We start from the raw sequence: 56,821 nt of genomic DNA on the forward strand, positions 1-56,821 counted from the left end.
CAGATGGCGGCGATGCTTCAGCAGGTCGCGCACGCGTGCATGCAGACTAAGGAGCTGGTCACGCCGATACTGGAGTCTGCTGAGGCTGAAGCGTGGAGCACCCGCCCCTTCGACATGAGTGATCAGGCCCCTTGGGCAGTAGTGGGTTGGTCTGCCTCCGTTTGAAGGCAGGCCGCCACCGTTTCGGGGTCCATGGCGGCCAGGCTGGCGAACATGCGCAGCGGCTCGGCCAAGGTCTGGCAGCACATCACGTACTGATTACTGCGACCCTTGGGGATCGCCTCGACGAGGTTCTGCTCCCGCAGCGGGGCCAGGTGATGGCTGACCAGGGTCTGGCTCAGGCCAGTGGCCTCCTGCAGCTCCTTGACGGTGCGGGGACGTTGGGCGATCAGCAGGATCAGTGTCAGCCGGGTCTCGTCTGCCAGCGCCCGCAGTTTGGGTGCCAGCATCTGTGCCCGGTCGCGTTCACTCAGCCACTGAGCAGGATCGCTGACCGCCACCCTGAGCTTCGATGGCCGGGCCATCGTCACCTCTCCCTCTCCGGCGGGCCGGTCGTCCGGCCCGGGCGGCCCGGTCCTGGCTTGCGGGCCGGACGGGGTTGCGGAGTCGATCCTATGCACTGTCCGCTCCCCGGCCTTCAGGTGGTAGCAGGAGCGTCGTCGCTGTGAGCGGCGGCTTCGGACGCTCCAGTGCCGTCGTCTCCGGTGACACGGGACCGAGGCAGGACCAACGCGGCCACCACGGCACCGACTGCGGCAACGCCGACGGCGATCAGCAGCGTGGTGGCGAATCCACCGACGAACGACTGCTGTGCGGCGTCCAGGACACGCTGACCGGCGGCACCGCCGAGCTGCTGAGCGACCGCGGATGCTCCTGCCAGGGACTCGTGTACCGCTTGCCCGGCCTCGCCGGGCAGCTGAGCGGCCTGGGGCAGGTCATCGCGATACAGCGTGGCGATCACGCTGCCGCTGATGGCGATGCCGAGCGCGCCGCCGACCTGCATGCCCACGTCCGCCACCGCGGAGCCGGCTCCCGCCTGGCGAGCGGCGGAGACGACCAGGATCGCGTCGACGGCGGCAGGCAGGGCGATGCCCATTCCGAGGCCGAACACGGCCAGTCCGATGAGCGCCTGCGTCTCGTCGTCGACGGTGAGCCCTGCCAAGATACCGAGTCCCGCGGCGCACAGCAGCAGGCCGAGCACCACTGTGGCCTTGAGCCCTGTGCGTTCCACCAGCTTCGCCGACAAGGGGGCACCCACCATCATCGTGCCGATGGCGAGCATGCGCAGGCCCGCGCCCAGCGGGTCCAGTTCGAGCACCGACTGCAGGTACTGGGTGAGCAGGTACAGGCCGCTGTAAAGACCGAAGGAGGTGCAGGCGATGGCCAAGGCGCCACCGCCGTAGCGGGCGTTGAGGAACAGGCCGACGTCGAGCATCGGATGGGTGGTCTTCCGCTCCCACACGACGAAGGCGACCATCAGGACTACGCCGAGGAAGAGGGAGCCGAGGGTGATGACGTCACCCCAGCCGTTGTGCGGAGCCTCGACCAGGCCGTAGACGATGGCCACCAGTCCGGCCACCGAAAGAAGGGCGCCGACGAGATCCAGACCGGGGTGGCCTTCCGCCTTCGATTCGGGGATCAGCTTGGCTCCGCCGATCAGGGCGATGGCCGCCAGGGGCACGTTGATGAGGAACATCGAGCCCCACCAGAAGTGCTCGAGCAGCAGGCCGCTGACAACCGGGCCCAGCGGTACGCCGACGGCGGCTGCACCCGACCAGATGCCGATCGCCTTGCCCTGTTCTTCACGCGGGAAGACGTCCTTGATGATGGCGAGGGTGGCGGGCATCATCAGCGCGGCCGAGATACCCATCAGGGCGCGGAAGGTAATGAGCATCTCGGCGTTGGAGGCGAACGCGGCACCGAGGCTGGTCAGCGCGAAGGCGCCCAGCCCCACGGAGAGCAGTCTTTTGCGGCCGAACCGGTCCGACAGGCCGCCGGCCATGAGCAGCAGTCCGCCGAAGGCCAGGGCGTATGAGTCGACCATCCACTGCAGTTGGCTGCTGGTGGCGTCCAGGTCCTTCTGGATGCTGGGCAGAGCCAGGTTCAGGATGAGGGTGTCCAGGCCGATCAGCACCAGGCTCAGGCACAGGATGTTGAGAATCTGCCATCGGCGGGGATGGCCGGCGGAGGGGTTCACTTGCTTCTCCTCGAACGCAACAGGTCGGCGCCCCGTAGGGCGGCCGGTGGTTGGCCTGCCTGCGGGGGAATGAAGGCAGGCCGACCACCGGCCAGGCCAAACTAAACAGCATTGGCCGTTATCAACAGTCATCGCTGTTGATAACGGCCGACTTTGTGCGCTGGTTCCAGCCATCTCCCCGATGTCTCGCAACTCGCCTCGCCCGCAGCGCAGTTTCCGGCGCTGGCGTGCACAAAGGCGCACGCGGCACCCCGATGACCCGACAAGTAACACCCCAGGGACATCCCTGCCGACCGAGGCGCCACTCACGGCAACATGGCTGGTGAGGCTGAGGTCGGATGCCTTGCTCACACCCTTCTGCAGCGAGCGGACGCCTCGGCGCAGAGATGGCGCAATCATTTCCAGCCCACCGACAGAACCCTCGAATACTTAGACCGCCATCGATAGATTGAGCGAGAAGCAGCACGGGGGGCCTGCAGAGGGCTCCCGCGCGGGGTGCATCGGGGGGCTGGAAGACATGCGTACATCCGGTAGGCAACGACTCGTAGCCACATCTCCGCCGAAGCGTCGGTAGCACCCCTCGCCTTCTCTGTCCCGGGATCCGTGCGTGGCGGCACGGTCCTGACATCACCTCAGACGCACCAATTTCCGCGCAGGCGAGCGCTCGGCACGCGCTCTGCCGCGCCCACAAGGCTGGGGCCGTCACTGGCGATGACAGTTCCACACCTTCCCGAAACAGTTGAAGGGGAAACGATGTCAGTCTCTGCTCAGCCACGCCTTGCCCTAGTGGGGGACCGCGGCAACCACGACGAGCCGTCCCACCCGAAGATCGACGCGATGCGTGAGCAGTGGGACCTGACCACCGAGTGGGTACCGACCACCGAGATACACGACGCCTCCCGCCTGGACGGCTTCGACGGCATATGGGTGGTGCCGGGAGCGCCCTACTTCAACCAGAAGGGTGTGCACGTCGCCGTACGACACGCTCGGGAGAACCGGCTGCCGTTCCTGGGCACCTGCGGCGGCTTCTTCAGCGCCCTGATCGAGCACGCCCAGAACGTACTGCATCTGCCGGAGGCAGACGGTGTCGATGAGGATCCCGAAAAGCTGATGCCTCTCGTGACACCGCTGAAGTGCTCCTTCCGCGGAGAGAAAGCTCCTTTGAAGGTCAAGGAGGACTCCCGGCTCGCCGCCATCTACGGCACGACCGAGGTCGAGGAGATCTTCCACTGCGACTACGGGTTGACCGACGCCTTCATGAACGCCGCCAATCAGGGATCGCTGCAGCTCAGCGCCTGGGACAGCGACGGCGCACCGCGCGCACTGGAGATCGCCGGCCATCCGTTCTTCATGGGCAGTCTTTTCCAGCCTGAGCTGTCGTCCGCGCCCGGAGCCGAGCACAAAATCCTCAGGGCGTTCCTGGCCGCCGTACGCACCAAGGCCGAAGCCGGCACTGCGCCGACACCCGCTCACTGACCACCACCCCAGCACATCTGCTTGTCACAAGGCCGTGCGGGGTGCCCGCACGGCCCGGGCACCGCCATGCCCGCCTCGTTCGCACACCAGGCGGAAGGATCCCCACGTCTCCATGAAGCACGATCAGCACGGCCTGTCCCGACGCGGCTTCGTCCGCGGCAGCGTCATCGGCGGCGCCGGCCTAGGAACGCCGGTCCTGCTTCCAGTGGTCTCCGCGCACGCCGCCGTGGAACCCGGCGTAACGAGCGGGACATCCGGACCTGCGGGCCGGACAGGCACAGACTTCACCGACCAGTCCGCTGCCCTGACCCCTGACAAGACCGTCGCCACAGCGTGCCAGTTCTGCAACTCCAACTGCCGACTCAACGTCGACCTAAAGGCGGGCCGGGTACTGGCCGTGCGCGGCGAGGACCGCGACCCCGTCCAGCAGGGACAGGTTTGCGTTAAGGCCGAGCTGATGCCTCAGCTCGTCTACAACGCCGAGCGGCTGACTCGCCCGCTGCGTCGCGTCTCCGGCGCAAAGGGCTCGCCCCACTCCAAGTTCGAGGCCGTGAGCTGGGAAGAGGCCCTGCACACCATCGCGAGGAGGTTCCTGGCACTGCGCGATGCCGGACAGGCGCACACCATCGCCAACCGCACCACCGGCCGCATGCCCCGCGGCACGGGGTCGCTCGTGGCCCGCCTGTTCGCGATGCTGGGCAGCCCCAACAACACCGACGTCGGCCCGGTCTGCAACGACGCCGGCGGCAACGCCCTGGCGACGACCTTCGGTCTGGGCAACTTCACCAACGGGTACGGGATCGACGGGTCGACAGGCAAGGACGACCTCGGATCAGCCCGCCACTACCTATTCCTGGGCACCAACCAGGCCGAGACCCACCCGGTGACCTTCGACTACCTGCTGCGCAACCGCGAGAAGACAAAGGCCACCCTGACCGTCGTCGACCCGCGTCTGACTCCAACCGGAGCTGTCGCCGACCGGTGGGTGGCGCCCAAGCCGCACACCGACCTCGCGCTGCTCCTGGCCATGCTCCACCACATCGTGGAGGAGGCCTTGTACGACAAGGCCTTCGTCAAGCGGTGGGTGGCCGGCTTCGACGAGCTGCGCGCCCATCTGGCCAAGCACCAGTACACCCCCGCATGGGCGGCGAAGGTCACTGGACTCAAGGCCGACGTCATCACCGAGATGGCCGTGGAGTACGCGACGGCGAAGCCGGCGGCGATCTTTTGCAACGCCGGGATCTCCCACCAGCTCAGCGCGTTCGACACCTACCGGGTCGCCACCTTTCTGGCCGCGGTCACCGGCAACATCGGACGGCCGGGCGGCGGCTGCAACTTCATGCACAACACCTGGCCCGGCGACCTGCACCTGCCGCCGCTGAAGGCCGATGTGCCCGAGCGGCGCGAAGCGCTGCCGGTCGGCCCGGACTACTTCGCCGAGTCCATCCTGACGAACAACCCCTACCGGCTGCGCGCGGTAATGACCCAGGGCAACCCGCTGGTGTCCTCCGCGAACACGACCAAGGTCAAGAAGGCCTTCGAGCAGCTCGACTTCTACGTCTACACCGGCCTCTTCATGGAAGAGGCCGCGTACTACGCCGACATCATCCTGCCGGTCTGCAGCGGGCTGGAGATGGAAGGCGTCTACATGCGCCGCGACGACAGGGCCATCCGCTGGCAGGACCAGGTCGTCGACCGGGTCGGCGAGTCCCGGCCGGACTGGGAAATCTGGATCGGCCTGGCACACGCCCTGGCGGAGCTGGACACCCGCCGGCCCGGCGCCGAATGGCGTGAGGCGTTCCCCGAGCGGTGGATGGACTACAAGAACCTGTGGGACGACTTTGTCACCCACACCCCCGGCATGGGCGGCATGACCCGCACGCGGATGCGCAAGCGGACCGAGCCACTGCGCTGGCCGTGCCCCACCACCGACCACCCAGGCGTGAGCACCCTCTACCTGGACCACCAAAGCTGGTACGAGGCCGCCGAGTCGCTGAACCCCGCCCACCGGGGCAAACGCTTCCTCACCCCCAGCGGCAAGGTGGAGATCACCACCTCGGAGCTGGAGAAGAAGCTGGCCGTCACCGGTCACAGCGCCCTGCCGATCTTCTATACGCATCCCGAGGTCACCGGGAAGAATCCGACCCTCGCCTACAGCAGGAAGTTCGTCACCAATCCCATCAACCCCCAGGCCGTCACCCATCCGGTACGACTGGCGGTGCCCGGCAGCGACGCGGTGCACCGCGATTTCCCGCTGATGGGCATGACCGGCCGGCCCAGTGTCGTCCACTTCGCCGAGGTCACCCACTGGACACCGACGGGCAAGCAGCTCAACGGCATCCGCTTCATCCAGATCCATCCCGACACGGCTCGCAGCCTGGGCATCGCCGACCGCGACGACGTCCGTGTCGAAAGCCCTCGCGGATCGGTGACGGGCACGGCTCTGCTGTGGGAGGGGATCAGAACGGACACCGTGTTCGTCCCCAACACGTTCGGCCCTGCCCAGAAACTGGGCGACCTCTTCGACGACCCACGCTACGAGGCGGCCAACACCCTCCCCGACGACCGCTTCTACGACAGCCTGTCCGGCCAGCAGGCCTTCAAGTGCTTCGCCTGCCGGGTCGTCAAGGCCTGAACCTCCCACCGGCCGCAAGCCCCCCCCCACTCTCCCCCCTTTCGCTGGAGGCACCGCATGTCCGCCGCACCCGACCCGCGCCTCAAGGCCGAGTCCCTCACCGTCCGGACACTGGCCGGTTTCGACGAGACCGTCCGCGTCCTGGGCTCCAAGAGCTACACCAACCGCTACCTGGCCATCGCCTCCCTGTCCGGGCAGGAAACCGTCATCGACAACGCGCTGCTGTCGGACGACACGGTCTACCTAGCCCGCGCCATCGAGGCGTTCGGCCACGTCACCTGCGACATCGACCACGCCACTGCCCGCATCCGCGTCACCCCCACGGGCGAGGCGATGCGCGCCCCGAGCGAGGAGGTCTTCGTCGGCGGTGCGGGCACCCCGCTGCGGTTCCTGATCTCCATGGCCGGGCACGCCGAAGGCACCACGGTCATCACCGGCAACACCCGCATGCAGGAACGTCCCATGGGAGACCTGCTCAAGGCCCTGCCTGCGCTGGGTGTGGACGCCGCCGCGGTGCGTGGCAACGGCAGTCCGCCCATCCGTGTGATCGGCGGCTCCTTCAAGGGCGGCGCCACGTCCATCAGCGGTGCCGTGTCCAGCCAGTTCACCTCCAGCCTCATCATCAACGCGCTGCGCGCCCAGACCGACACCGAGATCACCATCAGCGACGAGCTGGTCTCCAAGCCGTACGTGGAGATGACGCTGGCCGCGCTGAAGGAGATGGGCGTCAGCGTCGACCGGGACGAATACCGCCGTTTCACCGTCCCGGCCGGGCAGCAGGCCCGCGGCGGAGAGGTGACGGTCGAGCCGGACGCCTCTGGCATGTCCTACTTCCTGGCCGCCGCCGCCATCCTGCAGTCACGGGTCGTCATCCCAGGCATCGGCGCCGGTTCCCACCAGGGAGACGTCCACCTCGTCCAGGCCCTGGAGCGGATGGGCTGCCGCACCGAGGTCACCGACGACTCGATCACCCTGACCGGCGGGCCCCTCCACGGCATCGACATCGACATGGAGGCCATGCCCGACGTCGTACCCTCCCTGGCGATCACCGCCGCCTACGCCGAGGGCACCACCCGCATCACCAACATCGCTTCCCTGCGCGTCAAGGAGTGCGACCGCATCGCCGCCGTCACCACCGAGCTGCGCAAGATGGGCATCGACGTCGAGGAACACGCGGACGCGATGTACATCACTGGCGGCACCCCGCACGGCGCGGTCATCGACACCTACGACGACCACCGCATCGCCATGACCTTCGCCATCGGCGGCCTGCGCACCGAGGGCGTGGTCATCAAGGATCCTGGCTGCGTCGCCAAGTCCTTCCCTACCTTCTGGCAGACCCTCGACACCCTGTACCCCGCGCTGGAGAGCACCAAGTGAGCACGCCCGAACCGGTGCCCGCCGGCCCGGGCATTCTCCTGGTCCTCGACGGCTGGGGCCACGCCGACACAGCCGACGACAACGCGCTGACGCTGGCGCACACCCCTGTCCTGGACGACCTGGTCGCCCGCCACCCGAGCACCCTGGCCGAGGCCTCCGGCGACGCGGTCGGCCTGCTCCCGGGCACTGTCGGAAACTCCGAGATCGGCCACATGGTCATCGGAGCCGGTCGGCCCCTGCCCTACGACAGCCTCCTGGTCCAGCAGGCCATCGACAGCGGTGCCCTGCGTACGCATCCGCGACTGGGTGCCCTGCTGGAGAAGACCGCCGCGGTCGCGGGCGCACTGCACCTGATCGGTCTGTGCTCGGACGGTCAGATCCACTCCCACGTCGAGCACCTGAGCGAACTGCTGGACGCTGCAGCCGCCCACCAGGTGCAGCGTGTGTTCATCCATGCGATCACTGACGGCCGCGATGTCGCCGACCACACCGGCGAGACCTACCTGACGCGGGTGGCCGAGCTGACCGCCCAGGCCGGGGTGGGACAGGTCGCCACCGTCATCGGCCGCGGCTACGCGATGGACAAGGCCGGCAACCTCGATCTGACCGAACAGGCGGTCACCCTGGTCGCCGACGGACAGGGCACGCCCACCGGCAGCGTCCTGACAGCGGTCGGCGCGAGTGAGCGCGGCGACGAGTGGGTCCCCGCGAGCGTGCTCACGCCTGCGGGAGACGCCAGGATCGCCGACGGGGACACGGTGCTGTGGTTCAACTTCCGCAGCGACCGCATTCAGCAGTTCGCCGACCGTCTCAGCGAGCATCTGACTGCCAGCGGCCGCTCGGTGGACATGGTCAGCCTGGCCCAGTACGACACCCGCACTGCCATACCCGCTCTCGTGGAGCGCGCGGATGCCTCCGGCGGTCTCGCCGACGAGCTCGCCGCAGTGGGGCTGCGCAGTGTCCGCATAGCCGAGGCCGAGAAGTTCGAGCATGTCACGTACTACATCAACGGCCGTGACGCGACAGTGCGCAGCGGAGAGGAGCACGTGCGCATCACCGGAGACGGAAAGGCAGACTACGTCGCGCGTCCCCGGATGAACCTCGACCGCGTCACCGCGGCCGTGGTCGAAGCCGCCGCCCGCACGGACGTCGATCTGGTCATCGCCAACCTGGCCAACATCGACGTGGTCGGCCACACCGGCAACCTCGCCGCCACCGTCACCGCCTGCGAGGCCACCGACGCCGCGATGGAGCAGATCCTGCGAGCGGCCCGGGACAGTCGCCGATGGGTGCTCGCCGTCGGCGACCACGGCAACGCCGAACGCATGACCAAGCAGGCGCCGGACGGCACCATGCGGCCCTACGGCGGGCACACCACCAACCCGGTCCCCCTGGTGATCGTCCCCAACAGGAGCGACACGCCGGCACCCGTACTGCCAGAGAGGGCCACGCTGGCCGATGTGGCCCCCACCGTCCTGCGCCTGCTGGGACACAAACCTGGATCCGCCATGACAGGAAGGCCCCTGCTGTGAGTTCTCCCGAATCCGCCCAAGCCCTGTGGCATGGGGCTCCCGTTCTGTCCGATTGTCTGGACAGGCCCCATATCGCAGCCGCCTTCACCGAAGACGCCCTCGTCCGCAGGCTGGACGCAGGCAGCATCGAGGGTGTGCTGCACGAGCCCGCCGACCGCTCGCGCGCAGTTCTGGGCCTGCACAACCCGTCAACGGAAAAAGCTCGGGTCAACCTCACTACCCTGCTGCCCGAACGCGCCGACTGCACCTGGCACTTCCTCAGCGGCTCCATGCACACCAGCCACGCAGCCGACGGTATGTACGTCCACCTGGACGCGGCTGGCACTGTCTGGCTCACCGCGGCCTCGTAGAGACCGCCGCAGACCGGGCCACGGCGCCCGGTCACCTGCGTCCGCGTGCCGGCGGGTGTGAACCGTCGGCACCGCTCGCCAGATCCACCGCAGCCTGCGCGGGCAGCTCCTCACGAGGTGTTGTCCCGCGTCTCTTTCAGGGCACCGCCAACCCCGAAGGATCTGACATGTCCACATCCATATTCTCCGAGGCGCCGGCTGTAGCCGTTGCCTCACCCCGTCCGGCCGGTCCGCTTCTCGCGACCGCCGGCACGACCGACCGGGATGCACCCCTCCCCCGGCCAGCCCTTCCCCTTCCGTCACACCGGTGACCGCCCCAGGGGCCTCGCAACCCGCCCCGTTCCACCTCATCCCACGTACCGCGGTCACGCACGAAGGAAAGGCTTCAGCAATGTTCAACAAGAATCGCCGCCGCGCATGCCTCGCCACCTCGGCTCTGGCAGTCATGACCCTCACAAGCTGCTCGGACGGCGGAGCCGAAAAGGGTGGTGCCCTCCAGGTCAGCGGGTCGACCACCGTAGCGCCGGTGGCCGCGGACGCGGCCGAGGCTCTCAAGGCCGACGGGCTCGACATCACCGTGGCCACTCAGGGCGGCTCGGCCGGCGGCATCTCCCAGCTCGCAGCGGGCCAGATCGACATCGCGCTGAGCTCGAAGCCTCTGGCCGAAGAAGACAAGGCCGCAAACTCCAACACCGACTTTCTCCCCACACAAATCGGTGCGGACGCCGTCGGTGTCATCGTCACCAAGGAAGTCGCCGACGCCGGGGTGAAGAACCTCACCGCCGACCAGGTTCGTGACCTGTTCGAGGGAAAGATCAACAACTGGTCTGAAGTCGGCGGTCCCGACCTCGACGTCTTCGTCTACGACAAAGAGCCGGGGCGCGGAACCCGGGAGGTCCTCAACAAGTACATGTACGGGGACAAGGAGGCACCGCCGCCGCCGGAGTCGGGCAATTACGCCATCGTCGGGGGCAACCTCGAAACCCGCAACAAGCTGGAGTCCACGCCGGGCGCCGTGGCACCGCTGTCCACCAGCTTCGTCGAAGGACGCGACGGTCTAGCCGCGGTGACGCTCGACGGGATCGAGCCTTCCCCGGAGAACATCGCGTCCGGCAAGTACCCCATGGCCCGGCCCCTGTACTTGATCACCGACGGCGAGCCGGAGGGATCCGCCAGGAAGTTCGTCGACTACCTCCTGTCTTCCAAGGGCCAGGAGCTGATGACCAAGCACGGCTACCTCACTCTCAGGGAAATCGGTAAGTAACCGATGACCACCAAGACCCTGACTCGGCCGCCCGTCGCACCCGACACCGGCAGCCGCCCACGCCCCTCGAAGTGGATCTGGGGCTGGATGTATGCCGGGGCGTTCGCCGTGGCGGCTCTGCTCCTTACTGTCATCGGGTATCTCGCCGCAGGCGTCGCCGACGGCCACGTGGACTGGCTGGAGTTGCTGTCCGAAGGCTCGTGGAGCCCGGCCAACTCCGTGTACGGCGGTCTGGCAATGATCTATGGCACGGCGGTGGTGTCGGTTCTCGCCCTCGTCATCGCCGTGCCCGTCAGCTGGGCAGCGGCCGTGGCGCTGTCAGAGTACCTGCCGCCCCGCTTGGCGCGCCCTCTGCGTATGTGCGTGGAGTTGCTCGCCGCCGTGCCGTCCATCGTCTACGGCCTCATCGGCATCATGGTCGTCCGTCCCGTCATCGCGCAGTTCGCCGACGTACCCGGCGGGGACAGTCTCGCGGCCGCCGGCATCGTTCTCGCGGTCATGATCACTCCCACCATCGTGGCCGTCAGTGTCGACGCACTCGCCGCAGTGCCCGACCGCGTCCGCGAGGCCGCCTACTCGCTCGGGCTGACCCGGCGGGAAGTGGTTCGCTCGGCGGTTCTGCCGATGGCGCGGCCAGCCATGCGAGCGGCCGTTCTGCTCGGTCTGGCCCGGGCGCTGGGCGAAGCCATCGCCGTATTCCTGGTCGTGGGCCGGGCGGACGGCCGGCTGCCCACCAGTTTCGGAGGGTTTTTCGACTCGCTGGTCCACCCCGGCCAGACGCTGACGACGAAGCTCGCCGGCCCGGAACCCGTGTTGGCCGGAACTTCCGGTCCCTACTTCGCCGCTCTGTGCGGGCTCGGCCTCATCCTCCTGGCACTGGTGGCCGCCGCCACAATCTGGGGCACACGAGGTCGCACCCGAGGCTCAGCGACCAAGCGCGTCCCCCGCTTCCGGTTCCGGGGCACGCCGCGAATGCGGCTGCAGCGGGATCGACTGGTGATGGTGCTGCGGATGGGTGCCCTGTTGTTGCCCAGCATCCTCCTCGCCGGCATGCTCGCTCTGCTGGTGACGCGGGGAAGCTCGGCGTTGAATCCGTCCTTCTGGTTCACGTCGGCGACCGGCGCGGCCGGAGGAGGCGTGCGCGATCAGATCGTCGGCACTCTGCTGCTCATCGCCACCACGGCCGTCCTGGCTCTGCCCTTGGGCTTCGGCGCGGGCATCCTGATCGGAATTCATGCCTCCGAGCGCACGGCACGCGTGCTGCAGACCCTCACCGTCGTCCTCGGAGGGGCGCCGACCATCCTGCTGGGCCTGGCAGGTTTCGTGATCCTGTCCACCATGATGGGCTGGGGCCGGTCCTGGCTGGCGGGCGCGATCGTACTCGTTCCCGTTGTGGTGCCGGTGATCGCTCTGACCACCTCCGCCCGCGTCAGGAGCATTCCTCCGGAACTCACGGAGAGTGCCCTGTCACTAGGGCTGACGCGCGCGCAGTTCGTTCGCTCCGTGGTCGTTCCGTACACCTGGCCGGCGACGATCACCGGCCTGCTCCTCGGCCTGGCCCGAGCCGCGGGCGAGACCGCCCCGCTGTTGTTCACCGCGACTGTCTTCTTCGGCGCGCCCGCCGTGCCGAGCGGCATCGTCGAAGCACCCGTACAGGCATTGCCGACCCACATCTTCACTCTTTCCCAGGACTCGGGTGACCCCCAGGCCGTCACCCAGGCATGGGGAAGCGCGATGGCGCTGGTGCTCATCACGGCAGTACTTCTCAGCGCGGCAGTCGCGCTGCGCAACCGCTTCGAGGGGGAGAGATGGACCACGTAATCACCGTGCGCGAGCTCCGTGTACGCAGCCGCGAGAAGGTGTTGGTCGGGCCCGTCTCGTTCAGTCTCGAACACGGTTCCACCACCGGGTTGTGCGGACCGTCGGGAGTGGGCAAGTCCACCATCCTGCGCGCCTTGGTGGAACTGCTGCCCAACGGGCTGATTCGTGACGGGGAACTGCGGGTGCTCGAGCGGACGATCGCGCCCGGCAAGGGAGACGCCGACCTGAGGGCCAAGATCGTACTCGTGCCCCAGACGCCGGTCGTCTTCGGTGGCAGCATCCTCGACAATGCCCTGTTCGGTCTGCGCCATGTCCTGCGGGCTTCCCAGGAAATCTTGCGGGAGCGGGCAGAGCAGGCGCTGGAAGAGGCCGGACTGTGGAAGGAGGTTGCCGACCGGCTTGATTCGCCCGCGCAGGACCTGTCCGCAGGGCAGCGCCAACGGCTTTGTCTTGCCCGCGCCCTGGCTCTGGAGCCGGCAGCACTGCTGCTCGACGAGCCCACCAGTGCACTCGACGAACGCAGCAGGGACAAGGTCGAACAATCCATCGCCGCACTGCACGGCCGCCGAGCGGTCCTGCTCGTCTCCCACGACCCGGCGCAGGTGGAGCGCCTGTGCGATACGACCGTTCACCTGGACCAGCCCGTGTCGGCCTCCGCGGCTGCTGCCGTGGGCTGATCCCCGGCGTTCGGGAAAGCGCCCGCACCACCCGGCTCCCCGGCTCGGCCTCCGGCCTCGTACCGTGTTGTCCGAATCGGGGGTGCGGAGCCGGGGTGCTGGTCCCGCTCGACCGCCGGTCACGCGCCGACTTGGCTGCGCTGATGCAGAATCTGCATCAGCGCAGAGCGCACTCCCTCACCCAGTCTGTAGTAGACGAGGCGGCCCTCACGTCTGCTTTCGATCAGACCGATGCAGCGCAGGCGTTTCAGGTGGTGACTGACGGTCGCCGGGGATACCCCGACGTCCGCCAGTTCATGTACCGCAGCCTCGGCCCCGGCCCGTTCCGCGAGCTGCATCAGCAACTGCAGGCGCACTGGGTCCCCGAGGGTTTTGAACACCTTGGACCACCAGACCATGTCGGCTGTGCTCAGCTCCAAGCACGTACCGTCACAAGGGGCGATGACCCCTTTCTGGCACATGGCGTCTCCCCTCCCGGCGTCCTTCCCGGGGTCCGTTACCCGTAGGCATGTTCACGCGCCCGGGAGCCGTTGCGTCCGGCCGAAGCATCCAGCAGCGGACGGACGGTGTCGGCCGATCAGGTGCTCTGCGACAGCAGGCCCGCCATGGCCGACAACACTCCGGGCGCAACGCGGTAGTACACCCAGCTGGCACGGCGCTCGGACTGGAGAAGCCCGGCTTCTCGCAGCTTGCGCAGGTGGTGGCTGACAGTGGGCTGAGAAACGCCGACGTCCTGGATGTCACAGACACAGGCCTCTCCGGCCGGCTGGGCCGCGATCTTCGAGAACAGCCGCAGCCGGACGGGATCGGACAGCGCCTTGAAGATCGTGGCGATCTTCTCAGAGTCCGCAGCGGACAGTTCTTCCTTGCCCAGCGGCTGGCAACACCATGACGCGGTGGCGTGCAGGTCGGTGGAGCCGATGGCCAGATTAGACATACCTCTATGTTGACAGGCATCAAATCATTTGCCAAGCGGTAAACGGAACCCCCATACCCCGAGCGGGCTTGATTAGATGAACTTCTATGTTGACGGACATCGATCTTCGGTGCATGCTGACCGATATCGACAAGCATCGAAGCCGAGGAGTCGTCGCAACCATGTCCACCGCTTCTGTTCCGCCCGTGGTCGTCATCGGCGCCGGCCCCATCGGCCTGGCCGCCGCAGCCCACCTCTCCGACCGCGGCCTGAATGCACTCGTTCTCGAGGCGGGCCGCACCGCCGGCACCTCCGTGCACGACTGGGCGCACGTCCGCCTGTTCTCCACCTGGGGCGAAGTCGTCGATCCGGCCGCTGAGAAGCTCCTCGCCCCGACGGGCTGGAGCAAGCCCGACGCCAGCACCTACCCGAGCGGCGGCGACTGGATCGAGCACTACCTGCGGCCACTCGCCGCCGTTCTCGGTGACCGGGTCCGTTACGGTGCCCGGGTCACCGGCGTAACGAAGGCCGGGCGGGACCGCGTTGTGGACGCCGACCGCGACACCCAGCCCTTCGTCGTGCACGTCCAGCACACCGACGGTCGCGAGGAACGGATCCTCGCCGCCGGAGTGATCGACGCCTCGGGTACCTGGGCCCTGCCCTCTCCAGCCGGGGGCAGCGGTCTGCCGGCTTTCGGCGAGCGGGCGGCAGCCGACCGCATCAGCTACCGCATCCCCGACCTCACGGACCCGGCCGTTCGTGACCGATACGCGGGCAAGCGCACCGCCGTCATCGGCTCGGGCGCCTCCGCGTTCACCGCCCTCGTCGCACTGGCCGAGCTGGCGCGCTCCCAGGACGACACGGCGACGAAGACGGTGTGGGTGCTGCGCCGCGGCATCTCCGAATCCACCTTCGGCGGCGGAGACGCGGACCAGCTGCCCGCGCGCGGTGCTCTCGGCCTCGCTGCAAAGGCGACCGTCGACGACGGCCAGGCTGAAGCGGTCACCGGCTTCCGGACCGAGGCCGTCGAACGCGACACGGCTGGCCGGCTGGTACTGGTGGCCGAGGACGGCCGACGCCTGCGGGGCGTGGACGAGCTCATCGTCCTGACCGGACTCCGCCCCGACTTGTCTTTCCTCTCCGAGGTTCGTCTGCGCCTGGACGAGCGCCTGCAGGCACCGGTGGAGCTCGCTCCGCTGATCGACCCCAACCAGCACTCCTGCGGCACCGTCTACCCGCACGGCCACCGGGAACTGTCCCACCCGGACTCCGGTGTCTACCTGGTCGGCATGAAGAGCTACGGACGTGCTCCCACGTTCCTCGCGATGACCGGCTACGAGCAGGTCCGCTCCGTAGCGGCCGCACTGGCGGGCGACACCGAAGCGGCCGACCGCGTGGAACTGGTTCTGCCGGAAACCGGCGTGTGCGGCGGCTCCGGACTGTTCGACACCGCCGACGCCTCCGAGGCTGAGGCGGGCTGCTGCACCACTCCTGCCCCGCAGCCGGTTCAGCTCATCACCGTTTCCCCCAGCCCGGCCACCGCATCCGGCGGTTGTTGCAACGCCTGAACGCCCCGCTCAACGCAGTCACGGCCGCAGGCCGCGTGCACCATCCAATCCAGCAGAAGGAACTCACATGTCCCGGGTACAGCTCGTCCTGCGCGTACCTGATCTGCCAGCCGCGATCGTCTTCTACAGCAAGCTGTTCGACACCGCACCCGCCAAACTCCGTGACGGCTATGCCAACTTCGCGATTAGCGACCCCGCGCTCAAGTTCGTTCTCATCGAAGGAACAGACGGCGAGGACACCCGCCTGGACCACCTCGGCATCGAGGTGGCTTCTACCGAAGACGTGCAGACAGCCGCTGCCCGGCTGGCCCAGGCGGGGCTGGCCACAGCGGAGGAGAAGGACACCGCCTGCTGCTACGCCCTGCAGGACAAAGTCTGGGTGCGCGGCCCCGGCCAGGAACCGTGGGAGGTGTACGTCGTCAAGGCCGACGCCGACACCCTCGCCAAGCAGTCCGGCAGCGCCTGTTGCAGCCCGGCAGTCGCCAACCGGTCCGAACAGCGGTCCGACGCGGCTGGTTGCTGCTGACGGCGCATGAGCAACCTCTTCACGGCCCGTTCCGCGACCGCGGCACTCGACAGACCGACGCGGCCGCGCAGGGCCCTGCCGGCCCTGTGCCTGACCCAAATCACCAGCTGGGGCATCGTCTACTACGCGTTTCCTGTCCTCAATTCGCAGATCACCACCGCCACCGGCTGGAGCGCGGCCATGACCACGGCCGCGTTCTCCGCCGCTCTGCTCGTCTCTGCCCTGGCCGGCATCCGCGTCGGCCGGATCCTGGACACCCGCGGCCCGCGCACGGTCATGACCACCGGCTCCGTCATCGGCACTGCCAGTCTGATCATCATCGCGACCGCGCCCAATTTGGCCCTGTTCACAGCCGGATGGTTACTGGCCGGTCTCGCCATGGCCTCCACGTTCTACCAGCCCGCCTTCGCCGCACTCACCCGCTGGTGGGCTCCCGACCACGTACGCGCCCTGACCGTCGTCACGCTCGCCGGCGGCCTCGCCTCCACCGTCTTCGCACCTCTGACCGCCCAGCTGGCCGACCACTTCAGCTGGCGGCACACCTATCTGATCCTCGCTGCCGTCCTGGCCGCCGTCACCGTACCTGCGCACGCCTTCGCCCTGCGCGGCCCCTGGCCTCCCGCCCAGCCCTCTGTCGCAGCCGGCGCAACCGCCACTACGACAGTCATCACCCGCAGCCGTCCCTTCCTGCTCCTTGCCACCGCCCTGACGCTTTCGGCATTCGCGATGTACGCCGTGGTCGTCACCCTCATCCCTCTGCTGCTCGACCGCGGTTATACCCCTGCCCAGGCCGCCTGGGCTCTGGGGCTGGGCGGAGCGGGCCAGACTCTCGGCCGTACTCTGTATGCCGCATTGGCCCGCCGAAGCTCACCCGCCTTGCGCGCCACCGCCCTCATCGGCCTGGGAGGAGCGACCACCGCCGCCTTCGCATTCATCACCGGCCCCTACCTTCTGCTGGCAGTCCTCGCCGTCATCGCCGGTACCGTCCGCGGCAACCTCACCCTGCTGCAGGCCACCGCTATTACCGACCGGTGGGGCGCCAACCGCTACGGCCGTCTCTCCGGCATTCTTGCCGCCCCCACGACGACCGCCTCCGCGCTCGCTCCCTTCGCAGGCACCGCCCTGGCCGTTCCCCTCGGCGGATACCCCCACCTGTTCGCCGTCCTCGCACTGGCTTCCGCTGCTGCCGCACTCATCGCCTGGCACACCACACCAACCGACGGCACGACCTGGACAGCCCCGGTCAGAAGACCATGACCTTCTCGGGAGAGCTGAACCTTCTCGGGCCGTCTCTTTCGTCCGCGACCGGCTCTGTACACGAGAACGCGCTTACCCGTTTGGGAGGCGTTCGAGGTCAGCGGAAAGCGCGCCGCATCTTGACGAGTTTCGCCGGCACGGGCCAGCGACCGGCCGCGGAGAGGGGCGGGCAGTCGCAGGGCTGGTTCTCGGAGGTCAGAACGAATCAGGACCGGACGTCCGGTGCCCTGCCCCGAAGGCGGGGGCTGTCGTAGCGGCAGGGCTCGCGTCCAGCGAGGATGTCTGTCATGAGCACGAACCAGACCCTCCATCCCTTTCGGCTCGCGAACTCGGCACCTGTGGTGTTCGGGGCGGGAGCAGGTATCGGCGTTCTGGGCGGGATGATTGGGCTGGGCGGCGCGGAGTTCCGCCTGCCGCTGCTGATCAGCCTCTTCGGGTTCGCCGTGCTCTCGGCCGTCATCCTGAACAAGGCGATGAGCCTGGTGGTGGTCCTGGTCGCGCTGCCCGCCCGCCTGGCCGCGGTCCCGGCCGCCGAGGTCACCGCCCGCTGGCCGATCGCGGTCAACCTGCTGGCCGGCAGCCTGATAGGCGCCTGGGCCGGAGCAAGCTGGGCGGTCCGTATGCGCAGCGCCACCCTCTACAAGGTGCTGGCCGCCCTGATGGTCCTCATGGCCGCCGCGCTCTTGGTCACCCACACCACCACCCTGGACAGTCTCGCGCTGCCGCTGTGGGCCCAGTTCCCCGCCGGTGTCGCGGCCGGGTTCGGCATCGGCGTCGTCGCCGCGATCATGGGAGTGGCCGGCGGCGAGCTGCTGATCCCGACGATCGTGCTGCTGTTCGGCGAGGACATCAGGACCGCCGGAAGCCTCTCCCTGCTGGTCTCCCTGCCGACCATGCTCGTCGCGTTTACCCGCTACAGCCGCGACGGCAGTTTTGCCGTCCTGGGCGCTAACCTCCGCTTCACGGCGCTCATGGCCGCCGGCTCGGTCGCCGGGGCCGTGCTCGGCGGACTGCTCCTCGGCGTGTTCCCGGACCTGCTCCTCATCCCCGTTCTCGCCGTGATCCTGCTCGTCTCCGCGGTCAAGCTCGCCCGCCACGACTGAGCAGCGGGGCGCCTCCCGATCTCATGAGTCTCGCTACAACTCCAATCAGCTGCCTCCCACACATGAACAACTGACTTCACTGCTCGCAAGGAAGCCACCACGACGCGCCTCGCACGCCGGTCGGCTCGTTCGCCGCTGTGTCGACGCCAGCCACAACAGGCGCCCAACTCTTGTTGAATGCACGGTACGGCCACTTTCGATCGTGTCAAAGTGATCACACGGCGTATATGGTCATCGGGTGGCTGTCATAGATCTGCAAGCGTCGAAAGACGGTTTCATCGAGGGTGGCTCGTGCGGGCCGGGGCTGAGCTGCAAGCCTCTGGAGCGCTCCGAAGCCGAGCAGCTGTCTGCGATGCTGAGGGCCATCGCCGAACCCACCCGGTTGCAGTTGTTCCGGCTACTGGAACAGGCGCCTGAGGGCGAGGCATGCGTGTGCGACCTCGCCGACAGCCTGGAGTTGCGGCAATCCACTGTCAGCCATCACCTCAAGATCATGACCGAGGCCGGGCTCCTTGACCGCGAACGGCGCGGCACTTGGGCCTGGTTCTCCGTGAACCACGAGGGACTGCAGAGGATTCGGTCCATCCTGGATCCGGCGCCCCGGCCTTCGTGCGGCTGACGCAGGTGAATCATGACTGTCCGTCTCGATGACCTGCCCGGTGATCAGTATGTGGGACTGGTGTCTCGCTCGAATCACCCCCGTTGGCAAGGAGCCCGGCGATCTCGTGAGCAGCGTCGCGGGCCGGTCGTCCGACGCCAATGATCGTGGCGGAGGCGGGGCCCGTCCAGTCTCCGTAGCCGAGGAGATGCAACCGAGGCTCCTGCACGGAGCGAGTGCCGCGGGTGGTGATGCGGCCGCGTGGGCCGCGCAGGCCGAGGGACGACAGGTTCGAGAGGGCCGGCCGGAAGCCGGTGCACCAGATCACCGCGTCAGCGGGTGCCCTATGTACCCTCGGCCCAGACGACGCCGTCGCGGTCCGGGCGTACGAACGTGGGCGACGCCTTGAGCGGCCTGGACGGCCGTGTGCCCGCCGCCGAGGTCGATGTACCGGGTGCCCTTCGGCGTGGTGCCGCCCTTGGCGACCGTGACCTCCGTGCACCCGAGGTAGAGGGTCGTCTCGATCGCATCTCCGCGTACATAGCGCTGTCGTAAGGGATTGTCGCTGGTGGCACTGACAAGGGGGAGCTGCACGCAACCGGTGAACGGCGGTGACAGCGAGACGGGCGCTACGGCGCGCCTACGTGAGCAGGCCGGTGACTTCGCGGACGGCGTCCCGGACGGTGCGGCCGACGCCGATAAGGGTGGCCGAGGCCGGGCCAGTCGCCGTAGCCGAGTAGGTGCAGCCGCGGCTCGCCCAGGGCGCGGGTGCCGTCGGTGGGGATGCGGTCGCGCGGGCCGCGCAGGTCCAGCGGGGCGAGGTGGGACAGGGCCGGGCGGAAGCCGGTGCACCAGATAATCGCGTCCGCGCTGGCCCCGCTGCCGTCGGCCCACCGAACGCCGCCGGCGGTGAGGTGGGAGAACATCGGCCTCGCCAGCAGGCGTTCTGCGTCGCAGGCGGCACGGACGGGCGGCACGGCGACGATGTCGCCGAGCGAGGCCACTCCGCCGGTGTCGCTGCGGCCGGCATCGAGGGAACGGCGTCGGGCAGTGGCAACGTCGAACAGGGCGGGGCCGTCGATGCCGTCGGGGAGATAACGGGGCGGGCGCCGGGTCACCCACGTGACCTCGACGCGGCCGTCCAGGGTGAGGTCGGCGGCGATCTGGGCGCCGGAGTTGCCGCCGCCGACCACGATGACGCGCTGCCCTGTGAAGTCGGCCGGGGAGCGGTAGTTCACGGTGTGCAGCTGCTGGCCGGTGAATACGGATCGGCCCGGAACTGTGGGGAGAGGGCCGCGACCAGCTGCCGGTGGCGCTGATGACCGCGCGGGCCCGCCAGGTGCCGGTGTCTGCCTCGACCAGGAGCCGGTCGCCGTCAGAGCATACGGCGTCCACACGGGTGCCGCGCTGGACGGGCAGGTCGTAGCGTTTCTCGTAGCCGGCGAGGTAGTTTCACCGGATGCCCGGCGTCCGGGTAGGTCCCGACGAGCTGAGCGGGCATGAGCCGCCCAGGGAGTGGTGAGTAGGCGGCCGGGGGGAACAGGTGCAGGGAGTCCCACATGTGCTGCCAGGACCGCCCGGCGCCGTGTCGCCGTCCAGGATGGTGAAGTCGAGGCTCTGGCGGCGCAGGTGGTAGCCGGCGGCGAGCCCAGCTTGGCCGCCGCCGACCACCACCACAATCGTGTGCTGCGTCACGGGGCGGTGGTCACCGCGCCGGGGCGAACTTCCCTCGCCAGGCGAGCGCGACGTAGACCAGGCCGATCAGCACCGGGACTTCGATGAGCGGGCCGACGACGCCGGACAGGGCCTGGCCGGAGGTGACGCCGAAGGTGGCGATGGCGACCGCGATGGCCAGCTCGAAGTTGTTGCCCGCCGCGGTGAACGCCAGCGTCGCGGTGCGGTCGTAGGCCAGGCCCAGGCCTTTGCCGAGGAGGAAAGTGCCGAAGAACATGACCGCGAAGTAGACCAACAGCGGCAGCGCGATCCGGGCGACGTCCAGCGGCTGCGAGGTAATGGTCTTGCCCTGCAGAGCGAAGAGGATGACGATCGTGAACAGCAGCCCGTACAGGGCCCACGGGCCGATCTTCGGCAGGAACTTCGCCTCGTAGTCGGCACGGCCCATCTTGCGCTCGCCGATGCGGCGGGTCAGGAAGCCGGCCAGCAGCGGGACGCCGAGGAAGATCACCACGTTCAGGGCGATCTCCCACATCGAGGTGTCCAGGTGCGCGCCGTCGCCCAGGCCCAGCCAGCCGGGCAGCAGGTCGAGGTAGAACCAGCCCAACAGGCCGAACGCGATGACCTGGAAGACGGAGTTCAGTGCGACGAGGACGGCGGCGGCCTCGCGGTCGCCGCAGGCCAGGTCGTTCCAGATGATGACCATGGCGATGCAGCGGGCCAGGCCGACGATGATCAGGCCGGTGCGGTACTCGGGCAGGTCCGGCAGGAAGATCCACGCCAGGGCGAACATCACCGCAGGTCCCAGGACCCAGTTGACGACCAGGGAGGAGATCATCAGCTTGCGGTCGCCGGTGACGGCGTCCAGCTTGTCGTAGCGGACCTTGGCCAGGACCGGGTACATCATGATCAGCAGACCGAGCGCGATCGGCAGGGAGATCCCGCCGATCTCCACCTTCGCCAGCGCGTCGTTCAGTCCCGGGATCACCCGCCCGAGCCCGAGGCCGACGGCCATGGCGATGAGGATCCACACGGCGAGGTAGCGGTCGAGGGTGGAGAGCTTCTTGACGATCGAGTCGTCCCCGGCCGGGCCGGCGCCTTTGGTGGAGGCGGTGGTGGGCTCGGTGGAGGTCACGGGCAGGCCCTCTTGTTCTCGGCAGCGGTACGGGCGGAGTCGGCCAGCGCGGCGAACTGCTCGGACAGCCCGGCCAGGACGTCGGGCTTGAGCTTGAAGTAGGTGAACCGGCCGCATGGCTCGGTCTCCACCAGCCCGGCCTCGCGCAGCACCTTCATGTGGTTGGACAGGTTGGTCTGCTTGGCTCCGGTCTCCTCAACCAGGTGCGTCATGCAGAGCGTCTCGCGCGCCAGCAGGGTCACGATCTTCAGGCGGAGCGGATCGCCCAGCACCCGGATCACGTCAGGATCGACTGAAGTCAGCATGCACTGATACTCTCACATCATCACCCGCTGATACCAGCGAGGGCTGAAGTCATTGGCGGCTGGGTTCCGCCATGCGACGAGAGAGAACGATCACCATGGCCGACAAGCCGTCCGTCCTGTTCGTCTGCGTCCACAACGCCGGCCGCTCCCAGATGGCCGCCGCGTGGTTGACCCACCTGGCCGGCGACCGTGTCGAGGTCCGCTCCGCCGGCTCCAACCCCGGCGACCAGGTCAACCCGGCCGCCGTCGAGGCCATGGCCGAGGTCGGCATCGACATCTCCAAGGAGACGCCGAAGATCCTTACCATGGACGCGGTCCGCGAGTCGGACGTCTGCATCACCATGGGCTGCGGCGACACCTGCCCCGTCTTCCCCGGTAAGCGCTACCTGGACTGGAAGCTCGAGGACCCGGCCGGCCAGGGCGTCGAGGCCGTGCGCCCGATCCGCGACGAGATCAAGACTCTGGTCGAGGGCCTGATCGCCGAGATCGCCCCGGAGAAGCCGGAGACGACGGCGTGAGCGAGATACGCGAGGTCGTCATCATCGGCTCCGGCCCTGCCGGATACACCGCCGGCCTCTACACCGCCCGCGCCCAGCTCAGGCCTCTGCTGTTCGGCAGCTCCATCTTCGTCGGCGGCTCGCTGACCACCACGACCGAGGTGGAGAACTTCCCCGGCTTCCCCGAGGGTGTCGACGGCCCGGTCCTCATGGAGAACATGCGGGCCCAGGCCGAGAAGTTCGGCGCCGAGATGATCGACGACGACATCGTCTCCGTCGACCTGACCGGCGACATCAAGCTCCTCACCGACTCTGCGGGCACCGTGCACCGCGCGAAGACGGTGATCATCGCGACCGGCTCCGGCTACCGCAAGCTCGGCCTCCCGAACGAAGACGAGCTGTCCGGCCGCGGCGTGTCCTGGTGCGCGACCTGCGACGGGTTTTTCTTCAAGGGCCGCGACATCGTCGTGGTCGGCGGCGGCGACACCGCCATGGAGGAAGCCACCTTCCTCACCCGCTTCGCGAAGTCGGTCACCGTCGTCCACCGCCGCTCCACCCTGCGCGCCTCGAAGGTCATGCAGGACCGGGCTTTCGCCGATGACAAGATCTCCTTCGCGTTCGACAGCGAGATTACCGAGATCAAGGACACAGGCGGCATGCTCGGAGGCGTCGTCCTGCGCGACGTCTTCACCGGCGCCACCCGCGACCTGGACGTGACGGGGCTATTCATCGCGATCGGCCACGACCCGCGCACCGAGCTGTTCACCGGCCAGATGGAGCTGGACGGCGAGGGCTACATCAAGGTGCACTCCCCCTCCACGCGCACCAACCTGCCCGGCGTGTTCGCCGCCGGCGACGTCGTCGACCACACCTACCGCCAGGCCATCACCGCCGCCGGCACCGGCGCGGCCGCGGCCCTGGACGCCGAGCGCTACCTTGCCGCACACGGCGCGGCACAGACCGAACCGGCGACCGCTGCCGTCCCGGCCTGACCAGTCCGCAAAGCGACGTGGGCTCACCCCGAGAGCGTCCTGGCCGGCCGCGCCATGGTGGGCATCGGCCCCGAAGGAGCGCTGCCGCCCCTCCCTGCCCGGGGCCCGGAGCTCTGGAGATGTGAGGACCGGCTCCCCAGGGTCGGTTGTCCCAGCGGCGGGGACGGCTCAGCGCTGGATCAACCAGATCAACCAACCGATGATCGCCGCCCCCGCTGCCGAGGCGGCTCCGCCGACGGCGTTTCGAAAGATCAGCTGGAGTAAAGGGCTCAACCGTCGAGACTGCCTCTTCGGCGGCTGGGAGGTGGTGCGTTGCTCGGTGGCAGGCTTAGGGTCGTTGTCGTCGGCACTCATCGTTCTCTCCTGAATGTGGTGTCGCATGATCAGGGACCTGCCTGCGGCGGTGCCGGCAAGCTCAGGCCGCTGGTGGGTCCCTGATTTCATTGCTGAGCCTACGAATTGGAGCTTTCGAGAAGTGCAGGTAGGCCGCTCGGATCCGATGTAATTTCCAGAGGTGATTAGCGAACCGGGCACGATCGACGATCTGGTCGCCGATGCTGCGGCGGCAGGTCACCAAGTGACCAAGCGCCTCGTGCATGACTGGGTGGCCAGGGGGCTGCTGGCTCAACCCCAGCGTCGGCGGACGGGACAACGCGGCTCAGAGAAGGCGCTGCACACCGGTGCTCAACGGACGTTGTTTCTTGACCTGTTGCGCAGACGCAAGCCGCCATCCGTCCGGCCGTTGGCTGAGTTCGTGCTTGTGTGTTGGCTGTTCCTCGGTGATGACGATTGGGTGAGCACGCGACAGGCCCTCCGTGCGCTCCGCACGTACGTCGGTGACCCTCGCGGTAGCCGAGCGTGGGCGAAGACCAGGGCTGCTCAGTTCGTGCATCCACTGTGCGACCCGAGACTCGGAACCGCTCGTAGCCGCCGCGAACTCCTGCAGGCTTTCACCGAAGCCTTCTACACGGGCACCTACGACCGGGAAGACCTCGTTGCGAGGTGCGCCCCTCAGTTCGAAGACAAGAACGCATTCGGCAACGTGCTCCGGTCACTTGAGCGCGGACCAGTCGCAGGGCAGCCCGAATCGCTCCTGATACACCTTGATGTCGTCCTCCAAGCAGGGAAGGCAGTTCAGGACGGGGACGTCGATCAAGATGCCCTGGAGGAAGTCAGGGCCCAGTACCTGCGGATGCGCAGGGCCGATGCTGAGTGGCCGACGCAGAGCGACTTTGAGGACGCCATGTCCCTGCTGCTTGTAGGGCTTGGCCTTGTCGTCCTTGCCCGATCAGGCGGGCTGTCGCCTGTCTGATCCGCATTGGGGTCTGCTGCGGCTTCTGGAATCGAGAAGCCCTTGTCGTGACGATCTTGGCGGATGGGGTTGCTGGCACAGTTCGGTCGGGTGAGCTTGCCGTTGGGCGGGCATGAAGAGTGGGCCTCGGGTGCAGTTCGGGGTCGTCGAGACGGTGAGCACTGCAATCGCGATCAGCGATGCCGCCTGACCGGTCGGCCCGCATCACGCAGGGCGGGGAATCCAGGGCCCTCGGTCGATCTCATCGTTGTCCTGGTGCGAGAGTCCAATGCGCGCCGCCTGAGTCGGGGCAGATCTCCCAGGCTTCCAGAACGCCACTGTCCGTCAGACGGGTCATCTCGCCGGCTAGTTGTGTTGATCATGAGCGTTGTTGACACTCGCCGGTTTTGATCATGGCGAAGACCTCCGGTGTGGTGGAGCTGTCTAGTGCTGTGACCGGATTGGTTCACCGGGTTGGCGGTACTGTCCCCGCATGCATCAGCTCCCGTGCACTTTGGAAGCCCTCGTTGTGCGCACCGATTTCTCGGCAGACGGTGCTTGGGACGCTCTGCGGGCGGCGCTGTGCTCGCCCAGCAGGGCGGCTTCTTGCCAACGTCGCACTTGTCGATGACCGGAGTTACGAGGGCTTGACGCCCGAGTCGGTCCTCGACCTCTTCCCTGCGGAGTATCAGCATCCACTTCTTGTCCTTGCAGACCCTGTAGCTGTCGCCTCGACTGACCTGCCGCTTCTCGTAGTGGACCTACGGCGTGAGCGTGGGCGGTGCGTCCGCGTTGTGGCAGCCGAGCTGTGGAGCATCGAGAACAACCTCTTTGGGGCGAACATGGACTTCGAGGAGTTCGCCGGCGCCGTCGCCGCACTGGCCGACGTGGTGGCGCCCGAGTTCGCGTTGGCCGACGTCGATCTCGATGCCGTCGATGCGGAAGATGCGGCCTACGCACCCTGACTGGCGAGGAGGAGACAGAAGTCTCCGGCACCGGCCAGGGGCGGTGCCACACGCTCGCCCGTGTGCGTCTACGGGGACGGGTCTTTGAAGAAGGTCGTCACGAGGCGCGGGCCCAGGGGCACCTCGTGTGGTGCGGTCTGCCTCGCACTGCTACTCATTTCGCGTTACCTCCCGCCAGGTGCACCGAGGCTAAGGACCGGCGCCTCGATGAAGAGCCTGGCCGGGTTCGGTCGGCGTCGGTACGCCGTCGGTACGCCGTTCGTCCGCCGTCCAGCGGCGTGTGGGGAGACGGGAGCGTGGCGTGCCGCCGCGGCTCACCCGTGGCAAGACTGATCAGTCCAGTGCTCTGGTGGAAAGCGGGAAGCGGCGATGGACTGGTGGACGAGGAGCGCCTCTTCAGGCGGACCCCGGTACGGCGCCATTGGGTGAAGCTGGCCGACTGCGCCGAGCCTGCTGGCCTCGCGCGCCGGCATGTACGCGAGGTTGTGAAAGAACGTGCTTAGCCAGAGCGGGTGGACGACGCCGTTCTGGTCGCCTCGGAGCTCGTGGGCAACGCGCTCAGGCACACGGTCGGCGGACCAAACTGCATGTGCGTGGAAGTGTACCGGGACACAGCGGTTCTCAAGTCCACGATGCGGAACGGGATCTCCGGTCGAGTTGTCGGACAGAGTGGTCTCGGCCTGCTGCTCACCGGCGGGTTGGCCTCGGCGTGCAGCACTCGCCCCACCGCCGCTGATCCCGCCGCGGCAACGACCCGAACACATCGGCAACGAACTCCGCCAACTCATCCCGGAGGCGCTCCACTTCCCCCAACCTCATTCCGGGAAGTTGCCCACGATCAGCCGAGATCACTCAACGTAACGAAGCACTACTAGCCAGTCTGCGTGTGTTGCATAGGTTGACGAACAGAGCGCGAGGCCGGGCTCCCAGTCGGTTGCCCAGGGTCACATGGCCTCACTTTTGAGAGGCCACGGCCCGCAGCGTCTCGACCGCCGTAGCGGTCAGCCGACGAGTGCGGTGAGTCGTGCGTGGATGACCGGGCCCGGCGTATGCGGGGCGAGCTGGGGATCTTCCTTCAATGCCCTAATCATCCCGTTTAAGGATAGTGAGGTCACCCCCGCGCCGAGGCCCGGCCGGGCGAGGTTCGAAGGCCGCCCCGGAGGGCCGCGGGGGGGGTCTTCCCGCGAGGGCGGCCTGGTTCGGGTGGCGGGTCAGGACGCGTTGGCGGGCGCCGGCATCAGGGTGTGTGCGGTATGGGTGATGAGGTCGGCGGCCTGGTCGATGTCGGTGTCGGTGGTGGTGCGGCCGATGCTGAGGCGGAGGGTCGCGCGGGCCTGTTCGCGGGTGAGGCCGATCGCGGTGAGGACGTGGGAGAGTTCGCCGCTTCCGGTGTTGCAGGCCGAGCCGGTGGAGGCGGCGATGCCGGGGATGCGGTCGAGGAGGTCGGTGGCCTCGATGCCGGGGAGGGTGAGGCTGAGGTTCCCGGGCAGTCGCCGGTGCGGGTGACCGTTGACGGTGGCGCCGGGGATCGCGGCCCGGAGGCGGTCTTGGAGACGGTCACGCAGGGACCGGGTGCGGGTCGGGGGCGGGACGGCGTCGGTGGTGACGAGGTGGGCGGCGGCGCCGAAGCCGACAGTCGCGGGAACGTTGGGGGTGCCGGCCCGCAGGCCGCGTTCTTGTCCGCCTCCGGTCTGCTGGGCGGTGATGCGGGTGCCGCGGCGGATGTAGAGGGCGCCGGTGCCCTTGGGGCCGCCTGGACGCCGAAGGGTTCGACCCGCACGACGGTTTCGGCCGGCCCCGCCCCGAGCGGACCCGCTTCGACCTGGTCACCTCGATGTTCGTCCTCAATGTGCTGCCCGACCCCTGGCAGCGGATCCAGGCCCTCAAAGACGCGGCGTCCGTCGCCCGTCCCGGCGGGCATGTCGTGGCCGTCACCCGCTCACCCGAGGAGATCACCAAAGCCGCCACGGACGGCGGCTGGACGGCCCACCACGACGGCTTCTGGTCCAGCCAGAGCAAGGGGACCTTCCAGCGCGGCATCGACCCGGGCGAGATCACCGCACTCGCCCGCCGGGCCGGACTCGTCCCCGCCGCCGGTGCCCCCGTGCTCCCGCTGACCGGCGTGTGCCATGCCGTCCTGACCAAGCCCGAGGCGTGAGGAGTACCCGCTCTCGTCCCCAGCCGCGTACCGACTGGTGCATGAAGCCGCGTACCAGCCAACGTCCACAGCCGCGTACGCAGTTGTGCACGAAGTCGCGTACCGACTCGTCGCCGAGGACGGTCGGCGGTCAGCGGTTGCCCGTCCAGACGATCCGGTCGGCGAAGCCGCCCCGCTCACCCGCCTTGGCCTCACGGATCTTCTCCAGCTGATCCGCGTCGACCCCCAGGTCTGCGGCGAGTGCGCGCACGACCTCCAGCACGTCCGCGAGTTCCTCCGGCGCCGAGTCCTCGTCCGCCTCAAGGAACTCGGCGACCTCCTCGCCGAGCTTGTCCCGCAGCCGGCCGCGGTATTCCTCCCGGCCCGCGGTGTAGGTGACCGGCTCGGCCCCGTCCTCCCGGATGATTTGCGGAATCCGGTCCCGCACCAACTTGCCGTGCCTGCTGTAGGGCTCCACCCGTACTCTCCCGCACCTGTCTTCGTAAGGCGGTCGCCAGACGCCGCCCCTTCATGCCGCCGCAGCCTAGGGAAGTCACCTCAGAACTCGCCATGCGAACCGCCGATCCCACCCGTTCGGAGGGGCCCCGTGCCGCCGCAGCGGCTCGTCACCGCCGTCCCCGCGGCGAAGCGGGCGGCGGGTTCGCCCGCCGGAAGGGGCGGCCCGCTGCTGTGGCGGGGTGGTGGGCAGGACCTCATCCCGTTCGGCCAGGGCCTCGGCCCGTTCCCTCGCCAGCTGCTCGATCGCCCACCAGCTCCGTCAGCTGCCGCTTCTTCTTGCGGACCCGGGCCAGCTCCTCGCGGAGCTTGTCGAGCTCGGCCTCAGCCTTTTTGACCGGCTCACTTCTGTGCCGGGCGGCCTCGAACTCCGCCTGATACTTGGCCATCAGCTTGTTCGGATACCTGTGCGTCAGCAGCCACCGCTTGATCTGGGCTTCCTCGGCCAGGTCAAGGATGGTGCGCTTGCCCGAGCAGTGCAGCGGGGTCCCGGCCAACAGCCGGTCGGCTGCCATCCGGAGTTTGACGCATAGCTCCTGCGGCGGATCCGGGTCCGTCACGGAGCGACCGCGCGCACGAGGAGCGTCCCGATGTGCCCCGGGTGAGGCGCGTCGAGCACCTGCGCGTCGGCCGTGGCGAAACCGGCTCGGGTCAGCAGGCGTTCCCAGACGGCCGGCCGGTAGCTGTAGCGGTAGGTGAACATCGCCTTTCCGGCGAAGCCTCCCTTGTACATGCCCTGCGGCCCGTGCGCGCCCGGGATGGCGGGCGGCTGCGAGAACACGAAGACACCGCCGGGCCTGAGCCTTTGGCGGACAAGGGGGAAGAGACGGCTCGGGTCGGTGAACCAGACGGCTCCGAAGATCGAGTAGACCGCGTCGTACACCTCTTCGTGCCCGCTCAGGTACTCCAACACCTCGGCGCACACGAACTCCGCGCCCGTGCCATGCCACTTCGTCGTGGTCTTCTCCACCATGACGGGTGACAGGTCGACGCCCCGGGCGACGATGCCGCGCTCGGCGAGGTGGGCGAGGGCGCGGCCTGTGCCGCAGCCGATCTCCAGCACGCGGCGCGGGTCGCCCAGCAGTTCCGGGCCGGGTCCGTGACCGGCGTACTGGGTCCAGCAGAAGCCCGGCTCCGCGTCTGCCTTGAAAGCGGAAGCGGCAAATGTGTCCCACAGCTCCGTCTCGGCGGCGATGTCGTGTTGTGCGGGCAAGGCGATTCCTCTTCGCAGGGGCCGGCCCCTGTCATCGGCGGGACTGACGGCAGGGGCCAGGGTAGGGCTGTTCAGTGGCTGTCGGGGACCTTGTTGTCGCACGGTGAGCAGTCCGTGCCGTCGATCGCCCACAGCTCCTCGTCGATGTCGAAGCCGATGGACTTCAGGAAGTCCGCCGAGCGCAGGCACAGGCCGTCGCGGCGGCGCTCGATGAACGGGGCGTGGTGCTTGTAGCGGCCCTCGTTGTACGCGTCGCAGAGGGCCCACCACACGGGTGTGTCGAGGATGAGCTGGTGGACGCCGATGTCGACGAGCTTGCCGACCCCGAGGTGGACCTCGGGGTGCTCCATGCAGCCGATGGTGTACATGACGGCGTTGCCGAGGATTCGTTCGGCCATGTCGCGGACCATCGTGTCGTCGCGCAGCAGGAGGGCCACCTCGCGGTCCCAGAGCGTCATACCGCCGTCCAGCACGTTGACCGTGAGGTGCCTGATCCAGGGCTGGACGGCGTTGAGCAGTTCCTTCGGGTCTCGCGTGCGGGTGCTCAGGGGGCGGTCGAGGGTGACGGTCATGGGCTGCTCCTTCGTGGAATGGGCGTGCCGAACCTCTACAAGCACGCTAAAAGCTGAGCACCAGCCGGCAGTACACTGTTTTCTCGAGTTTTCTCACTGCGGCCACGAGATTGCTGACGTTTTCTGCTGAACCCTGCCTGACTCCGTGGTACCGAGCCGGACCACCGACCATGCTGAGGGGATCAACACCCCGCGAAAGGGAGAGCGTCCATGGTTCGTCGGTTGCGCTTCACCGGCACGGACAGCAAGGTCGACGGTTGCCCCGCCCTGCACACTGACCAAGGCACCGGCGAGATCATCGTTCAGGGCACGCCCGTCACGGACCCCGAGGACCTCGCACAGCTCCGGCACTTCGGGGCCGGTGAGGCAGCGGTGGCCGTGCCGCGCGAGCTGCTCGTGAACTGGGGGCCGAAGGAGATGGAGCGGGTGCCCGGAACTCGTGGACCGGGCCACCTTCCGCCGCCTGTTCGAGGCCTTCGAGCACACCGCCTGGCGGCTGGAGACGCGGCGCGGCTACGCGTCGGACCGACAGGACCCCGACTTCCAGGCGTTCCTGGCCACCGGCTCGTCGCCCTGCGACCCCGACGAACCCTGGTTCGTCACCATCAAGGCCCAGACGGACGCCGGCAAGACGGTCGGCCGGGTACGCATCGCCGATGCCCCGCCCACCACGGAACAGCTGTTCCTGCTCGACTACGCCCGGCACAACGCCGCCTTCGGCGAGGACATCCGGTATCTGTGGCGCAAGGACGCCGAGCGAGCCGGTCTGCCCGCCGAGGACTTCTGGATCTTCGATTCACGGCTGGTCGCCCTGCTGCACTTCGACGACGGGGACAACCTGCTCGACATCGAGCTGATCACCGAACCGGCTGAGGTCGTGCGGTACGCCATGGTCCGCGACGCGGCGATGCACCACGCCGTCCCGCGCGACCGGTTCGCCGCGCAGGTGACCACGACCGAATAGCGCATGACCGGTGAGCACCGACTATCAGCAGGCACGAGCGGCGTTGGGTGCGCGGCTGCGCGAAATCCGCTTCACATGCCCCGGTGGTCGGCTCACCGGCCAGCAGCTCGCGCAGCGACTCGGCTGGCCGGGCTCCAAGGTCAGCAAGCTGGAGAACGGCAGGCAGACGGCTACCCCCGAGGACCTGCGGGCGTGGGCCGACGCGACCGAGCAGCCGGGGGTGTACCCCGAACTCGCCGCTCGGCTGGCCGGATTCGAATCGCATATCAGGTCATGGCGCCGAGCGCTGGCGAACGGCTTCAAGCCCCTTCACGAAGGGCTGAGCGCCGAGATCGACCGCACCTCTGTCATGTGGATCTGGGAAGAGTCGGTAATCGCCGGATTGCTGCAGACTCCGGAGTACGCCCGGCATGTCATCCAGCGGTACTCGGAGCTGCTGGGCGGAGCCGACGACATCGAAGCGGCCGTCCGCTCCCGGGTGCAGCGCCAGGAATGGCTGTACCGGTCCGGGCGCAAGCTGCACGTGGTGATGTGGGAGGCCGCGTTGCGATCACTGATCTGTCCGCCCTCGGTGCTGGCGAGCCAACTCGACCGCCTCAACGGCATGATCGGCATGGACACGGTCGAGCTGGGTGTCATCCCCTTCACGGCGTCCGTCAGGATCGTGCCTGCCAACGGCTTCTGGGTGCTCGACGACCGACTGGTCGTCGCCGAGGACTGGCATGCCGAACTGTGGCTGGACGACGCCGACAACATCACCTTGTACAAAAAGATCTGGAAGACACTCAGCGAGTCGGCAGTGTACGGGGCTGACGCCCACAGCGTCATCGCATCGGCCCGCCGCTCCCTGAGCCCACGGTGATGGCGTTGCGGGCGTGTGTCCTGGGCGAAACATCGCGAGCAGCTGTAGCGCCAGCGCACCCGGCCCACACCTCCGTTGAAGGCGGAAGGCCGCTCCCTTGAGGCGGGCGGCCAGGAGGGCTGTCGCGGCGTCAGGGCCTGGGATCCTCCAGCTTGACGGCAGTGGCGTTCGGGGCGTGCAGTTCAGCGTCCGCCGGGGCGAGCGTCTCGTGTTCTTCCACGACTTCGCCGTCTACGACGTCTCCCTCCGGCACTCGGTGCGACGGGTCCGCCAGGGGCAGGCCGGCGAGGTGCTTCTTGAGCCTCTTGGCCATCGGAAGGTAGGTCGCGAGAGTGAGCCCGCCGGACACGACGGCCCCGACGACGGGGATGGCTTTGGAGACGCCCTTGGCGAAGGACTGCTTGGTCATCTGGACACCGAGGTAAGCCGCGGACTTCTTCACGATCGGGTAAATGACACCCTTGGTGAGCGCCTTCTGGGGCAGCTTCTTCGCGACCTGCTTCGACATCATCCCGGCGACCTTGCCCACGGCGGCGTTCGCCGACTGGGTGCCGAACATCACGCCGAAGAACAGCGTGAGCACCCCCATCGTCGCATCATCGACGCCCTCGCCCTCGTCGGCGAACAGATCGGGCCAGCTATAGAGGTAGGCGAGCTTCTGCGCGATGCGCAGCATGTGGCCGACGTACTGGGCCAGGTCGGCGGGCACCGTGGCTGGCAGGGCGAGGATGCCGGGTATCCCAGTTGCGGCCGATAGGACGCTGACTTTGGCGGTTTCGTAGCGGATGGAGTCGTTGGCGACCTTGTCGAGGAGCTCGACAGTGATGCCCGCGGCAGCGGGAGTCTCCTCTATCGCTCGTCTGATCTCTTCCTCGGAGCAGTGGCGAGCGAGCGCACTTCGGAGGTAAGCCTCCCTGTGGATCCGCACACCGGGGAGCTTCGCCGCCGCCAGCAGCACCGCGAAGAAACGCGACTCGGGGTTCTCGACCTCTTTACCCTGCTTCATGGCAGGAACCTACAGTACCTCCGAGCTGCGAGGATCAGCATGAATCAGCTTCGTTGAGACCTCGTTATGAGGTGGCGGTAGCGTGAGAGCCGGCTTCCTTCACGGTGCCGATCACCGTCCGGGAAGGCGGCGGACTCTCCATTCACGATCGAGCATGGCGTGGACGACGGAGTCTCGCCACTGCCCGGCCTTCTGGATGTGCTCGCGAATGACGCCCTCCTCGACCATGCCCGCAGCCGTCATCGTTCTGGCTGACGCCTCGTTGCGAGGTGAGCGCGCGCCCCAAATGCGGTGGAGGCCGAGTTCCTCGAAGCCGAGGCCGAGGAGGAGGCGGACGGTTTCCAGTCCGTTGCCGACGCCCCAGGCGTCGGGGTTCAGGGCGAAGCCGAAGGTGGCTCCACGCTGCTGGTGCGGGTCCAGGGCGAGGCGGCCGTACCCGATCAACCGGGCCGTTTCGCGTTCCACGACCGCCAGCGCGTACTCCGTCCGCGGCGCCGCCCTGGCGGACGTAATGGACCTGGCGACGATCTCGGCGACCTGCTCGCGGCTGCGCGGCTCGAACGACAGATGCTCCGTGGCCTTCGGGCTGCCGTACACAGCGTACACAGCCTCGGTGTCACGGTGCGTTAGTTCGCGCAGTGCGAGGCGAGGGGCGGTGCGATTGACCGGGTACATGGCACCGGACCCTATCCGCGCGGGACCGCCAGGCGTCCTGCCGCGGGGAAGGCTTCGATTCGTCGGCCTCGGTCCGAACGCCCTCAAGCAGGTGGCGTCCCGGCTGCAACGGCGAGAGCGGCGTCTGGCACGCCGACGTCACCGACCACGAAGCCATGACTGCGGTCGCGGCCGAGGTGGGGGAGCGGTTCGGGAAGGTCGCCACGACCAGGTCTCGGGCCGAGCGCGGTGAAGTCGGTGTCCGTCAGGCCCTTGGCGGAGTCGACGTGGTGAAGCAGTGCCGGCCCGGAATGACTGGCATCGACCCACAGACGATCCATGGCGCTGATCTCGTCGTCGACCCAGATGAACGGTCGGCCATTGGCCCACTCGACGAGGTGTCGGGTTTTCCAGTGCAGGCCACGCGGGCCCTCGTCGGCAGAGGCCGGCCACTCCACCAGGGGCAGGCTGGGCAGTCCGATGCGTGGTGAGACGACCTCGTTCGCCTCCTCCATCCAGGTCGTGGCCCACACGAGATGGCATCCCAGAGCTGTGAGGCGAGATCCGAGCCCAGGGTCGAGTCGCGGCAGCAGCGGGTTTCCCGAGGCGTCCGTGACAGCGGCATGAGGGCAACCGGACGACGGCCCGAACGGGATCAGTGGACCGTCAACGTCGAGGCCAAGGAGGGGACGCTCCGTCGCGCTTGTCACGACGGCACGATAACCCGGTGTAGCAGGGGACTCCCCATCGCGGGGGCCGTCCGGAGTCGCTCGGCATCGGCAAAAGTCGGCGCACACAGGCCCCTGTCCGCGATTTTTCCGTCGGTAGGGGACCTGGCGCCGTGCCGGAGTTCCCAGGGCGCGCGTCTTGTCTACGTGCTGTCTCCCTGCTCAGCATGCCCGTGATTGGTTGGCACGGGTGCCACTGGGCGGACCGCGGTGAAAATCTCGAACTTGGAGCGGGTGGCGGAGAGCAGCAGCAGCCATTCGTCGCAGCCCTGCCACGGGAAGAGGTCACCACCGCCCCCGCGCACCACCCGCGGCCCATCCCCGGTGCGGGGGCGTGTGTCCATCGGCGCGTCCGTGAAGTGCGGAATCCATACGTCGGCGCAGATCTCGTTTGATGAGCCCATGGCCGCCAGCCCGAAGGCGTTCTCGGCCGCTGCCGTGCGTTCCTCGTCGGCGAAGTCGTCGAGCACCTGGTCCTCGTCCGGCCTGTTGTCCCCGCGGAAGGTCAGGGTGGTCGTACCGGCCCGGGCCGCGTACTCCCACTCCGCCTCGCTGGGCAGCCGGAACGGCAACGCTTTGAGCAGGTCGTCCAAATCGTCCTTGAGTCGGGCCGTGCTCGCATCCGAGTCAGCGAAGCTGTCCTCGTACTCAGGCAGCCAGTGCCGTACTTGCTCCACCGTGAGCGGATGCCGGGCGATCAGGAACGGCTCGACCCGTACCTCCCGCACCGGGCGGGTCTGGCCTGCACCGGCGAAGAACGCTTCGAGATCGTCATCGGCGCCGTCGGCCTGCTCGATGGCGCGAACCGCGTCCAGCTCCGCGTCGGACAAGCCCATCCGGAACGTCCCGCCGGGCACGGCCCGGAAGACCACTCCGGAGGGATTATGCCGCCAAGCCGGTCGGCCGGCCATGATCTCTTGAGCCCACATGGTGCGGACGCTAACAGTCGGGCATCCCGGATGAAGGAGGGACGCAGGAAGGGAGCGTGGCCGACTGGTCACTTTTTGGACATCGCGGCGCTGCATCACTACCGCACCAGCACCTCGTCCAGCGCATCGGACGCGGCCTGTGGCACATCCAGTACTGCAGCGACCTCATAGACGGCTGTGTCGCCGAGACCGGCCTGACCGTCAGATCCACCACTATCTACTGACCAGTGACCCGGCCGTCGGCGAGCGAATGGCTGCCCTCTTGCGTGAACTGCTGCGTACCCCCGACCGCGGCCCCATCCTGGCGTTCGCTACCACCCACCCAGAGGGCCCGCCTGACCGCCACCTCGGCTCCGCCCCACGCCCCCTACCCCCGGCCCGGGCTCTGCTCACCTGAGCCGACGTCAGCGCGCGGATTCCAGACCAGTTCGTCTACGAACCCGCCGCCTTGGCCCCGTGCCGGCACGCCTGCGAGGTACTGGGTGAGCTGTCCGTCATAGGCGAAGGCGGACGCCTCGGCGACGCGCGGGTCGGCGTGTATGGCCCTCCTGGCGCGCGTCGAGCGGGCCTCGCCGATGGCCCTGTGCCTCATCACCACCGCGGTGCAGCTGCGCTGGGCCGCGGGCCGTGATTCGAGGGCTGGCCGGCGACGGCGTTCTATTCCGTTCGACGGCGGCAGGTGGTCGCCGCCGATACAGAGAAAGTCTGGGTGTGAGCTGGCCGTGCACGACAACGCCCCGTGACTTCTCACAGTCACGGGGCGTTGTTCGCGCTACCGTTTTGGGTGTCGAGGTCAAAACGGAGGCTCCAGTATGGCCCAGAATCATAGTCCGTTGGGAGACGCCGTCCGCGCCCACCGCAGGACGGCCGGGTTAAGCCAAGAGCAGCTTGCCGAAGATGCCGGTCTGTCGGTCGGCACGATCAGGAAGATCGAACAGGGAAGTCACGCCCGGGTGGAGACGCTGAACCAGATTGCTCGTGCGCTGGGCATTGAGACGTCCGCGCTGTTCGCGCCGGGCACGCCGCTTCCGGTGGTGGAGGACGGCGCGAATCGGCAGCTCCTGTCCCAGCTGAGGCAGGCGCTCATGCCGCCGGTGGGGATCTCCGAGACGTTGGTGGACCCCGGCCAGGTGGAGAGCCTGTCGCAGATCCGCCAGCGGGTGGAGGACGGTCTCGCGCTGTACGAGGCTGACCGGTACGACTCAGTGGCTCAGATGCTTCCCGGACTGCTGCGCACGGCGGAGGCGGCGGTGTCGGCCGGGGATGAGGAGAACCGCCGGGAGGCGGTCATCGTACGGGCTCACGCCCTGCTGTTGGCAGGGAAGTACCTCACTCAGGTGCGGCAGTACGACATGGCCTATCAGGCCTTGGTGGACGGCATCCGGCTCGCACGCGAGCAGGAGGAGAAACTGGCTGCGGCCACGGGCGTCATTGGCCTGTGCTGGCTGTTCCTGCGGCAGGACCGGTTCGATGAGGTAGTGCAGCTGGCGGCCACGACGGCGGAGGCGATTGAGCCGCGGTTCTCGGAAGCGACGACAGGGCAGTTGGCGGCGTGGGGCGAGCTGTGTCTGCGTGTCGCGTCCGCTGCGGTGCGCAACAACCAGCTGGATGAGGCGGCCGAGGCCCGGCGGATGGCGGCGGTCGCGGCATCGGCAGTCGGCCATGAGCACGAGGACTACACGACTCACTGGGCGCGGTTCGGTCCGGTCACGGCGGAGCTGAAAGCCGTGGAGGATATGTCCCTGGCGGGGGATGCACACGGGGTCCTGCGGCGCACGGACGAAGGGCTTCTGTCTCGTCGTGCGATAAGGGCGGTGGGTCGGCCTTCCACTATTAACTGGAATCGGCACCGGCTCGACGTGGCCCGCAGCCACGTCCTGGTGGGGTCCACGCAGGACGCCATGGACGAGCTGATCCGTGTCCGGCGCACTGGGGGCGCCTGGATTCAGCACCAGCCCATGGCTCGCTACGTCATGGAGGACATCCTGAAGACGCGGAAGCGTACCTTGACGCGGGAGATGCGGGAGATGGCGGTCCATCTGAACGTCCACGCCTGACAAATCAACAAATCTGCTACGCAGCGTGGTAGTTCGTTGACGGTGGGCGGCGAACTACCACGCTGTTTGTATGGTTCAGGTCACACCCCGGTCGTACGGTCCATGCATCAGCTAGAGACCTACGCCAGGGACGTGAGTCATGCGTAGAACAACTGCCGACCAGCGGCGACGCCGGGCGCTGGCGGACGCAGCGGCGACCGCCACCACGCCCGTGACGGGGCCTTGCCCGGTCCGCTCCCTCCCCACGAAACCGCCCCGCTCCGCCCACGACGACCGGTCCCGTCCGGCCGGCTTACCGGACATGGATTCGGAGGCGGACGGATGACCAGCAGCCTGTACGTGTTGAACGGCGCCGACCGGGCCCGCCGCGAGGCTGCGGAGAGGTGGCTGCTGCGCGCGGCCCGGGACAAGCGGGATGCGCTTCACCAGTGGAGTCGCGGGGTGGCGCTCCTCGTCGCCGGCCGTACTTGGGACGTCGTGCGCGTGCCCTCCGCCATGCTCGATCCTGGCTTCGACCACACGACCGAGCCGGCGGCGCTGCTGTCGTGTCTCACTCGCCTGCGCCTGGTCGGCCTCGCCTTCTGCGACCCGTGCCGACCGTTCCTGTACTTCCTCGTGCCGCCCGGCACCGACGCGCATTGGCCGCACCACGAGTTCAGTCGAACCCAGATCGCCTGCCTCGGGGGCACCCACGACTACGAGCATCACGTCGGCGTGCCCAGCATCGACCGCACCCAGCGACCGGGCCGGTTCTGGGTGGTGCCGCCGGACAGCGTGACGCACCCGTATGTCAATGCCGACCACCTGCTCGCGGTGCTGCGCCAGAAGCTGGCCGAGGCCGAGGCCGCGACCGCGTCGGCTGGCGTCCAGTGAGCGCCCCCGCTGTTGAGGAGTGGTACCGGTTGATAGGCGACCCTGACGTCCGTCCTTAACGCCCCGCACAGCTGGGCGCCATTCGACAGCGAAGCGCTGGACGAAGCCTGCACGGTGCTTAATGTCGCGAGCGGCTACTGGGACAAGAGCCCTTCGCCGTATCCCCGAGTCGCCCCGCTCAGGAACGCCGTTTCTCAGCCCCGCGCTCCCCGGCTCCGCCGTCGGCACCCTGGTGTCCGACAGCCGGAGAGGTTCCCTCAACCCACCCCACTTGCTCGACCCGCCCCGCCCCCTGCCCCGCCAGGATCTTGAAAGACAGATGGTATGACTAGCCGCTTACACGTAGAGGATTGCGGCCTGATCGGAGACATGCTGGCCGCCTCGCTGGTCTGCCGAGACGGCTCGGTCGACCGGTTACGCCTGCCGGCCGTCGGCTCAGAGGCCTCCTTCGCCACTGCGGGCAGAGTTCAAGCACCCCTCCTACGCCGAGGGCCCGGGGGGTCGGTCGCCTGCCTTCGCCCAGTAGTCAGCGAGCATCTCGCTCGGCCAGGCGGGCTGGCGAATGGCACCTCGAGGGCCCATCTCCCGGAAGTACGGGGCAAGGTCCACGACCGGCGTCCCGTCGACCGCGTCGAGATCGGTCACCAAGAGGTCGCGACCGTCCGCACCCAGCAGTCTTGGGTAGCTGACTGCCAGTTGGTTGGGGCGCCGGTGGTTGCGATGGACACACGTACCGGTCGCCGGCCAGCTCGGGTTCCCGCGAGGGCTGCGCGCGTGGAGCTGAACGTCTTCCGGTCTCGCCAGGTGGAAGCGCCAGGTCAGCGTCAGGTGGGAGAACTCCTCGATGCCCTGCAGTGTTTCGAGCGGGAAGCTGTCGTTGAGTCGGATGATCGATTCGACCCCGCCCTGGTAGTCGTCCTGAACGCGGGTATGGCCCCCGACGACCGTTGCGATCGACTCGACCTCGTACGTTGCCATCGGCGCTCGTTCCTCTCCCACGCAGTCGCGTGTCCGGCAGCCGCCGTCCGTGGCGGCGGACCGGCCTCGTGGTCAGCCTATGGCGCGCAGCATTTGGCCCGCGCGGCGATCCAGTGCGGCAACGTGGCGGCCTCTGCATTGCCGGACGGGCGAGAGGTCGCTCTGCATGCGGACGATGACGTCGCGGGCGCGGCCGGACTGGACCCCCGCTTCGGCTCCGATGTCGACATGCACTCCCGCCGGGTGGCCTCGCCTTTGGGCCCGTGCCTCAAGGAGGCGGCATGATCGTCCCCCCGCTTCCATACAGCCCTCTCTCGGCGGGAGAGCTGAGCAGTGCCCGTCAGACGCGAAGGCCCGCACTGGCGCCCTACACCACCGCGCGAGAAGGGGAAGCCCCCACGCTGGGCGATCTCGTCCTCGAGCCGGACACGCAGCGCACAGGGTGCCGCCTGGGCTACGCGCACGAAGTGAAGGGCGACCGCGACGAGCACAGTGTGCTGTGGATGCGGTACACCCACACCGTCCAGGACCGCCGGGGCATGCCGGTGGGCACGCCGCGTCCGCCCACCGTGCACCCCACCCGGCAGCGCCGAGCCATGCGGAACCTGCTCTGCCAGTTCTGCATCCGGCCGGCGCACACCCCGCACGGCCTGATCTTCCTGATGGACCCCAGCGACGTCACACCCGACCCCACGAAGGTCCTCGTCAGCCAGCCGCCCGTCTGCGCCCAGCACGTCGCCGCCGCCGCACTCCTGCACCCCGACCGCGACAGCGCGAAGGCCTACCTGGCGCTGAACACCTGCCTGTACGGGGTGCACGGCCACCTGTACGACCACGGCGATGACGGCCGGCCCGTGCCGGCCGGCCGCAGCACCGAACCGCTGCCCTACGGCCACCCACGCCTGCCGACGTGCCTGGCGGTGACGCTGGTCCGCCAGCTGAAGACCTACAGCCTCATCCCGGTGGACGAACTACGAGATCCGGCCGTCTTGTCCGCCACCTGAACTGCTGCGCGGCGACAGCGTGCTCCTCGGCACGGTCGCCAAGCAGTCACCCGCCCCCCTCCGGCTCGCCGTCGACATCCCCACGCCCGTCCGGCAGCCGGAGGGGTTCCACCCCCATGCCCAACCACCCGCACCCCGCACCGCCCGCCAGCGACCTTCAACAAGGGACGTCATGACGAACCACCCACCACGTATCCAGGACTACGGCCTCATCGGAGACATGCAAACCGCCGCACTGGTCTGCCGTGACGGCTCGGTCGACTGGCTTTGCCTGCCGCACTTCGACTCGGACGCCGTCTTCGCCCACCTCCTGGGCACCGAGGAACACGGCTTCTGGCGCATCGGACCGGCCGCCCCGAACGGCGCCCGGCCCTGGGCCTCCCGGCGCCGCTACCGCGGCGACACCCTCATCCTCGAGTCCGAATGGGACACCCCCACCGGCCAGGTCCGGCTCATCGACTTCATGCCGCCCCACGGCGCCGACGACCCCCAACTGATCCGCATCGTCGAAGGCGTCACCGGCACCGTGCCGATGACCTCCAGCCTGTGCGCCCGCTTCGGCTACGGACGTCACCTGCCCTGGATCCACGAGGAAGGCGGCCGGACCGTCGCCGAAGTCGGCGAGCACGCACTGTGGCTGGACGCCCCGGTCAACAGCACCGAAAAAGCCGGCACCCTGCACACGGCATTCACCGTGACCGCCGGCGAGCGGATCGCCTTCCGCCTCAGCCGAGCATCCTCCTACGGACCCGCACCGAGGATCACCGACGCGGACACGGCGCTCGACGCGACCGACACGTTCTGGCGGACCTGGGCAGAGCAGTGCACCTACAACGGCCCCCACCGCGCCGCGGTGATCCGCTCCCTGATCACCCTTAAAGCGATGACGTTCGCACCGAGCGGCGCCATCGTCGCAGCGCCCACGACCTCACTGCCGGAAGAGATCGGCGGGGTCCGCAACTGGGACTACCGCTACGCCTGGCTCCGGGACAGCGCCATCACCCTGTCCGCGCTGCTGTCCACCGGCTACCGCGACGAGGCCGCCGCCTGGCGGCAGTGGCTGCTGCGCGCCGTCGGCGGCGACCCGCAGAACATGCAGATCATGTACGGCATCCGGGGCGAGCGGGACCTGCCCGAGCGGGAACTGGCATGGCTGCCCGGATACGCGGCCTCCCGCCCGGTCCGGGTGGGCAACGCCGCCGCCGACCAGTTCCAGCTCGACGTCCCCGGCGAGGTCATCGAGACGCTGTACCTGGCCCACGAGAACGGCGTCGCCCGCTGCGACAGCACCGCCGCCCTGCACCTGCGCGTCGTGGACTACGTCGCGGCCCACTGGCGGGAGCCGGACGACGGGATCTGGGAGGTACGCGGCGGCCGCCGGCACTTCGTGCACTCCAAGATCATGGCCTGGGCAGCGGTCGACCGCACGGTCCGCCTCGCACAAGCCGGCGCACTCGCCATGGACCCGGCCGACCTCGATGCCCTGTCCCAGCTGCGCGCCGAGATCCACGCCGAGGTCTGCGAGAGGGGCTACGACCCCGTACGCAACACCTTCACCCAGTCCTACGGCTCCAACGACCTGGACGCCTCACTGCTGCTCATCCCACGCACCGGCTTCCTGCCCCCGGACGATCCCCGTGTCGTCGGCACCGTCGCCGCCGTACGACGCGAACTGACCACGGCCGACGGCCTGGTCCACCGCTACCCCACCTCCGGCCGGCGCACCGGCTCCGACGGTCTGCCCGGTGACGAGGGCGCCTTCCTGCTGTGCTCGTTCTGGCTGGTCGACGCCCTCGCCCTCACCGGCCAGCGCGACGAAGCCCGGCACCTGTACGAGCGGCTGCTGGAAGCGTCCAGCGACCTGGGACTGCTCGCCGAGGAGTACGACCCCGCCACCGCCGGCCAACTGGGCAACTTCCCCCAGGCCTTCAGCCACATCGGCCTGGTGCTCAGCGCCGTGCTGCTGCACGAGCTGGAGCAGGCCACAGCACCCGTGATGGCCGCGTGATGCCTCTGCCCGGTACCACAGGCCCCCTCCCCCGCCCTCAACCCGCGCTGCACTCAAGGCCCCGCCGTCGGCGCGCACCGCACCCGCGGTCTGCCACCCGCAACGCCGCCGTTCCAGCTGCCCCAAGCCGCGCCGACGCCTTCACCATCCGTACCACCCCCTCCCGTTGAGTGTTCGAGGTTCGTCATGTCTGACACCGTTTACCCCGCCCGCCCGTCGGCGGCCCGCAGCCACAGGCGGCGCTCACCGCACGGTGACGCATTCGTGCTCAGCCGGATCCGGCGCGCGGTCGTGATGCCGCTGCTGCTTCTCGCGGTGTTGCTCTGCGCCGGCATCGCAGCGTGGCGGGGAACGGACTGGCCGCCCTTCGCGGTGCTGACCGGCGTGGGGTGTGCGCTGGCCGGCGTGGCATACGCCGCGGCCCGAGCGGTGCGTGCTGCCGCAGCGGCGTCCCAGGAGGCTGCGGACAACGCCGTTTGCGCCCACCTCACCCCGGTCGTCGAGGCAGCAGAGGCCACGGAGAAGGCCGTGCTGTGGTCGGCCGACCAGCTGTGCAGGGGGACCCGTCCTCCGATCCCAGCCCGGCAGGCCCCCCGGTCGACGGGCCCTGACGGCGAAGCGGAGTCAGCCCTGAACGAGCTGCAGGTCCAGGCTGTGATGGCGCTGCTGCGCGTGCACGACAAGTCCGCCTCGGTCGTGCTGCTGGAGGTCCTGCGCCGCTTGGCCCTGCGCGAGCACGCCCTGGTCGCGAAGGCACTCGGAGCCCTCAGCGAACTGGAGAAGCTCACCGACGACCCGGAGCTTCTGGCGAGGATCTTCAAGATCGATCACCTGGTGACCCGGATGCGCCGCCAGGTGGAGAGCACCGCCGTGCTGGGCGGGCAGTCGCTGCGCGGCGGGCGCCAGCCGTTCAGCGTGGCGCTGATCCTGCGCGGCGCGATCTCGGAAGTGGTGCAGTACGCGCGCGTTTCCCCCGTCGTCGGCAGCGTCGGCACGAGCCTGGGCCTTCCCGGACACGTGGCCCCCGACCTGATGCACCTGCTGGCCGAGCTGATCGAGAACGCCTGCGAGTGCTCGGCCCCGGACACGAAGGTCACCGTGCGCGCACAGCAGGTACCGCGCGGCCTGGCCATCGAGGTCGAAGACCGCGCCGTGCCGATGGCCCCAGGAGTGCGCGAAACGATGAACCAGCTGCTGGCCGCGCCCGACGAGGTCGACGTAAGCGAACAGGTGCGTGCCGGAAAGATCGGCCTGCTGGTAGCAGCGAAGATCGCCGAGCGCCACGGTTTCCTGGTCCAGCTCCAGGAGAACGCCACCGGCGGCACCACAGCACTGGTGATAGTGCCCGCCAAACACCTGGTCCAGATACCGCCGGCACACCGCGCAGGCGCGCAGCAACCCCAGCAGCCCACGCAGGCGGCCCCGCAGCAACACCCCACGACCGCGCAGCCCACCGCCGGCGCACCCCGCACCGACGAGCAGGCCCGCCCCGACGCACACCCCCGGACCGTCGAACAGCCCCGGCCGGACGGCGCGACGCCACTTCCGCGACGCCCTCGCACTCATGGGGCCCTGCGCGCTCCGGCACCGGCCCAGCCCGCCACGGCCGCCAGGCCCGGTCTGGCAGCCGCCTTCCTCACCGGCAGCCACAGGGCCGACAGCAGTCAGTCGCCCCAGGTGCCGTCCGAGCAGGCCTGATCACGGCCAACCCGCCGCCTGCCGACCCGCCACCGCTGATCCCCCATCCCCCCTCTTTGGAGACCTTGGCCATGAGCAACACCCCCAACACGGCACCCAACACGGCGAGCAGCATGCCCGAAGCAGGAGCGCACGAGAGCCCTCAGCAGGAGATGGGATGGCTGCTGCAGACGTTCGCCAGCGACGTGCCCGGCGTCACCCACGCGGTGCTGATCTCCCGTGACGGCATGCGGCTGCTGGACAGCGGCGTCGACAAGGACTGGGCGGACGAACTCGCGGCCGCGATCAGCGGCGTCGCCTCGCTCGCGGCCAACACCACTGGCCCGACGCACCAGAAGCGTCCGGCCCGGCAGGTACTGATCGAGCGGGAGGACTGCCTGTTCCTCCTGCAGAGTGCCGGCGGCAGCAAGGTGTTCAGGAATCAGTCCGGCCTGCGGGGCGTGGTGGACACCATCCTGCTCGTCGTCACCGACCCGAATGCCGATGTGGGAACCGCCGGCTACGAGATGAGCCGCCTGATCGACAAGTTCGCCCCCTACATGGAGGTCCCGGTCCGCGTCGCCCCGGGCGGGGACGGCCGGTGAGCGGCCGCAGCGGCGCCAGTGACGCGCAGCGCACACGCACGGGCGAGGCGGAGCTCGACCGGGTACGGACGTACACGCTGACGCTCGGGCGCACCTCGGCGCGCATGGTGCTGAGCCTGGACACGGTGCTGGAAGCCGGGTCCGGCAGGCCCGGCCCCGGCCAGCCGCAGGAGTGCCGCGACATCGTCGCCTGGTGCCGCGAACACCGGCGCTCGGTGGCGGAGCTCGCGGGCCTGCTCGGCCGCCCCGTCTTCGCCGTGAAGATCCTCATCTCGGACCTGCTGCACGTCGGGGCTCTCACCCTGCCCCTGTCCTCCCCCTACACCACGTCCGGCGACAGCGCGGAGCAGAGTCACAGCACGCAACTGCTGGCGGCTGTCGCGGTCGGACTGCGAAGGAAGTTCCCCGATGCCGTTTCCCACCTTCGGGCCGGGTGACCTCATGCCGGCCCAGACGCCACCCCCGCACAGCCACCTGACCACGCTCAAGATCGTGATCGCCGGGGGCTTCGGCGTCGGCAAGACCACAGCGATCGCAGCCGTCAGCGAAATCCCGCCCCTGCAGACCGAAGAGCAGCTGACCGAGTCCAGCGCCGGCGTGGACAGCCTGACCGGCATCGAGGCCAAGCGGACCACGACCGTCGCGTTCGACTTCGGCCGACTCAGCCTCTACGACGCCCCCGTGCCACTCGAGCTCCTCCTGTTCGGCGCCCCCGGCCAGGACCGCTTCCTCGGCCTGTGGCCCGACCTCACGCGCGGAGCGATCGGCGCCGTCGTCCTGGTCGACACACGCCGCGTCCAGGACTGCTTCACCGCCGTCAACTTCTTCGAGGACAACGGCATGCCCTTCGTCGTCGCGATCAACGAATTCGACGGCGCCCACCGCTACGACACCGAAGAAATCCGCACCGCCCTCGAGGTGCCCGCACACATACCGGTGCTGGCCTGCGACGCACGCAACCCCGACCGCGTCGCCGCGGTCCTGCTCACCCTCGTCGGACACGCCGTGAACGCCGCCACCCCCGACACCACCCGCCCCGCTTTACAGGACGCCTCATGACCTTCCCCTCCTCCCCCGCCCACCACCCCGCCCCTCCGACCCATTCCCTGCCCTATCCCCAGCACGGCGCTGCGGCAGCAGCGCCGGCCGTGGCGCCGGACCCGAGCCTGGCCGAGCGGTACGAGCTGATCACACGCCTGGGCCTGCCCACGCAAGCACACCCCGACTTCGACAAGTTCGCCCGCACCATGACGGAGCAGACCGGACTCCTGTACGGGTTCGTCAACCTCTTCCTTGGCCAGCAGACCTTCGTCGGCCTGCATCAGCCGCCCGCGGGCAGCGGCCACGTCACCATCGGCCGGACCATGAGCGTCGACCACGGATGGTGCCCGGAGGTCGTCGACCGCAAGAAGGCCCTGCCGCTGCCCGACGTCCACGCCTCCCCGCGCTTCGCCGGCAACCACGTCGTCGACGCGGTCGGCATCCGCGCCTACTTCGGCGCCCCGCTCATCCACGACAGCGGCACCGTCCTGGGCACCGTCTGCGTCATCGACCCCGACAAACGATCCCTCAGCGACGCACGCCGCCTGCGCGACATCGTCATCGAAACCGGCCGCGACGTGATGGACCACATCGCCAACCACTACGGCCACTGACCCCCATCATCTTCCGCCGCCCGGCCCCAGAGCCTTCCCGTCCGCCCCGGCCGGCACACCGCGCACCCCACCCCCGGCACAGGAAGACGACCATGTCCACCACCCCACCCCCTCCAGCACTGTCCCCCTACCTCACCCCTGCCCACCGGTCGCTGTGGGAGGAGGCCGACGCCGTCGCCGCCGACCACATCGCCGCGCGCGCCGCACGCATGGAAGCCGCACCTCGCCAGGTGGAGCGCGAGGTCGCCGATCTCATGGGACGGCGCGGCTGGTTCGCCGTCACCGTGCCCGCCGAGCTCGGCGGCATGGACGCCGGCCACGTCGCCAAGACGATCCTGATCCACCGCATCGCCCGCACCTCGGCCGCCGCCGCAGCCATCCTCCAGGCCACCCAGATCCCCGTCGGCGCGATGCTGCACTTCGCCACCGACGAGCAACAGCATCACTGGCTGCCACAGGTGGCTGACGGGTCGCTGCTGCTGTCGATCGCCACCACCGAACCTGAAGCGGGCGGCCACATCGGAGGCATGCAGACCACCGCCGAACGGGCCACCGACGGCAACTGGGTCATCAGCGGCAGCAAGGCACACATAGGCAACGCCCACCTCGCGGGAGCACACCTGGTCATCGCCCGCACCGCCGACCGCGGCGTGAGCGCCTCCCGGGCCCTGACCGCGTTCCTCGTCGAGTCCGACCGCAAAGGAGTCCACCTCGCCGCCCACCGGCCCGGACTCGGGCTGCACGGCTTCTCCGCCGGCCGGCTCCACCTCGACCGCGTCCGCGCCCCCGACACCCACCGCATCGGCGAGATCGGCCGCGGTCTCGACGTCGCCCAGAGCAGCAGCATCCTCTACGGCAGACCCAACCTGGCCGCGATCAGCCTGGGCATCCACGAAGCAGTCACCGAGATCACCACCGCATACCTCAAGAACAGGCCGCGCTACGCAGGCGTCCTGTGCGACCACCCGGTCGTACGCGACCGCATCGGCGACATGCAGGCGCGGGTACGGGCCGCCCGCGTCCTCGCCTACCAGGCCGTCCACCTCCTCGACCACGGCCTGCCCTGCGACGCCGAGCTGATCAACGCCAAGTACCTCGGCCACACCTGGGCCGCACAGTCCGCCCAGGACGCCATGGAACTGCACGGCGCACACGCCCTCGACGCCGACTATCCGCTGCAGAAACTGTGGCGCGACATCCAGCACACCTACCCGCCCGCCGGCACCGGCGAAGTGCAGCGCATCCGCCTCGCCGACGCCGCCCTCGACGACCCCATCCAGTGGTCCACGCACTTCACCCCACCACCCGCCCCCTCACCCCTCGGCCACGCACCCGCGTAAAGCCCCCGTGCGCAGCACCCCGTGAATCCGCAACAGCTGCGCACGGGCCCGCCGCCAGCCCTCCATCTTCCCCCGGGAGGGCTGGCGGCACCCAGATCGTCGAGCAAGCCGTTCACCCCCAGGAGACACAGCAACCGTGAGCACCACCCCGGCGCTACCACCGCGCCTGGCGCACCCCTTCACCGAGACACACTGCGAACCGGCACCGAACACAAGCCAACCGGAATCTGATGCAGCCCTCTCCCGCCCACGCCGTCCCGATCTCGCGCAGGAACTGACCATCCGCGCGGCGGCGGCGGACGAGAACTGGTCACATCTGCTCCACGGCCGGCTCTCGCACCAGCAGATCGGACGAGGCCGCCTGGCCGACCACGCCAACGCCGAAGTGCTGCGCCGCATCATCGACGACCACGGATGGCCAGGACGCAGCCTCGTCGGCGACGACGGTGCAACCGCGGCCTGGCGGATCGCCCTGCGAGCCGACAACCACCTCTACCTACAGCGGCACGCGGAGCATCTGATGCGCAACGCCGTCATCCTGGGCGAAGCCTCCCGCCGCCAGTGGGCACACCTGCACGACCGGTGCCTCCTGCAGAAAGGCGCCCGCCAGGAATACGGGACGCAGTACCGATTCGGGCGCTGTGGAGACGTTGAGCGCGAACCCGTCCACGATCCGGACCGCCTCGACGCGCGACGCGCCGACATCGGCCTGCCGCCCGCCGCGGCCGCCCTCGAAGCGCTTCGCCGTCGCCTTGCACATGGCCAGGCCGCGACAAACAGCCGTGCAGCCGACGCCGACCCGGTTATGCACGAACTAACGTCCGTCGCCTGATGCCGGCGGCGAAAGCCGCCCTCTTCAGCACCGAGCCGGGCCCGCGATCACCGTGCACACCCGCAACGCGGACCCCGGCCGCGCTGCGGGACTACCGGCTGCCGACGCGCGGACCGAGATCACCGCCCCCATCACAACGGCGCGCACGGAACCCTTCACGCACGCGGTGGGGCTCACCCCACCCAAGCCTCCGTGCCGCCCCCACAACACGCACAACTCGAGGAAGGAGCAATGCGGTGAGCACCCCCGACACCGCCCCGCGCGACGGCGGCACGGCATACCTGATGCGCCGACTGGTCACCCCAGCCAACCGTGAGGCGGCTGCCGCCCTGGTCCAGGACAGGGCCCTGCAACTCGCCGAGCGCGGCATCAACCTCCCCGCAGAGCATGCGGCTGTCTTCCGGGACCCCCAGGCAGAGGCCCTTGGCCTCTACGACCAATACGCCGGCGAAGACATCCTGGTCGGCTGCCTGGTACTGCGCAGAAAGGCATCGACGCTGACGCTTCCGCTGGCGTACACGGCACCCAAACCGGACTCCCATGTAGGACTGCTGATGACCTTGTGGGCCGCGGATTACGCCGCCCGCCTCGACCTGCAAGGCGTGACGGCCGAAGCACCTGTTCACCACAGCACCCCCGGCGACACCAGCAACCGCCTGCTGTCCCACCTCGAAACCCGTGGATGGAGGCACATCGGCTCAAGAAGAGACGCGGCAGGCACCCTCACCGCAGTGCTCTGGCTACCCGCCCAGGCCAGCCCTGCGGTGGGCCTACTGGTCACATGCCACGTTCCGATCACAGCCCCCGGTGCCACGGCGGAACGGGACGTTCGATGACCCTTCGTACCCGCCTGTCCGCGTCCCCCGTCGCGTCTGCGGACCGCTCTCCGCTACCGCGGGCCGTCCGCCACCGGCCCGAACCACTCACCCCGCCGGCAGACAAGCCGAACGCGCGATCCCTAGCAGCACACCGCACCGTGATCAACCACGCCGCGCGCACCATGCATCCGACGCCGTTGCAGGTGGTGCTGTACGCGCTGACCCTCCCCGGCGGAGACCCTCGCGACGACCTCGCCGCCTGCCAGGGCTACGCCAACGCGCAGCACCTGGCCGTCACCGACCGGATCGTCGATGACACCCAGGACCGCACCGGAGCCGACAATCCGTCACTGCGACGCGGCTACAGCCGCATGCTGCACACGCTCGCCGACCCGGTCGTGCCCGTGCACGGCGTGGTGGCCGTCAGCCGAACCGCCATCACCACCAACAACCGCCTCTACGAGCAGCAACTGACCACGCTCAACACCTACGAGGCGGGCCTGTGGCTGCTCCGCGCAGAGACCGCAATCTGACCCGGCCACCATCCACCAGCGCCGCAGGAACCAGCACGCCCTTCACCCCTGCCATCACCACAACCGCACCGACGATCAGGACCGCACATGGCCCGTACGCCGCATCCCGCGCCCAGCACCGTTCAGCTCACACCCGGAAACCTCGCCGTCGCCCGTGAGCTGGTGACCGGCGCCGACAACACCACCATTGCCGCGAAATTGGGCATCAGACCGCACTCCGTCACCTGGGCCATGAAGCGGATCGGGCAACACACCGGCGCCACAAGCAGGGCGCAGCGGGCCCACGCCCTGCTCACGCAGCGGCTCGTGGACCCGCCCGCCGCACCCAGCGTGCCGCCGGACTTCGATGCACAGGAGCTCAGTCTCCTGCGGGCGGTGGCCGAGCAGCCGGACATCCACCAGATCGCCGACGCCGCAGGCACCACCAGCACACGCGCCGACAAGCAGATCCAGGCCCTGGTCGCCAAGGCAGGCGCGGGCAACCGCGTCCGTCTCATCGGCTACGCCCACGCCTGGGGACTCTTCGCGAGCGGCCCAGACGGCCAGACCGCCCCTGCAGGAAGCCACCGATGACCAGCAGCCAGTCCCCTGCCACCCCACGCATCAGGGCTCCGTATGCGATGCGCCTCATCCGGAGCGCGGCCGAACAGGAGGCCGCCGCGGCACTGGTCGAAGCACGACTGCGCTGGCTCGCCGGCCGGAGCCTGCCCCTGCCCGCCTCCGGCGACATCCCCGCCCTCTACTTCGACGACCAGGCCGACCGCGTCGGACTGTACGAGGACGACGTCCTGGCCGGCTGTCTGATCCTGGACCCCGAGCCCGACTTCGCGCGCTGGGGCAGCGACGGCCTCCGACCGGGCCTGCTCCTCACACACCTCTACGCAGCGCCCGGCCGCTCGGACGGCATCGGCCGGCTCATCACCCTGTGGGCCACCGACTACGCCGCCCGCCACGGCCTGCCGTGTGTCCGCACCGAAGCCCTCATCTGGCACCTCCCGGACACCGACCCCCACGCCCGCTACCGGGCCCATCTATGTGCCATGAGCAGAAACGACCGCAGCCGACCAGCCCCCTTCCACGACCACACCGACGACGGCGAGCGCTTCCTGTGCCGCCTGTGCCTCACGGGCTGGGAAATCCGCAGCACCGGCAGCGACGCGACGGGCGAACGACTGGTGGCCCGTCTGGAAGCACCGGCTCAGGCCCTGCCCCGGCTCTCGGCGCTGCTCACCTGCACTCTTCCGCCCGCGCCTGCCGCGCACACGATGTCACTGAGCGGAGCGGACCGTGACTGAGTCCGTCCCTCCGGGGCCCGCCCGCCGCGCAACCTCCGAACAGCGCAGGCTGTTCCCGCATCAGGAGCAGGCCGCCACCGCGATCTGCAAGGTCCTGGCGGACACCGGCCGGACGACCGGGGTGCTGCCCTGCGGCACAGGCAAGACCCGCGTGGGCGCGGAAGTCGCACATCGTGGCACCGCCGGCCGCGGCCGGCGGCTGGTCGTGGTCCCCACCCTCGAACTGGTTCACCAGACGATACGGGAGTGGATCGATCACCTCGGGCGGCCTGCACTGGGCCGCATCATCGCCGTCTGCTCCGACAAGGAGATCCTCTCCGCCCGCCGTGGCGCGCAAGCTCCTCTCGGCGACTGCGCGGTGACGGTCGATCCGGCCCGCCTGGCCCAGCTCGCAGCGCCGGACGGGCCGGTCACCATCGCCTGCACGTATGCGAGCCTCAGCGTCCTCGCCCAGGCCCACACCCATTACGGTTTGCCCCCGGCGGACGTCGCGGTCATCGACGAAGCCCACCGAACCGCCGGAGCGGCGGGCAAGGCATGGGCGGCCATCCACTACGACCATGTCATCCCCGTCAAGCGGCGCCTGTACCTGACGGCGACGCCACGGGTGGTGACCGGTGATGACGACGACGTCATCAGCATGTCCGACGAGGTCCTGTACGGCCCCGCCGCGTACCGGATGTCCTTCGCACAGGCCATCGAGCTCGACCTGCTGGCGCCCTACCGACTCGTGGTGCCGGTCGTCGCCGGCGAACAGGTGCGAGCCCTGACCGACCGGGACGACGCCTTCCTGCGGATCGGCAAGGCCGGAGTCGCGGCGTCCATGGTGGCCACGCAACTGGCCGTGCTGCGCGCGGCACACGAGCACGGCATCCGCCGCATGATCACCTATCACCGCAGCGTCCAGGACGCGAAGTGGTGCACCACCCTGCTCCCCCACGCCTACGCACTGCTCAGCCCCGAAGAGCGGCCCGCGGCACTGTGGACCGACTGCGTCCACGGTCGCCAAAGCCCCGGCGACCGGCGCCGTGCCCTGGAGCGGCTGGCCGGTCACGAAGCCGGCCTCACCGTCGTCTCCAACGCGCGCGTGCTGTCCGAAGGCGTCGACGTGCCCGCCGTCGACGCGGTGGCCTTCTTCAACGTCCGCAGCACGATCGACACCATCCAGGCCACCGGGCGCGCCCTGCGCCGCGCAGCCCCCGGGAAGACCGCGTCGATCATCGTCCCGGTCATCGTCGACCCCGACGACGACCCCGAGGCGGCACTGTCGACGTCCACATTCGCTCCGCTCTGGCAAACGGTGCGGGCGCTGGCCAGCCACGACGAGACCCTGGCCCGGCGGCTGGAGACCGCCCGGCGGGCGCTGGCCGAGCCCGGAAGCCGAGGTGAGCCGGCCGACACGGTCCCGGACTGGCTCGCTGTGAGCGGCGCCCCTCTGCCCGAGGCGTTCGTCCGGGCAGTCAGCGTGCGCGCCGTGCGGACAGGCACCCCCTCCTGGCCGGAGTACCACCGCGCCGCCGAGCTCTACCGCGCCGAGCACGGGAACCTCCTCGTCCCGATGGCGCACTGCACGCCCGCCGGCCTGAAGCTGGGCGTCTGGATTTCCCGGCAGCGCACCCGCTACGCCGAAGGCCTGCTGCCACACGACCAAGTGGAGCAGCTCAACCGTCTAACCATGGTCTGGCGGATGACGCCCGAGCCGTCGGACTACCTCCGTGCCGCCGAGGAGTACTACGCCGAGCACGGAAACCTCCTTGTACCCAAGGCGTACTGCACACCCGACGGTGTGAGGCTCGGCCGGTGGATCAGGGATCAGCGCAGCCGGCACGCAAAGGGCGAGCTACCGCGCAGCCGGGTGGAGCAACTGGACCGCCTGGACATGGTCTGGCGGGTGAGAGTCGAGCGGGCGGAGTACCTCCGCGCCGCTGAGCAGTACCGCGCGAAGCACGGGGACCTCCTCATGCCCGTGTCCTACTGCACTCCCGCCGGCCTGAAGCTCGGCAGGTGGATCTCCCAGCAGCGCATGCGCTACGCACACGGTCAGCTGCCGTCGGACGTGGTCAGGCAGCTGAACAACCTGGACATGATCTGGACGCAGGCCGATCCGTTCCTTGACGCCGCTGAGCAGTACCGCGCCGAGTACGGAGACCTCCTCGTACGCAGGGCGTACTGCACGCCCACCGGTCTGGAACTGGGCAGGTGGATCGCTGAGCAGCGCACCCGCTATTCCAACGGCGAGATGCCGCCACGGCGGATACAGCACCTGAACAGCCTGGGCATGATCTGGTCGCAGGCAGATTACCGGTTCGAGCTGCTCTTCGCGGAAATACGCGCCTTCAAGAAGAGGTACGGCCATCTGAGAATCGCCAAGGGATACGTCGCCCAGTGCCGCGACGGCAGCACTTACAAGCTCGGCCAAATAACCGCACTACTCCGCATTGCACACGGCCGCGGAGAAGTCGACCCCGCGAGAGTGCAGCGACTGAACGCCGAGGGATTCATCTGGGACGCACGCAAGTACCGCTGGGACGAACGCATCACAGCACTCAAAGAATTCAAGGCCCAGCACGGACACGTGCGCGTCCCGAAGACGTACCAGACGCAACCGCCCGCCGCACTCCCCCTGGGGAAATGGCTCGACAAGTGCGTGCGACGCCATCGAAACAGAAAACTGCCGCCGGACCAGGCGGAAGCGCTGCGCGGCCTCGGCGTCGCCCTCCCGGCCCCGCCGACAGACCAGGACTCAACGGATCCGCCGCACATGTCTCGCGAATCGACACGGCAGGCGACCCCCGTTTCTCGCACTCAGCAGAACACCGAAGGAGAACTCGTTGGAACTGCACGACAGTGAACTGCGCGTACCGAGCTGGAACATCGAGCACAACGGCCGCGGACGCGACGGGAATATGAACAACCGTCCTGCGGTCGTGCCCGATGCCAACGCCCGTGCGATGGCAGCGTTGGCCGTCGCCGGATCAGCGGGCACCTACGTCGGAACCGCCGCGGTCAGTCTGCTGGGCGCCGCCCGCTGCCTGCTCCTGGACTCCGCGTCCTACGTGATCAGTGCCTGGTGCGCCTCGCGCATCTCCACCGTCCACGCTGCCCAGCATTCAGCCAGATCGCGCACCCGAATGATCACGTCGATCCGTGAGGGCATGGCGCACGTGCCACGCGATCCGCTCCAGCGGCCCCTGGTCCTAACGATGGCCTACCACGCGTTCCCCGAGGGCATCGTCGTGACGTACTTCGCGTACTACCTGCTGACTGAGCTCGACTACGGCGACATCGGTCTGGGATGGGTGCTGGGCGCGGTCGGGGTCGGCAGCCTCGTGGGCGCCCTGGTCGCCGGCCGGATGGTGCGCCGACTGGGACCCGGAATGGTCCTGCTCGTCGGCTTCGCCGCGTACCCGATGTGCGGGATGTCGCTCCTTCTCGCCCGTCCGGGGCACGGATGGCTGATCGCTCTGGTGGCCGCCAGCGTCGTCAAGGCGGTCGCGGTCACGGCGGCCGCGTCCACTCAGAGGTCGCTCCGCCGGCAACTGTGTCCGCCCCACCTTCAGTCCCGTGACGTCGTCTTCTCCGGGTGCACGCTCCGCCTCACCGCATTCGGCATCGGCCGCTACCGGAACGTCGACCTGCGCGGCAATGACCTCTCCACCGTGCGCGGGATCCCCCACCTCACCCGGGCCCGCATCGGTCCGGGCCAGCAACACGACCCCATCCAGGCCCGAGTGACCGAACTCGAGATCACCGTCGAAGGCGACTGAGAGGCATCGTCGCGACCTTGCGGCAACCACATACGGCTGCGGAAGCCAAGCATCGGCGTTTCGGCCAACCCGCCCCCGCTCACGCGCTCCTACGCCGCAAGGGTCAGTGCACTGCGCACCTTCGAACAACCGCAGAATTCCGGCGCGCGAAAGCCGTCCGAAAGAACACGTGCTCGAAATCGCGGCTGCGTCGTTGAGCACGCTGACGCCACTGCTACACCTCCGGGAGGGAACACATTGACGCCAATCGAACCAGACAGCGACGAGAGCGCGCACCCGCCGAAGGCCGCAGCGGCGGCCACCAGCGGCATCTCGGACGCCGAGCGTGAGCTGTACGGCGGCCGGCTGCGCTACGACCAGTCCTACGTCCGGCACGAGGGGCCACTGACCCGGCTGGCGTTCGGACACATGGCGGCGGCGCTGCCCCGGATGGTGGGCATGGTGCTGCGTACCGGCTGGGAGGCGGACCCTCGGGCGCTCGTCGGCGTCGTGGTGACGCAGCTCGGGCAGGGCGTGACGGCGGGCTGGGGACTGGTGGCGGTCAACAGCGTGCTCACCGAGTTGTTCGCCGATGGCCCGACCGGGGACAAGCTCCGCGAGGCGCTGCCGTCGCTGGCGGTGCTCGCGGTCACGGCGGTGGCCACCGCGGTGCTGTCGGCGTGGTCGACGGCGATGTCGGGCCGGCTGGAGCCGCAGGTGGAGCGGGCGGTCTCCGCCCGGTACTACACGGCTGTCACCCGCGTCGAGGTGGCAGCGACCGAGCGGCCGGAGGTCCAGCGGGTCCTGGAGGCGGGAAAGTTCGGCACGGACTCCGCCCGCAGCATGCTCCGGCTGTCGGTCGGCGTGGGCAACGTGGTGATCGGCATGGTGGCGGCCGCCATCGTGCTGGCGTCGCTGCACTGGGCACTGCTGCCGATGCTGCTGGCGATCGCCCTGCCCAAAGGGTGGGGCGCGGTCCGCTCCGCGCGCCGTGAGTACCTCTCCCGTCTCAACTGGGTCGACCACCGTCGGGCGATCGCCTCCCTGCTGGCGTACCTGACCCGTCCGCACGCGGCCGGGGAGATCCGCGTGCACGCCGCCGGCTCGAAGCTGCTGTCCAGTTACGAGGAGATGTCGAGGCAGACGGAGGCGGAACAGCGGCGCCTGGCCCGGGCGCAGGCTTCCACGGACCTGGTTGCCGGCGGCTTCGCGGGGCTGGCGTCGGTGGCCTGCTACGGGGTGCTGTGGTGGCTCCTGGCGTCCGGTGGTCTGCCGCTCGCCGTCGGCGGCACGGCGGTGATCGCCATCCGCACGTCGACGGCGCGGCTCACGTCGCTGGTGCAGCAGGTCAACCGGCTGTACGAGGAGTTGCTGTTTCTCACCGACACCGAGGACGCCATCAAGATCGCCGGGGAGAACGCCATCCCGTCCTCCGGCGCTCCGCTGCCCGCGCCGGTGCGGGAGGTGCGGACGGAGGCGGTGTCGTTCACCTACCCGGGGGCGGACTCCCCGTCCCTGAGGGGTGTGAGCGTACGGGTGCCGCGCGGGAAGGTGACGGCCCTGGTGGGCGCGAACGGTTCTGGGAAGACCACGCTCACGAAGGTGCTGGCCGGGCTGCTGCTGCCCTCCGAGGGACACGTCTGGTGGGTGGGTGAGTCGG

Annotated in this window: 53 protein-coding genes and 6 pseudogenes (1 of these 59 cut by a window edge); 39 read left to right on the forward strand and 20 right to left on the reverse strand. The window is 68.9% G+C overall.

Going from position 1 to position 56,821, the window contains the following annotated elements:
• Positions 1–122: 122 nt before the first annotated feature.
• Positions 123–524 carry a metalloregulator ArsR/SmtB family transcription factor gene (locus tag ABZY13_RS22550; RefSeq protein ID WP_356633486.1) on the reverse strand — a complete coding sequence of 134 codons (402 nt, stop codon included), beginning with the start codon at positions 522–524 and terminating at the stop codon, positions 123–125.
• Positions 525–637: 113 nt separating this feature from the next.
• Entirely contained in the window at positions 638–2,197 is a 1,560-nt protein-coding gene (locus ABZY13_RS22555; RefSeq protein WP_356633488.1) for an MFS transporter, read from the reverse strand.
• A 753-nt stretch (positions 2,198–2,950) separates the two neighbouring features.
• On the opposite strand from ABZY13_RS22555, the gene ABZY13_RS22560 reads away from it, so the two are divergent.
• From ABZY13_RS22560 to ABZY13_RS22595, 8 genes are all read left to right on the forward strand, one after another.
• Positions 2,951–3,673, forward strand: a complete 723-nt coding sequence (locus ABZY13_RS22560; RefSeq protein ID WP_356633490.1) for a hypothetical protein — start codon at positions 2,951–2,953, stop codon at positions 3,671–3,673.
• 112 nt (positions 3,674–3,785) lie between these two features.
• Positions 3,786–6,308, forward strand: a complete 2,523-nt coding sequence (locus ABZY13_RS22565; RefSeq protein WP_356633492.1) for a molybdopterin-dependent oxidoreductase — start codon at positions 3,786–3,788, stop codon at positions 6,306–6,308.
• A gap of 57 nt (positions 6,309–6,365) precedes the next feature.
• A complete protein-coding gene (gene aroA / locus ABZY13_RS22570) occupies positions 6,366–7,688 on the forward strand; it encodes a 3-phosphoshikimate 1-carboxyvinyltransferase (protein WP_356633494.1) in 1,323 nt (440 codons plus the stop codon).
• Positions 7,685–9,220, forward strand: coding sequence for a 2,3-bisphosphoglycerate-independent phosphoglycerate mutase (gene gpmI, locus ABZY13_RS22575; RefSeq protein ID WP_356633496.1), 1,536 nt, complete (start codon positions 7,685–7,687; stop codon positions 9,218–9,220). Before aroA ends, gpmI begins: the two co-directional genes overlap by 4 nt.
• Positions 9,217–9,570, forward strand: a complete 354-nt coding sequence (locus ABZY13_RS22580) for a hypothetical protein (protein ID WP_356633498.1) — start codon at positions 9,217–9,219, stop codon at positions 9,568–9,570. The genes gpmI and ABZY13_RS22580 overlap by 4 nt, the downstream gene beginning before the upstream one ends.
• A gap of 391 nt (positions 9,571–9,961) precedes the next feature.
• A complete protein-coding gene (locus tag ABZY13_RS22585; protein WP_356633500.1) occupies positions 9,962–10,834 on the forward strand; it encodes a phosphate ABC transporter substrate-binding protein in 873 nt (290 codons plus the stop codon).
• Positions 10,835–10,837: 3 nt separating this feature from the next.
• Entirely contained in the window at positions 10,838–12,655 is a 1,818-nt protein-coding gene (pstC, locus tag ABZY13_RS22590) for a phosphate ABC transporter permease subunit PstC (protein ID WP_356633502.1), read from the forward strand.
• Positions 12,643–13,332: an ATP-binding cassette domain-containing protein gene (locus ABZY13_RS22595; RefSeq protein ID WP_356633504.1), complete on the forward strand. Its 690-nt coding sequence runs from the start codon at positions 12,643–12,645 to the stop codon at positions 13,330–13,332. The genes pstC and ABZY13_RS22595 overlap by 13 nt, the downstream gene beginning before the upstream one ends.
• A gap of 119 nt (positions 13,333–13,451) precedes the next feature.
• Here ABZY13_RS22595 and ABZY13_RS22600 read toward each other — a convergent pair whose 3' ends face one another.
• Both ABZY13_RS22600 and ABZY13_RS22605 read right to left on the reverse strand, forming a co-directional pair.
• Entirely contained in the window at positions 13,452–13,751 is a 300-nt protein-coding gene (locus ABZY13_RS22600; protein WP_356633506.1) for a metalloregulator ArsR/SmtB family transcription factor, read from the reverse strand.
• A gap of 158 nt (positions 13,752–13,909) precedes the next feature.
• Positions 13,910–14,269, reverse strand: coding sequence for a metalloregulator ArsR/SmtB family transcription factor (locus ABZY13_RS22605; protein ID WP_356633508.1), 360 nt, complete (start codon positions 14,267–14,269; stop codon positions 13,910–13,912).
• A 161-nt stretch (positions 14,270–14,430) separates the two neighbouring features.
• On the opposite strand from ABZY13_RS22605, the gene ABZY13_RS22610 reads away from it, so the two are divergent.
• The 5 genes from ABZY13_RS22610 (at position 14,431) to ABZY13_RS22630 (ending at position 19,321) form a co-directional block, all read left to right on the forward strand.
• Positions 14,431–15,816: an FAD-dependent oxidoreductase gene (locus ABZY13_RS22610; protein ID WP_356633510.1), complete on the forward strand. Its 1,386-nt coding sequence runs from the start codon at positions 14,431–14,433 to the stop codon at positions 15,814–15,816.
• Positions 15,817–15,883: 67 nt separating this feature from the next.
• The gene (locus ABZY13_RS22615) at positions 15,884–16,342 is read left to right on the forward strand and encodes an ArsI/CadI family heavy metal resistance metalloenzyme (protein ID WP_356633512.1); all 459 of its coding nucleotides are present in this window, start codon (positions 15,884–15,886) and stop codon (positions 16,340–16,342) included.
• Positions 16,343–16,348: 6 nt separating this feature from the next.
• Positions 16,349–17,599 (forward strand): MFS transporter, encoded by a 1,251-nt coding sequence (locus ABZY13_RS22620; protein ID WP_356633514.1) that lies wholly within the window; start codon positions 16,349–16,351, stop codon positions 17,597–17,599.
• Positions 17,600–17,886: 287 nt separating this feature from the next.
• A complete protein-coding gene (locus tag ABZY13_RS22625; protein WP_356633516.1) occupies positions 17,887–18,702 on the forward strand; it encodes a sulfite exporter TauE/SafE family protein in 816 nt (271 codons plus the stop codon).
• Between the two features lie 238 nt (positions 18,703–18,940).
• The gene (locus ABZY13_RS22630) at positions 18,941–19,321 is read left to right on the forward strand and encodes a metalloregulator ArsR/SmtB family transcription factor (RefSeq protein ID WP_356633518.1); all 381 of its coding nucleotides are present in this window, start codon (positions 18,941–18,943) and stop codon (positions 19,319–19,321) included.
• A 10-nt stretch (positions 19,322–19,331) separates the two neighbouring features.
• Here the strand turns inward: ABZY13_RS22630 and ABZY13_RS22635 are convergent.
• The 4 genes and pseudogenes from ABZY13_RS22635 to ABZY13_RS22650 all read right to left on the reverse strand — a co-directional run.
• Positions 19,332–19,671, reverse strand: a pseudogene (locus ABZY13_RS22635) (hypothetical protein); the annotation flags it as partial.
• Positions 19,672–19,940: 269 nt separating this feature from the next.
• Positions 19,941–20,995 (reverse strand): annotated as a pseudogene (locus ABZY13_RS22640) (ArsO family NAD(P)H-dependent flavin-containing monooxygenase).
• Positions 20,992–22,109, reverse strand: a pseudogene (gene arsB, locus ABZY13_RS22645) (ACR3 family arsenite efflux transporter). Before arsB ends, ABZY13_RS22640 begins: the two co-directional pseudogenes overlap by 4 nt.
• The gene (locus ABZY13_RS22650; protein WP_356633520.1) at positions 22,106–22,414 is read right to left on the reverse strand and encodes a metalloregulator ArsR/SmtB family transcription factor; all 309 of its coding nucleotides are present in this window, start codon (positions 22,412–22,414) and stop codon (positions 22,106–22,108) included. Before ABZY13_RS22650 ends, arsB begins: the two are co-directional and overlap by 4 nt.
• A 95-nt stretch (positions 22,415–22,509) precedes the next feature.
• Between ABZY13_RS22650 and ABZY13_RS22655 the strand changes: the two genes are divergently transcribed.
• Positions 22,510–22,932, forward strand: a complete 423-nt coding sequence (locus ABZY13_RS22655) for an arsenate reductase ArsC (protein WP_356633646.1) — start codon at positions 22,510–22,512, stop codon at positions 22,930–22,932.
• Positions 22,929–23,903 (forward strand): thioredoxin-disulfide reductase, encoded by a 975-nt coding sequence (trxB, locus tag ABZY13_RS22660; protein WP_356633522.1) that lies wholly within the window; start codon positions 22,929–22,931, stop codon positions 23,901–23,903. Before ABZY13_RS22655 ends, trxB begins: the two co-directional genes overlap by 4 nt.
• Positions 23,904–24,071: 168 nt before the next feature.
• Here the strand turns inward: trxB and ABZY13_RS22665 are convergent, their stop codons facing one another.
• Complete coding sequence (locus ABZY13_RS22665; RefSeq protein WP_356633524.1) at positions 24,072–24,257, reverse strand: hypothetical protein; 186 nt, start codon at positions 24,255–24,257, stop codon at positions 24,072–24,074.
• Between the two features lie 160 nt (positions 24,258–24,417).
• Here ABZY13_RS22665 and ABZY13_RS22670 point away from each other — a divergent pair, with 160 nt between their 5' ends.
• Entirely contained in the window at positions 24,418–25,215 is a 798-nt protein-coding gene (locus ABZY13_RS22670) for a hypothetical protein (RefSeq protein ID WP_356633526.1), read from the forward strand.
• A gap of 773 nt (positions 25,216–25,988) precedes the next feature.
• Entirely contained in the window at positions 25,989–26,159 is a 171-nt protein-coding gene (locus ABZY13_RS22675) for a hypothetical protein (RefSeq protein WP_356633528.1), read from the forward strand.
• Positions 26,160–27,370: 1,211 nt separating this feature from the next.
• Here ABZY13_RS22675 and ABZY13_RS22680 read toward each other — a convergent pair.
• A pseudogene (locus tag ABZY13_RS22680) lies at positions 27,371–27,898 on the reverse strand (aminotransferase class V-fold PLP-dependent enzyme); the annotation flags it as partial.
• A gap of 95 nt (positions 27,899–27,993) precedes the next feature.
• On the opposite strand from ABZY13_RS22680, the gene ABZY13_RS22685 reads away from it, so the two are divergent.
• The gene (locus ABZY13_RS22685) at positions 27,994–28,317 is read left to right on the forward strand and encodes a hypothetical protein (protein ID WP_356633530.1); all 324 of its coding nucleotides are present in this window, start codon (positions 27,994–27,996) and stop codon (positions 28,315–28,317) included.
• 130 nt (positions 28,318–28,447) lie between these two features.
• On the opposite strand, the gene ABZY13_RS22690 is transcribed toward ABZY13_RS22685, so the two are convergent.
• The 4 genes from ABZY13_RS22690 to ABZY13_RS22705 form a co-directional block, all read right to left on the reverse strand.
• Positions 28,448–28,774 carry a nucleoside triphosphate pyrophosphohydrolase gene (locus ABZY13_RS22690; RefSeq protein ID WP_356633532.1) on the reverse strand — a complete coding sequence of 109 codons (327 nt, stop codon included), beginning with the start codon at positions 28,772–28,774 and terminating at the stop codon, positions 28,448–28,450.
• Positions 28,775–29,009: 235 nt separating this feature from the next.
• A complete protein-coding gene (locus tag ABZY13_RS22695) occupies positions 29,010–29,372 on the reverse strand; it encodes a hypothetical protein (RefSeq protein WP_356633534.1) in 363 nt (120 codons plus the stop codon).
• Entirely contained in the window at positions 29,369–30,025 is a 657-nt protein-coding gene (locus ABZY13_RS22700) for a class I SAM-dependent methyltransferase (RefSeq protein WP_356633536.1), read from the reverse strand. The genes ABZY13_RS22695 and ABZY13_RS22700 overlap by 4 nt, the downstream gene beginning before the upstream one ends.
• Before the next feature lie 71 nt (positions 30,026–30,096).
• Entirely contained in the window at positions 30,097–30,597 is a 501-nt protein-coding gene (locus ABZY13_RS22705; protein ID WP_356633538.1) for a hypothetical protein, read from the reverse strand.
• 210 nt (positions 30,598–30,807) lie between these two features.
• Here ABZY13_RS22705 and ABZY13_RS22710 point away from each other — a divergent pair.
• A pseudogene (locus ABZY13_RS22710) lies at positions 30,808–31,561 on the forward strand (DUF6879 family protein).
• A gap of 10 nt (positions 31,562–31,571) precedes the next feature.
• Positions 31,572–32,423, forward strand: a complete 852-nt coding sequence (locus ABZY13_RS22715; RefSeq protein WP_356633540.1) for a helix-turn-helix transcriptional regulator — start codon at positions 31,572–31,574, stop codon at positions 32,421–32,423.
• Positions 32,424–32,553: 130 nt separating this feature from the next.
• Here the strand turns inward: ABZY13_RS22715 and ABZY13_RS22720 are convergent, their stop codons facing one another.
• The 4 genes from ABZY13_RS22720 to ABZY13_RS22735 form a co-directional block, all read right to left on the reverse strand.
• A complete protein-coding gene (locus tag ABZY13_RS22720; RefSeq protein WP_356633542.1) occupies positions 32,554–33,429 on the reverse strand; it encodes a hypothetical protein in 876 nt (291 codons plus the stop codon).
• Between the two features lie 111 nt (positions 33,430–33,540).
• Complete coding sequence (locus ABZY13_RS22725; protein ID WP_356633544.1) at positions 33,541–34,104, reverse strand: GNAT family protein; 564 nt, start codon at positions 34,102–34,104, stop codon at positions 33,541–33,543.
• Positions 34,105–34,187: 83 nt separating this feature from the next.
• The gene (locus ABZY13_RS22730) at positions 34,188–34,793 is read right to left on the reverse strand and encodes a hypothetical protein (RefSeq protein WP_356633546.1); all 606 of its coding nucleotides are present in this window, start codon (positions 34,791–34,793) and stop codon (positions 34,188–34,190) included.
• A gap of 161 nt (positions 34,794–34,954) precedes the next feature.
• Complete coding sequence (locus ABZY13_RS22735; RefSeq protein ID WP_356633548.1) at positions 34,955–35,740, reverse strand: SUMF1/EgtB/PvdO family nonheme iron enzyme; 786 nt, start codon at positions 35,738–35,740, stop codon at positions 34,955–34,957.
• Positions 35,741–35,796: 56 nt separating this feature from the next.
• On the opposite strand from ABZY13_RS22735, the gene ABZY13_RS22740 reads away from it, so the two are divergent.
• The 3 genes from ABZY13_RS22740 to ABZY13_RS22750 all read left to right on the forward strand — a co-directional run bounded on the left by ABZY13_RS22740 (position 35,797) and on the right by ABZY13_RS22750 (position 38,670).
• The gene (locus ABZY13_RS22740) at positions 35,797–35,964 is read left to right on the forward strand and encodes a hypothetical protein (protein ID WP_356633654.1); all 168 of its coding nucleotides are present in this window, start codon (positions 35,797–35,799) and stop codon (positions 35,962–35,964) included.
• A 609-nt stretch (positions 35,965–36,573) separates the two neighbouring features.
• Complete coding sequence (locus ABZY13_RS22745) at positions 36,574–37,797, forward strand: helix-turn-helix domain-containing protein (protein ID WP_356633550.1); 1,224 nt, start codon at positions 36,574–36,576, stop codon at positions 37,795–37,797.
• 321 nt (positions 37,798–38,118) lie between these two features.
• The gene (locus ABZY13_RS22750) at positions 38,119–38,670 is read left to right on the forward strand and encodes a hypothetical protein (RefSeq protein WP_356633552.1); all 552 of its coding nucleotides are present in this window, start codon (positions 38,119–38,121) and stop codon (positions 38,668–38,670) included.
• Between the two features lie 480 nt (positions 38,671–39,150).
• On the opposite strand, the gene ABZY13_RS22755 is transcribed toward ABZY13_RS22750, so the two are convergent.
• Both ABZY13_RS22755 and ABZY13_RS22760 read right to left on the reverse strand, forming a co-directional pair.
• Positions 39,151–39,648, reverse strand: coding sequence for an SAM-dependent methyltransferase (locus ABZY13_RS22755; RefSeq protein WP_356633554.1), 498 nt, complete (start codon positions 39,646–39,648; stop codon positions 39,151–39,153).
• Between the two features lie 72 nt (positions 39,649–39,720).
• Positions 39,721–39,855: pseudogene (locus ABZY13_RS22760) on the reverse strand (Tat pathway signal protein); the annotation flags it as partial.
• Positions 39,856–39,929: 74 nt separating this feature from the next.
• On the opposite strand from ABZY13_RS22760, the gene ABZY13_RS22765 reads away from it, so the two are divergent.
• The 16 genes from ABZY13_RS22765 to ABZY13_RS22840 form a co-directional block, all read left to right on the forward strand.
• The gene (locus ABZY13_RS22765) at positions 39,930–40,652 is read left to right on the forward strand and encodes a hypothetical protein (RefSeq protein ID WP_356633556.1); all 723 of its coding nucleotides are present in this window, start codon (positions 39,930–39,932) and stop codon (positions 40,650–40,652) included.
• Positions 40,653–40,824: 172 nt separating this feature from the next.
• Complete coding sequence (locus ABZY13_RS22770; protein WP_356633558.1) at positions 40,825–42,660, forward strand: glycoside hydrolase family 15 protein; 1,836 nt, start codon at positions 40,825–40,827, stop codon at positions 42,658–42,660.
• A gap of 186 nt (positions 42,661–42,846) precedes the next feature.
• Complete coding sequence (locus tag ABZY13_RS22775; protein WP_356633560.1) at positions 42,847–44,358, forward strand: ATP-binding protein; 1,512 nt, start codon at positions 42,847–42,849, stop codon at positions 44,356–44,358.
• Between the two features lie 71 nt (positions 44,359–44,429).
• Complete coding sequence (locus ABZY13_RS22780; RefSeq protein WP_356633562.1) at positions 44,430–44,942, forward strand: roadblock/LC7 domain-containing protein; 513 nt, start codon at positions 44,430–44,432, stop codon at positions 44,940–44,942.
• Entirely contained in the window at positions 44,939–45,379 is a 441-nt protein-coding gene (locus tag ABZY13_RS22785; protein ID WP_356633564.1) for a DUF742 domain-containing protein, read from the forward strand. Before ABZY13_RS22780 ends, ABZY13_RS22785 begins: the two co-directional genes overlap by 4 nt.
• Before the next feature lie 4 nt (positions 45,380–45,383).
• The gene (locus tag ABZY13_RS22790) at positions 45,384–46,001 is read left to right on the forward strand and encodes an ATP/GTP-binding protein (protein ID WP_356633648.1); all 618 of its coding nucleotides are present in this window, start codon (positions 45,384–45,386) and stop codon (positions 45,999–46,001) included.
• The gene (locus ABZY13_RS22795; RefSeq protein ID WP_356633566.1) at positions 45,998–46,597 is read left to right on the forward strand and encodes a GAF domain-containing protein; all 600 of its coding nucleotides are present in this window, start codon (positions 45,998–46,000) and stop codon (positions 46,595–46,597) included. The genes ABZY13_RS22790 and ABZY13_RS22795 overlap by 4 nt, the downstream gene beginning before the upstream one ends.
• 92 nt (positions 46,598–46,689) lie before the next feature.
• A complete protein-coding gene (locus ABZY13_RS22800) occupies positions 46,690–47,937 on the forward strand; it encodes an acyl-CoA dehydrogenase family protein (protein WP_356633568.1) in 1,248 nt (415 codons plus the stop codon).
• 136 nt (positions 47,938–48,073) lie between these two features.
• Positions 48,074–48,769, forward strand: a complete 696-nt coding sequence (locus tag ABZY13_RS22805) for a DUF6624 domain-containing protein (RefSeq protein WP_356633570.1) — start codon at positions 48,074–48,076, stop codon at positions 48,767–48,769.
• 236 nt (positions 48,770–49,005) lie between these two features.
• Positions 49,006–49,605 carry a hypothetical protein gene (locus ABZY13_RS22810; protein ID WP_356633572.1) on the forward strand — a complete coding sequence of 200 codons (600 nt, stop codon included), beginning with the start codon at positions 49,006–49,008 and terminating at the stop codon, positions 49,603–49,605.
• Positions 49,606–49,745: 140 nt separating this feature from the next.
• Complete coding sequence (locus ABZY13_RS22815) at positions 49,746–50,120, forward strand: hypothetical protein (RefSeq protein ID WP_356633574.1); 375 nt, start codon at positions 49,746–49,748, stop codon at positions 50,118–50,120.
• Positions 50,121–50,207: 87 nt separating this feature from the next.
• Positions 50,208–50,693 carry a LuxR C-terminal-related transcriptional regulator gene (locus ABZY13_RS22820; protein ID WP_356633576.1) on the forward strand — a complete coding sequence of 162 codons (486 nt, stop codon included), beginning with the start codon at positions 50,208–50,210 and terminating at the stop codon, positions 50,691–50,693.
• Entirely contained in the window at positions 50,690–51,415 is a 726-nt protein-coding gene (locus ABZY13_RS22825; RefSeq protein WP_356633578.1) for a hypothetical protein, read from the forward strand. Before ABZY13_RS22820 ends, ABZY13_RS22825 begins: the two co-directional genes overlap by 4 nt.
• Positions 51,408–54,266, forward strand: a complete 2,859-nt coding sequence (locus ABZY13_RS22830; protein ID WP_356633580.1) for a Helicase associated domain protein — start codon at positions 51,408–51,410, stop codon at positions 54,264–54,266. Before ABZY13_RS22825 ends, ABZY13_RS22830 begins: the two co-directional genes overlap by 8 nt.
• Positions 54,247–55,182, forward strand: coding sequence for an MFS transporter (locus tag ABZY13_RS22835; protein ID WP_356633582.1), 936 nt, complete (start codon positions 54,247–54,249; stop codon positions 55,180–55,182). The genes ABZY13_RS22830 and ABZY13_RS22835 overlap by 20 nt, the downstream gene beginning before the upstream one ends.
• Positions 55,183–55,419: 237 nt before the next feature.
• On the forward strand, positions 55,420–56,821 hold the 5' portion of the coding sequence (locus ABZY13_RS22840; RefSeq protein WP_356633584.1) for an ABC transporter ATP-binding protein. The gene runs 638 nt beyond the window's last position; 1,402 of the gene's 2,040 nt are visible here — the first part of the coding sequence; it begins with the start codon at positions 55,420–55,422; its stop codon lies off the right edge, out of view.

Origin of the sequence: Streptomyces sp. NPDC006610 (genome assembly GCF_040611575.1) — a bacterium.
Lineage (GTDB): Bacteria > Actinomycetota > Actinomycetes > Streptomycetales > Streptomycetaceae > Streptomyces.

What these genes read in the sequence shown, in the direction of transcription:
- ABZY13_RS22550 (WP_356633486.1), bottom strand. Translation starts at nt 524, where the DNA reads ATGGCCCGGCCATCGAAGCTCAGGGTGGCGGTCAGCGATCCTGCTCAG.
- ABZY13_RS22560 (WP_356633490.1), top strand. Translation starts at nt 2,951, where the DNA reads ATGTCAGTCTCTGCTCAGCCACGCCTTGCCCTAGTGGGGGACCGCGGC.
- ABZY13_RS22565 (WP_356633492.1), top strand. Translation starts at nt 3,786, where the DNA reads ATGAAGCACGATCAGCACGGCCTGTCCCGACGCGGCTTCGTCCGCGGC.
- aroA (WP_356633494.1), top strand. Translation starts at nt 6,366, where the DNA reads ATGTCCGCCGCACCCGACCCGCGCCTCAAGGCCGAGTCCCTCACCGTC.
- ABZY13_RS22585 (WP_356633500.1), top strand. Translation starts at nt 9,962, where the DNA reads ATGTTCAACAAGAATCGCCGCCGCGCATGCCTCGCCACCTCGGCTCTG.
- pstC (WP_356633502.1), top strand. Translation starts at nt 10,838, where the DNA reads ATGACCACCAAGACCCTGACTCGGCCGCCCGTCGCACCCGACACCGGC.
- ABZY13_RS22595 (WP_356633504.1), top strand. Translation starts at nt 12,643, where the DNA reads ATGGACCACGTAATCACCGTGCGCGAGCTCCGTGTACGCAGCCGCGAG.
- ABZY13_RS22605 (WP_356633508.1), bottom strand. Translation starts at nt 14,269, where the DNA reads ATGTCTAATCTGGCCATCGGCTCCACCGACCTGCACGCCACCGCGTCA.
- ABZY13_RS22610 (WP_356633510.1), top strand. Translation starts at nt 14,431, where the DNA reads ATGTCCACCGCTTCTGTTCCGCCCGTGGTCGTCATCGGCGCCGGCCCC.
- ABZY13_RS22615 (WP_356633512.1), top strand. Translation starts at nt 15,884, where the DNA reads ATGTCCCGGGTACAGCTCGTCCTGCGCGTACCTGATCTGCCAGCCGCG.
- ABZY13_RS22620 (WP_356633514.1), top strand. Translation starts at nt 16,349, where the DNA reads ATGAGCAACCTCTTCACGGCCCGTTCCGCGACCGCGGCACTCGACAGA.
- ABZY13_RS22625 (WP_356633516.1), top strand. Translation starts at nt 17,887, where the DNA reads ATGAGCACGAACCAGACCCTCCATCCCTTTCGGCTCGCGAACTCGGCA.
- ABZY13_RS22650 (WP_356633520.1), bottom strand. Translation starts at nt 22,414, where the DNA reads ATGCTGACTTCAGTCGATCCTGACGTGATCCGGGTGCTGGGCGATCCG.
- ABZY13_RS22655 (WP_356633646.1), top strand. Translation starts at nt 22,510, where the DNA reads ATGGCCGACAAGCCGTCCGTCCTGTTCGTCTGCGTCCACAACGCCGGC.
- ABZY13_RS22665 (WP_356633524.1), bottom strand. Translation starts at nt 24,257, where the DNA reads ATGAGTGCCGACGACAACGACCCTAAGCCTGCCACCGAGCAACGCACC.
- ABZY13_RS22685 (WP_356633530.1), top strand. Translation starts at nt 27,994, where the DNA reads ATGTTCGTCCTCAATGTGCTGCCCGACCCCTGGCAGCGGATCCAGGCC.
- ABZY13_RS22705 (WP_356633538.1), bottom strand. Translation starts at nt 30,597, where the DNA reads ATGACCGTCACCCTCGACCGCCCCCTGAGCACCCGCACGCGAGACCCG.
- ABZY13_RS22720 (WP_356633542.1), bottom strand. Translation starts at nt 33,429, where the DNA reads ATGAAGCAGGGTAAAGAGGTCGAGAACCCCGAGTCGCGTTTCTTCGCG.
- ABZY13_RS22725 (WP_356633544.1), bottom strand. Translation starts at nt 34,104, where the DNA reads ATGTACCCGGTCAATCGCACCGCCCCTCGCCTCGCACTGCGCGAACTA.
- ABZY13_RS22735 (WP_356633548.1), bottom strand. Translation starts at nt 35,740, where the DNA reads ATGTGGGCTCAAGAGATCATGGCCGGCCGACCGGCTTGGCGGCATAAT.
- ABZY13_RS22750 (WP_356633552.1), top strand. Translation starts at nt 38,119, where the DNA reads ATGACCAGCAGCCTGTACGTGTTGAACGGCGCCGACCGGGCCCGCCGC.
- ABZY13_RS22755 (WP_356633554.1), bottom strand. Translation starts at nt 39,648, where the DNA reads ATGGCAACGTACGAGGTCGAGTCGATCGCAACGGTCGTCGGGGGCCAT.
- ABZY13_RS22765 (WP_356633556.1), top strand. Translation starts at nt 39,930, where the DNA reads ATGATCGTCCCCCCGCTTCCATACAGCCCTCTCTCGGCGGGAGAGCTG.
- ABZY13_RS22770 (WP_356633558.1), top strand. Translation starts at nt 40,825, where the DNA reads ATGACGAACCACCCACCACGTATCCAGGACTACGGCCTCATCGGAGAC.
- ABZY13_RS22775 (WP_356633560.1), top strand. Translation starts at nt 42,847, where the DNA reads ATGTCTGACACCGTTTACCCCGCCCGCCCGTCGGCGGCCCGCAGCCAC.
- ABZY13_RS22780 (WP_356633562.1), top strand. Translation starts at nt 44,430, where the DNA reads ATGAGCAACACCCCCAACACGGCACCCAACACGGCGAGCAGCATGCCC.
- ABZY13_RS22790 (WP_356633648.1), top strand. Translation starts at nt 45,384, where the DNA reads ATGCCGGCCCAGACGCCACCCCCGCACAGCCACCTGACCACGCTCAAG.
- ABZY13_RS22795 (WP_356633566.1), top strand. Translation starts at nt 45,998, where the DNA reads ATGACCTTCCCCTCCTCCCCCGCCCACCACCCCGCCCCTCCGACCCAT.
- ABZY13_RS22800 (WP_356633568.1), top strand. Translation starts at nt 46,690, where the DNA reads ATGTCCACCACCCCACCCCCTCCAGCACTGTCCCCCTACCTCACCCCT.
- ABZY13_RS22820 (WP_356633576.1), top strand. Translation starts at nt 50,208, where the DNA reads ATGGCCCGTACGCCGCATCCCGCGCCCAGCACCGTTCAGCTCACACCC.
- ABZY13_RS22825 (WP_356633578.1), top strand. Translation starts at nt 50,690, where the DNA reads ATGACCAGCAGCCAGTCCCCTGCCACCCCACGCATCAGGGCTCCGTAT.